Origin of the sequence: Proteus genomosp. 6 (assembly GCF_040139785.1) — a bacterium.
Taxonomy (GTDB): Bacteria; Pseudomonadota; Gammaproteobacteria; order Enterobacterales; family Enterobacteriaceae; genus Proteus.
In genome coordinates this window covers 1-57,671 of sequence record NZ_JBEEVJ010000003.1, presented here as the reverse complement: position 1 = coordinate 57,671, position 57,671 = coordinate 1, and the positions used below count along the sequence as shown (strand labels likewise).

Below are 57,671 nucleotides of genomic sequence, written 5' to 3'. Positions count from 1 at the left end.
TGCTTTCGCAATATTGGCAGATAGCAATGTTTTAAGATTAGTTGGATCACCTTCAATAATATTGGCTTGCGCGTCATAAGAGGCTTTACTTTTATCGGTACAAATCGCAATGACAGGTTTCCCTTGTTCTCTTAACCCTTTTTCTAATTGAGAAGCTAATGCCGATGAACCAATAATAATAAAATGATTATGCATTTTAGCGATCCTTTTCTTAACAATATCGCGAGTACCGCGCGCAAGAAATCCCATGACATACACAATGGAAGTAGTAAAAACAGTTATTCCCAAGATAACAACAGTGAGAGTAAAAATACGTGCATTCGTGCTAATTGGCACAATATCGCCAAACCCTAGTGTCGTCATGCAGACAATAGAAAAATAGAACGCATCCATCAATGTTGTAATATGTGGCTTAAATTCATCACCAATATAAAGACTTCCCAACATTGAGAATAACAGCAAAGAAAAAATACAGATAAAAGCCACAAAACCAGCACTGGTTAAACTATGATGCGGAAATGCGCGCCAACTGATTAATAACCCAATCGCTAAAATAAAAGAAAAATAAGCCTGAATGCCAATTTGCTGATAAACCGCAACATCAAGAAAAACAATGGTAGCTAATAAAATCAAGGAAACACACCACGCGATCCTCGCCCCTAGATACATAAATATTGAGAGCAAGATTAACGCACAAGCCAACATCACCTTTGGTATATCGAGGAGTTTTAATACCCCTAATGATTTAAGCCATGCAGAAAACCCGTGTATTTCCCAATCCAGATAAATACCACGAGACAGCAAAATGGAGTAAATGATAAAAATACCATTCAAGATAAGTAATAAAGACATCATTTTTCTCGTCACTTTAGATGTCTCTATTACATGTAGTATTACAGATAGTTTCATATTAGGTATTGTGAATATTCCACTAGTTATTTAAAGGGATATTATCTAATCCTTGAAATTTAAAAGGCTCTGCGGGTTTGAAATGACGGGTTGCATTAGCAGAATAGATGATTGATTGCTCCTCACCTAATGGTAATGTCATCACTTTCCCACTCTCTTTTGAAAAATCGATTTCCTTTAAATTAACCCAAAAGGTATTCGGTGATAATGCTGATTCGAAAAAATATAATTGGTTTTTATGATCAGCCACGGTTCTCCAGCGTGTGGATGAAATTTCTGGTGATTCAGCTGTACTTAATCCATAAGGTACAGATACATTTCTAATCACACCAAATACGCTAGCGAGAGATTTTTTACTCGATTGAGCTTTAGGAATGGCATTCACATAAAAAGAAGCTCGGGCAAAACGATCTGAAGCACGATTCGTCCCTGGTAACATCACGGTTCCACCGATTTGTTGCCAATAACTATTCAACGCTAATTGTTCTGAAAAAATAGGAGAATTCGTCATCACTTGATACTCTTTACTGTGATGAATCACTTGTTTACCATTTATATATTCAATAATGGCGCTATCTCCCGTTGCATCTGAAAGCGAAAGATGCAGTGTTGCCATTCTATCTTGTCCAGGAACTTTATCCGTCAATACAATAAAAGGCTCACTCTCTAATGCATTCACGGCTTCTTCAACTGAAGCAAAATTATCTAACACATACTGCGCCCAAGCTGAAATTGACAATGCGGGTTTATCTTTGGAATATGTTGGATAATCAGATTCCGCCAACCACAATAAATTAGCCACCAAGCCTTTTTCATTCATCCCATCTGTGGTTGAGATATCGTAACCTGATGCGATAACGCTACCATATTTAGATACCCACTTAATCGAATTATCGCCTGCCTCTCCTGATCGCTGCATACCTTGCGGAAATATCCATAAATTCGTTCCTATATCATATTTCCAATCCATTGAACGAGCCGTAATAATTTGGTTATTATCACCTAAGTAAACAACTCGAGTGCAGGCATCCACCTCTGCAATACCCTCCATTAAAAATCCAGATACAAGTAGAGTACCTAAAAAAGTATGACGTAATTTTCTCATCATTGGCTCTTTTCCTGTGAAATAAATGATTAGATTAGGAGAATATTTTCTTCGTATTTCTCTTTTTGCTCTTCCTTAAAATAGATAGAATCGCTAATTAATTTCGATTAATTAAGTACAAAACAAGAACAATTTCCTAAGTATAAGACAATTAATCTTATTTACGCATAAAAAAACCGATGCCTTAATGCATCGGTTTATAAATCATCTAGATTGTTTTGAGTACAATAACTCAATGAAAAAGCCAGTAATTACGCTTTTTTCACACCTTCAACAGAGATAATTAATTCTGCTTCTTGTGCTTTTGGTCCTAAGTCTGATTTAAAATTAAACTCTTTCAGATTAACTTTACCTGTTGCTTCAAAACCAGCACGGTAACCTTTCCAAGGATCAGTACCTTCGCCAATTAATTTGGCATTTAATGAAACAGGTTTAGTCACACCATTTAATGTTAAATTACCTGTTACTACATAGTTTTCTCCATCACGAGTAACTTGGGTTGAGACGAATCGAGCTTCAGGATATTTGCTTGCATTAAAGAAATCAGCGCTACGTAAGTGCTTATCACGTTCTGCGTGATTAGTGTCTAAGCTTCCTGTTTTAATCACAACATCAACTTTGTCTTTTGATGGATCTTCTTTATCATAACTAAATGTACCATCGAAATCTTTAAAAGTGCCATATAACCAGCTATAGCCTAAATGTTGGATACGGAACTGTACAAATGCGTGTTGGCCTTGTTTATCAATAGCATAATCTGCTGCTAAAGCAGTACTTGCATTTAATAACAACGCACCTGCTGTTAAACCTAATAAAGCTTTCTTAAACATTGTTATCTCCATAATTTCATTTTATAAGTTTAATTATTTAGTCCGCATTCCTAGCATGCGTTTTAACGTGACATCTTTATCAATAAAGTGATGTTTTAAAGCACCAGCAGCATGTAATAGCGATAACAAAACCACTGACCAGGCTAAATAAAGATGAATATCGCCCGCTAAATCCGCTTGTTCGGCTTCTCCTGTAAAAATGGCAGGCACAGAAAACCAATCAAATACAGATATAGCTTGTCCATCAGCGGTTGAAATTAAATAACCACTAATCAGAATAGAAAATAAGATTAAATATAAAAGCATATGTGCAATATGAGCACTAATGCGTGTCAATTTACTGTAACTTGATAAAGCTTTAGGAGGCGGAGAGATCCAACGCCATATCACACGCACGATCAAAATAATAAATAAAAGAATACCAATGCTCTTATGTATTTCAGGTGCAGAATGATACCAGCTATCATAATACCCTAGCGTCACCATCCACAGCCCTAAAGCAAACATACCATAGACAGTAAGCGCCACCCCCCAGTGTAAAAGGAGTGACAAGTGCCCATAGCGAGACGCATTATTTCGCCATTGCATAATAAAAATCCAATAGTTTCTAATTCATTAAAATAATGTTATCTAGTTTAGTGTATTGAGGATAAATTGTTAGTCCATAATTCAACAAATAATTTGCTTATCATTATCAATAATAATCAATAAGTAATAAGCTCTTATTAGTCACTCTGTTGATTATCTAATCAATGACATTGTTGGATCAGTTTTTTTCAAAATAAGATAGGTATATTGGCAGGTGTTTATATACATAATCAAAAACATAAAAATAGGAATAAAAAATAATAAGTAAAATAATATCAATACAACAATTGTCTAACTATAAAAACAATTGTATCTTTCACTTATCCTAAATTAGAACTTATTAAGCAAAATACAATAATAATTAGAGGAACCGTAAAAAAAACGGATAACCAGCGCATTTCGCGTACAACACCAAAAATAATACCAACAATACAAATAAAAAATATAACTGGCATCATTTCTGAGTAATGATCATGGCAATAGTGCATTAATAAATTAATCCACGAGTGATCGTTTTGCATATAAAAACTTCAACCAATGAAAATAAATTTTAATTAAGATAGTGATAAATTACTATCATTAACAAATAAAACAAGCGTCGTATTATAAATATCAATCATCGCGCACAAAGATATTAAAACACTTAACATTTCAAATAGAGATAACATTGATAATAAAAAATAACAATCTAAGCTAAATTTTCAAAAAAATAAAACAAACAAAGTCAAATAAAATAAAATCTTTCTAATGAAGCCAATATCATTATTAATATCACATTAGTTAATTTGAAATAATAATTTCATTTAAATGCAAATAAAGAAAATTAATTTCGCAAGGTTATAATAAAATTAATAAAGAATAAATAAAATAGAGTTTTAAACATCGAATAATTACCTTTAGGTCATTAATTTACTTGAAATTAACTCTATATTTCATTTTAATTACTATTAGCTAAAAACATTCAAATGCCACGCAAAAAACACTACAATTACAATAGTATTTTTATTGAGGGCACTATGTCTACTGCAACAAATCTGAATGAACTACAGGAACAAGTTCGCTCCCGCTATAATGGATTAAGTAAAAGGCTACAGCAGGTTGCACATTATCTACTTGATAATAAAAACAGTGTGGCATTTGATACAATTGCGATCCTTGCAGATAAAGCAAATGTTCCTCCATCGACATTAATTCGTTTTGCCAACGCATTTCATTTCAATGGCTTCAATGAAATGAAACAATTATTTCAAAATCACTTGATGAATGAAATGGTAAATGAAAATGAAAATTTAACTTATAAACAAAAATATAAAGAGGAGCCTCCTAATCTGAATGAGCCAGCCTATATTTTGCAAGAATTTGCACAAGCAAATAGCCATTCATTGCAACAATTGGCAAATCAGACTCACAGAGAAATGTTAAATAAAACATTACAATTACTCGAACACGCTGACACAATTTATATTTGTGGCTTTCATCACTCATTCAGTGCTGCAAGCTATTTTTTTCATGCTCTCTCGCATATCCCTTGTGAGACTGTTTTTGTCAACAGCCTAGGCGGGATGTACAAAGAGCAATTAAGAAATATTACACATCGTGATGTGCTCTTTGGTATTCATTTCCATCCGTATTCAGATGAAATGCAAAAAATGTGTGAAATGGCAACTTACAAAGAAGCAAAACAGATTATTGTTACTGATAGTCCAATTAGCCCATTAGCGAGTTTAAGCGATGTTTGTTTAACTGTTAAAGAAGCTCAAATAAAAACCTTTCGTTCTCAAACTTCAACAATGTGTCTGCTACAAGCAATCTCTGTCGCTTTTGCTTTTAGAAAAAAACATTAATAACTTTTTTTATCCTAAACTGCATCTTAAGTAAGATGCAGTTTTTTATAAAATAAATTTTTTTAAATACTATTTAATGAACTATAACTATTGATCAAATATTAAATAGCTTAGTATTTTATTTAAAACTATTTTTAAGAGTAAATACAGAATGTTTTATTTGTGATGAGAAAAGTAATCATTTAGCATTAATTCATACCACTAAAGATCATTAAAGGATTAAATTAAATGTTATTTAAAAAATTATTTTTAATTGTTTTCTTATTTCCAAATTTCTCCTATTCAAACACAAACTTAATCAAAGAAAATAAAAAAGATCCAATAATCATTAATATCCCTAGTATTTCATTAGGCGATAAAAGTAATGCATCAGGTAACGGTTCAATTGCAATAGGAACAAATAGCCAAGCTAAAAATACACACTCAGTTGCTATTGGCGCTAATTCATTAGCAACGGAAGAAAATACAGTCTCATTTGGAAACATTGAAAATAAACACACTTCACGATTAGTTAATATCAGTGAAGGAAAAAATAATACTGATGCCGTTAACTTTGCTCAAGCTAAAAAGTTGGTTGATAAAAATAAAATAGCAACAAACAACACCATTAATCAGCTAAAGAGAACGGTCAGTACAGATATCAGTAATCTCAAAACCCATATTAATGATTTTGATAATTATTATAAAAAAAGACAGGCTGAAATCACAGATTCAATTGCAAATTTAGACAAAGAAATTATCGCGTTAGAAAAAAAAGTATTTGCTGGCATAGCTTCATCAGTTGCAATGACTAGCATTCCTTATCTTGCTCATCACACTTTAAGTGGCGGAATTGGTATTAGTAATTATCGGACAGGAACAGCATTTGCTGGAGGTGTGCAATATAAACCAAATAACGATATTGCATTTCGATTAAACTCATCCATTAATAGTGAAAAAGAAATTATTATTGGCGGTGGATTAGCTTATGGCTGGTAAACAATTTTCTCTTCTATAATCAGATTATTAAAAAATAACTTTATAATTAAAGCAGTAATAATTTAAGTAATATTACTGCTTCTTTATAAAAAAGAATTTCAATTGACAATAAATAAATCATCTAAAGAAAAATTGATAAGTTTAACTTTAGTATTTCTAACATATTTTTTGTAATATACATTATTTTTTATATACTAGGATTATAAGCCAGAGCAAAAAGGAATAAAAAATGAATTATATATTTCAAAAAATGACCGCTAAAGATATAAGTGCAGTAGCACTATTATTACAGGCAAATTCTGAATCTCAACAAGGTGGATTATATGGTGAATATCCTCTAAATAAAGTTGAGGCGATGTATCAAAATAGCACTAACGCTATTGTTGCACTTTACCAGGAAAATATCATTGCTGTTGTTTTTAGCTTTCCTGTTACCTCTTTTTCGATCCCTCCAATTGCTCAAGCTATTAACCAATACTTTCCAGAAATAACACAAAACAATTGGTTTTACGGCCCCGTTTGTATTGATAAATCGCACCGAGGAAAGTCACTATTAAAAAATCTCTACCAACAGATCTGTTCTCTACATGGCGGGCACCCTATCGCATTTGTTAATAGCGAAAATATTCGGTCACTAAAAGCACACCAAAAATTGGGCATGGAGGTCGTTAAAAACTTTGAGTTTAAAGGCACATCATGGTGGATCATTAAAGGACAATGAAAACAAACGAAAGAAAAATGCTTACACTTTCTGTTATCCTATTTACCAGCTAAAAATGGAGGCTTTTAGATATTTTTGCTACCATCATCACAAAACAAATAATATCCATATAAATCAATACAATAAATAAAACAATAAAAAATTAATCTATTCTTAACAATATTCCAACTCCTATTTTAGCTGTCAAATTGCTTACAATTTGACATCATTCTGTGATCTCCCTTTCAATTCTTGATCTTTCGTTAACTTACTTTTTGATCTTATACAAAAGTATAAATAAGATAAAAGACACCAATTCGAAAGTAAACGTAAAATAGGAGGAAGCAATGACTGTTTCCCGCAGAACTTTTATCAAAGGACTCGCAGCCAGCGGTGCGGCAATGTCTGTTTCTACCCCTGTTCTTGCTAATTCAGGGAGCTCTACGCCTAACAAACCAACGCGCCCAGAAAACGCACCTAATTTATTAATTGTTTTTCCTGATGAAATGCGTGCTCACGCTCTGCAGTTTATGGGGGAAGATCCTTCAATTACACCTAATCTTAATAAATTTGCGAAGCAAGCCAAAGTAATGACACAAATGGCATCAAACTATCCTTTGTGTTCTCCTTTTCGCGGCATGTTTATGACAGGACAATATCCTGTACGCAATGGCATTACAGGTAATGCTCATGATTACGGTGGAAAAGTGGGTATTGATTTATCGCCTTATGCAAAATGTTGGTCGGATGTTTTAAAATCTCTCGATTACAGCACAGGCTATATTGGTAAATGGCACCTTGACGCACCTTACGAACCGTTTATTAAAAGTTACAACAATCCAATGGAAGGTCGTTATTGGAATGAATGGGCAGCACCAGATAGACGTCATGGTTTTGATTTTTGGTATTCTTATGGCACTTATGATTTACATTTAAAACCAATGTATTGGGCAAACGATACCCCTCGTGATAAGCCAATTTACATTGATCAATGGGGACCTGAACATGAAGCTGATATGGCAATCAAGTTCCTCAAAAATGAAAATAATCAATTTAGAGATAATTCAAAACCATTTGCATTAGTGGTTTCAATGAACCCTCCTCATTCACCTTATGATCAAGTACCGAAGAAATACCTCGATGCTTATCAAGGTAAGACGTCAAAAGAGCTAAATACACGCCCTAATGTACAGTGGGATACTGAATATCAAGAGGGCTATGGACCTCAATATTTCAAAGAATATATGGCAATGGTCAACGGTGTTGATGAGCAATTTGGTCGCATCGTAGATGAATTAGAAAAACAAGGTCTTGCAGATAATACTCTTGTTGTTTTCTTCTCTGATCATGGCAGTTGCTTAGGGGCAAATGGACAAGCAACAAAAAATAATCCTTATGAAGAATCTATGCGTGTTCCTATGATGTTTCGTTTACCGGGTAAAATTAAACCAGGCACTGACGATGCATTAATGTCAGCACCTGATATTTACCCAACTATCTTAGGGCTACTTGGTTTATCGGAATGGATCCCTGATTCCGTAGAAGGTACTAATCTTGCAGATAGGGTAGTCACAGGCAAAGGCGACACAGCAAATTCTCAGCTTTATCTCTTTATTCCTTATGGTGAACCTTCATTCGGTAAACGAGGTGTCAGAACCAAAACTCATACTTTGGTTATAGATAGACAAGATGGACAACCATTAAAATATACTTTATATGACAATGTGAACGATCCATATCAAATGAAAAATGTTGCCAAAGATAATATGCCTTTAATTGAGAAGTTAATTAAAGAAGAATTAACCCCTTGGTTGGAAAAAACAGGAGATTCTTGGCGCGCCACTGAATTTATTACGGCTACAACTAATAAATTAAATAAAACAATATCAACATGTAAAGAGAAATAATAAAAATATCTGCGCCATAATATTATGGCGCTATATATAAACCCAATTCGCTGATATAAAAATCCTTTTAATAAAACAAAGGGAAAGATGTCCTACACCTAAAAATTGACACAAATAAAAGCGAATAAAGAATTGGATATATACCATGAACAAACTTCGTATTGCTCTTTTTTTACCTCTTCTTGGCTTAGGTTTAACTTCTTTTCATTCTCAAGCAGCTAATGTCAACGCCATGTTTTCGTGGGAAACAGCAGATTACGATACACCAAATAACTATGCTGGTTATCGTGTAGATTTTAATATTAATCCAGATAAGTCTAACTGGTATTTCGATGTTGGTTTTCGTCAACGTGAGCATGATAATAAAAACCGTTATCAGCGTTATGATTTACAGGGTAGCTATCGTTTTAAATTAAATAATGGTTGGATCCAACCTGGTTTAAAAGTACGTCAAGATCTCACTAACTATGATAATGGAAGTCGATTAACTATTGATTTCTATGAATCAAAAACCAATTACCAATTTCCAATCAATAAAAATTGGGTTTTAACGGGTAGCGTTTTATTTGGCTTACAAAAGAAAGAAGATAAACGCAGTAATGGTGTCACAAACACGGATTACTTAGGATGGGAAATTGAACCTGGCCTACGCTATTTTGTCACTCCTAATATTAATACAACCGTTGCTTATTTTGATGGTGGTAAGCAAGCTATTCGACACGAAGAATATGACACAAAAGAAACAAACCACAATCAGCAATTACGTATGTATGTTAACTGGACAACGCCAATAGGATTAATTGTTTCTCCATCAATGCGTAAATCTATTTTTGGAAAAATAGAAGATAGAACAAATAAAGGTGTTTATGTCGAAAAAGATATGACCCGTTATACCCTACAAATGGCTTATCAAATATCACCTCAATGGCGAGTCATGACGGAATATTATAATGAACGAGTTGAAAATAAAAATGATGGTAGTAAATCAACTCAGGATTATTTCAAAGTTTCATTCCGAGCAACATTCTAATAATTAAAATCATATAATTGTTCATGGAGTTATATTGTGAAAAATAAAAAATTGTTATTTTTGAGCGCTGCTATTTTATCAGCTATTTATGGTTCTGCGTGGGCTACTGATTGTGATCCTAATTTAAATATCTGTGAAACCGTTAATGTTAATAATGGCAATAATGCTCAAATAGATAAAGATGTCACAGTTTCACAAGGTGATGGCGTTGTATTTAATGGTTCATCAACAGAATATAAAGCTCAAGCAATCACAAAAAATATTACCGTAACGGGTGATGGAGCCAGTGCAATCAAAATAAATCAGGGTGCCTCTTTTAGCAGTAATATTAATTTAAATGGTGCTAACGTCACCAGTGAAAATGGTACAGCAATACTTGTTGAAGGCAATTTTCCAAAACGAGGTACTGGTGTTTATATTAGAGACGGCGCCATTATTCGAGGAAAAACAGCGGCTATTGACTTTAGAACACTGAATACAGGTTTTAGAAGTGATGTAAATGGTGAGATCCACGGTGATATTCTAGGAAATGGTCACGTTGACACTAAAATAAACTTTGCTTATCAAGGTGGTGCTCAAAATGCTTTATTTGATGGATACAAAATCACAGGTGTTCCATTAATTGAAAATCATGGCAATTTAACTATCCAAGGAAAAGATAGAACAATTCATTGGGAAGGTAATTTCATGAATAAGGAAAATAGTCAGCTTATTTTCCGCCTTGATGATAATACCAATACTGATGACGCTATTCTCCATGTTGATGGTGATGTCACCTTTAAAAAAGGTAGCCAAGCTAAATTAGATTTTAAAGGAACCAGTGTCGATAATATCATTAACAAAGATATCGTATTAATTTCTTCAAATTCCGCCATTAAAGACGAAGCTGGTATCACCGTTACTGATGCTAATGCCATTGCACCTGATGTTTCTCCTTTATTAGAAAAAACAGATTCATGGTTAGAAACCACACCGCCGAATATTAGTGGTGGCGTTAGTGGCAATCAGTTAGTTGCACGTTATGGTATTAGTTATGAAGGCGGCAATAATTTTATTAGTGCAGCAGAACGTGGCAATGTAAGTGAAAATGGATTAGCTGCAGCAAACTTTGTTATTCCAACCGTATTAAATGAATTTAATAATACGCGTAACCAAATTTCAGATGAAGCACTGAGTTTATTAGTCGCCGCAGGAAATGACGATAATAATATTGCCGCATTATCGAATGATTTAGCCCCTATCGCTGATGGTAGTGATATTCAAGCGGGATTAATCATGGTTGAAGATATGCGCAATAATATTGCTCATCGCTATTTACGCTATGATAACCAATTACCTATTGAAGAAAGAGAAGCTGGCTGGAATAGCTGGGCTAATATGCTGTACGGTTACGGTACACAAAGTAATCAAGGTGGCATTAACGGTTACAACACTTACCGCACAGGTATTCAAATCGGTACTGATTACGAAATTAATCAAGATGCTCTTATCGGCGTTTCTTTGGCTTATAACTACGCCAAAGCTGACGCGAAACAACGTAACGCAAGTAAAGAAATTAACCATTTTGAATTTATGCCTTACACCGGTTGGTATAGTGACACATTATTCCTAAACGGTAATTTAAATATTGGTTATTACACTGTCGATAGCGAGCGAGATATCGGCGGCAATACCGGATGGCAAGGAAATACCAAAGCAAAAGGTGATTATTCTGGTGTGCAATTAGGTTATCAGATTAATGCAGGAACCTATTTTGATTTTGATTTCATCCATATTAAACCAATGCTGACTTACCAATATCAATGGCTAAATATTGATTCGTGGGAAGAAACAGGTTCGGCATTATCAATGCGTACTTATGGTCAACGCTACGCAGTTAATCAATTAGGGGGATCTGTTGCTTTATGGAATAGCTATCAAACCTCTTATGGCAAATTAACACCATCACTTAATCTCCGTTATTTCAAAGATATTGCGGGGGAAAATAATATTAATCAACGCCACAGCCTCACTTATTTTAATACTGGAGGAAGCACTTTTGATATTAAAGGAAATGCCGTTGGCGGTGACATTATTAGTGCAGAATTAGGTGCCAATCTCGATATTACCAACACGCTAAATTTAGGCACAACGATGGGATATCAGCGTTATGACAAATTCAATGAAGGGCGCATTGGTTTTACTGTTAGCCAGCGTTTCTAAGGAGAATAAATATGCCGATATTTCGCTTTACTGCACTTGCCATGACGTTGGGGCTATTATCAGCCCCTTATAATGCAATGGCAGCAACAAACAATCCTGCATTTGATCCTAATAATCTGATGCAGTCTGAAATATATCATTTTGCCCAAAATAATCCGTTAGCTGATTTCACAACAGATAAAAACTCAACACTGACGTTATCTGATAAGCGTAGCATTATGGGAAGCCAATCCCTTTTGTGGAAATGGAAAGGTGGAAGTAGCTTTACTTTGCATAAAAAGCTGATTGTACCGACAGACAAAGAAGCCTCTAAAGCATGGGGACGTGCATCTACACCTGTTTTATCATTTTGGCTTTATAATGAAAACCCCATTGATGGCTATCTCACTGTTGATTTTGGTGAAAAACTCAACGCCAACAGCGAAGCGCAAGCGGGCTTTAAAGTAAAACTGAATTTTACGGGTTGGCGCGCAGTGGGTATTTCACTAAATAACGACCTTGAAAACCGTGAAATGACATTAAATCCCATGAATACCTCGTCAGATGGCTCTCAAGATAGCGTCGGTCGTGCTTTGGGTGCAAATGTTGACAGTATACGATTTAAAGCCCCGTCTAATGTGGGGCAAGGCGAAATATATATCGATCGTATTATGTTTTCTATCGATGATGCTCGCTATCAATGGTCTGATTATCAAATAAAAACACGCTTATCAGAGCCAGAAATTCAATTTCACACCGTACAGCCTCAATTACCTGTAACACCTGAAAATTTAGCGGCAATTGACCTTATTCGCCAACGTCTTATTAATGAATTTGTGGGTGGCGAAAAAGAAACAAATCTCGCGTTAGAAGAAAATATCAGCAAGTTAAAAAGTGATTTTGATGCACTTAACATTCACACTTTAGCGGATGGTGGAATACAAGGGCGACATCTGATCACGGATAAACAAACCATTATTTATCAGCCAGAAAACCTTAATTCTCAAGATAAGTCGCTTTTTGATAATTACGTTATTTTAGGTAATTACACGACATTAATGTTTAATATCAGCCGTGCTTATGTTCTTGAAAAAGATCCGACACAAAAAGCCCAGTTAAAACAGATGTACTTATTAATGACAAAGCATTTATTAGATCAAGGCTTTGTTAAAGGGAGTGCATTAGTCACAACTCATCACTGGGGATATAGCTCTCGTTGGTGGTATATATCTACATTATTAATGTCTGATGCCCTAAAAGAAGCCAATCTACAAACTCAAGTTTATGATTCATTACTGTGGTATTCACGAGAGTTTAAAAGTAGTTTTGATATGAAGGTAGGAGCAAACAGTTCAGATTTAGACTATTTCAACACCTTATCTCGTCAGCACTTGGCTTTATTATTGCTAGAGCCTGATGATCAAAAGCGCATTAACTTAGTTAATACTTTCAGTCATTACATTACTGGTGCATTAACTCAAGTACCGCCAGGCGGTAAAGATGGTTTACGTCCTGATGGTACAGCATGGCGACATGAAGGTAACTATCCGGGTTACTCTTTTCCTGCTTTTAAAAATGCCTCTCAGCTTATTTATTTACTGCGTGGTACACCTTTTGCTGTTGGTGAAAGTGGTTGGAATAACCTGAAAAAAGCCATGGTTTCGGCATGGATCTACAGTAATCCTGAAGTAGGATTACCTTTAGCTGGGCGGCATCCGTTTAATTCACCGTCATTAAAATCGGTTGCTCAAGGCTATTACTGGCTTGCAATGTCTGCAAAACCATCACCTGATAAAACGCTCGCTTCTATTTATCTTGCCATTAGTGATAAAACGCAAAGTGAATCGAGCGCTATTTTTGGTGAAAATATTGCACCAGCAGCACTTCCTCAAGGATTCTATGCCTTTAATGGTGGTGCCTTTGGTATTCATCGTTGGCAAGATAAAATGGTGACACTAAAAGCGTATAACACCAATGTTTGGTCATCTGAAATTTATAACAAAGATAACCGCTATGGTCGTTATCAAAGCCATGGTGTAGCCCAGATAGTCAGTAATGGCTCACAGCTTTCACAAGGCTATCAACAAGAAGGTTGGGATTGGAATAGAATGCCAGGAGCAACCACTATTCATCTTCCTCTTAAAGAGTTAGATAGCCCTAAACCTCATACGTTAATGCAACGTGGAGAGCGTGGATTTAGTGGAACATCTGCCCTTGATGGTAAATATGGCATGATGGCATTTGATCTTATTTATCCTGCTAATCTTGAGCGTTTTGATCCTAACTTTACGGCTAAAAAAACTGTATTAGCGGCGGATAACCATTTAATTTTTGTCGGTAGCAATATTAATAGCAGCGATAAAAATAAAAATGTTGAAACAACGTTATTCCAACATGCCATTACACCAACATTAAATACCATCTGGATTAATGGGCAAAAAGTTGACAGTTTCCCTTATCAAACCACGCTAAAACAAGGTGATTGGATCATCGATAGCAACGGTAATGGCTATTTAATTACCCAAGCAGAAAAAGTGAATGTCAGTCGCCAACACCAGACCTCGGCTGAAAATAAAAATCGCCAACCAACGGAAGGGAACTTCAGTTCAGCGTGGATTGATCACAGCGTTCAACCTAAAGATTCCAGCTATGAGTATATGGTCTTTTTAGATGCGACTCCTGAAAAAATGAGAGAAATGGCAGAGAAGTTCCATGAAAATAATGAGTTATATCAGGTTCTTCGTAAAGATAAAGATGTTCATATTATTTACGATAAACTCAGCAATGTGACGGGATATGCCTTTTATCAATCTGCATCAATTGAAGATAAATGGATCAAAAAGGTTGATAAACCCGCGATTGTAATGACTCATCATCAAGGAAATACACTTACTGTCAGTGCCGTTACACCAGATTTAAATATGACACGACAGAAAGCCGCAACACCTGTCACAATTAATGTCACCGTTAATGGAAAATGGCAGTCTGTGGATAAAGATGGTGAGGTAAAACATCGCGTTTCTGGTGAGAATACCGAACTCACTTTCACCAGTTATTTTGGTATTCCACAAGAAATTAAACTCTCACCTCTCCCTTGATTTAACCTTTAAAGGAACGCATTCGCGTTCCTTTTTTATTTGCAGGAAATCTGATTATGCTAATAAAACATCCTTTAGCCCATGCTATTACACTAAGTTTCTGCTTATCCTTACCCGCACAAGCATTACCTTCTCTTTCTCATGAACCTTTTGGTGATCTTTACCTCTTTGAAGGTGAAATACCAAATACATTAGTCACTTCAAATAGCAATCAATTATCGTTAAGTAAAGAACATGCCAAAGATGGCGTTCAATCACTCAAGTGGCAATATCAACCACAAGCAACATTAACACTTAATAATCAAGTAAATTATCAGGATGATAAAGATACCGCGACACCACTCACGTTTATGATGTGGATTTACAATGAAAAACCACAATCATCGCCTCTCACATTACAATTCAAACAAAATGATCAAGTGGCATTAAGTTTTGATACTCAACTTAATTTCACAGGATGGCGCGGTATTGCAGTTCCCTTTCGTGATATGAAAGGCACTGCAACAGGAAAATTGGATCAATTAGTCATTACGGCACCAAATCAAGCTGGAACTCTCTTTTTCGACCAAATTATTATGAGTGTACCGTTAGACAATCGCTGGGCAGTTCCTGATGATAATGTGCCTTATGTTAATAATGCAGTAAATACCATGGTCAGTAAAAACTGGAGTGCTTTACTGATGTACGATCAGATGTTTAAAGTGCATTATCCAACTCTAAATTTCGATACTGAGTTTCATGATGATCAAGCTGAAATGGCATCAATTTATCAGCGTTTTGAGTATTATCAGGGAATTAACAGCGATAAAAAAATCACCTCAAATATGCTAGATAAAAATTTAACACTCTGGGAAAAATTAGAATTAACACAACACGCTGATGGATCAATAACAGGAAAAGCACTAGATCACCCCAACCGGCAAAACTTTATGAAAGTTGAAGGCGTATTTAGTGAAGAGACGAAAAAAGCATTACTTGATGCCAATATGCTAAGAGATGTAGGTAAAACGCTTCTTCAAACTGCTATTTACTTGCGTAGTAATTCCTTATCAGTAGCCGATAGAAAAAAATTAGAAGATCTTTATTTATTAGGAACTCGTTACGTTCTTGAGCAAGGTTTTACACGAGGTAGTGGTTATCAAATTATTACTCATGTTGGATATCAAACCAGAGAGCTTTTTGATGCATGGTTTATTGGTCGTCATATTCTGGCAAAAAATCATCTTTTAGCGCCAACGCAACAGGCAATGATGTGGTACAACGCCACAGGCCGAATTTTTGAAAAAGACGATGAGATCGTTGATGCAAACGTTGATATTCTCAACACACAATTACAGTGGATGATAAAAAGCTTACTGATGTTGCCAGATTATCAACAACGCCAACAAGCCTTAGCGCAACTGCAAAACTGGCTAAATAAAACCATACTAAGTTCAAAAGGTGTTGCAGGTGGTTTCAAGCCTGATGGTTCTATTTTTCACCACTCGCAGCATTATCCAGCGTATGCGAAAGATGCTTTTGGTGGTTTAGCTCCTAGTGTTTATGCGCTAAGTGATTCCCCTTTCCGTCTTTCATCTTCAGCCCATGAGCGTTTAAAAGATGTGTTATTAAAAATGCGCATCTACACTAAAGAGACACAAATTCCCGTGGTATTAAGTGGCCGCCATCCTACTGGATTACATAAAATAGGGATCGCACCATTTAAATGGATGGCATTAGCCGGTACACCTGATGGCAAACAAAAATTAGATACCATATTGGCTGCGGCCTATGCAAAATTAGATAACAAAGACAGTTTTGAAGGTATTAAAGCTGAAAATGAACCCACTGGCGCATGGGCGATGAACTATGCTTCGATGGCGATACAGCGTAGAGCCTCTATTCAAGCCCCCCAACAAAGCTGGCTTGCTATCGCTCGCGGATTTAGTCGTTATCTTGTTGGTAATGAAAGTTATGAAAATAACAATCGTTATGGGCGCTACTTACAGTATGGTCAATTGGAAATCATACCCGCAAACTTAGCACAATCAGGATTTAGCCATGCAGGATGGGATTGGAACCGATATCCGGGTACCACGACAATTCATCTTCCTTATGATGAACTTGAAGCAAAATTAAACCAATTACCGAGTGCAGGTATTGAAGAAATGTTGCTTTCAACAGAAAGCTATTCTGGTGCAAATACATTAAATAATAACAGTATGTTTGCCATGAAATTACATGGTCACAGCAAATATCAACAACAAAGCTTAAGAGCTAATAAATCCTATTTCTTATTTGATAATAGGGTTATTGCATTAGGATCGGGCATTGAAAATACGGACAAACAACATAAAACAGAAACCACACTGTTCCAATTTGCTGTTCCTAAATTACAATCTGTGATAATTAATGGCAAAGAAGTGAATCAATTAGGTACTCAATTAACTTTAAATAATGCAGATACTTTAATTGATCCTGCGGGTAACTTATATAAGCTCGCTAAAGGTCAAACTGTAGAGTTTAGTTATCAAAAACAACATTCACTCGATGATAGAAATTCAAAATCAACAGAACAACTATTTGCAACAGCCGTGATCTCTCATGGTAACGCACCTAGTGATGCGACTTATGAGTATGCGATAGCGATTGAGTCACAAGATAATAAAGCGCCTGAATACACTGTATTGCAACATAATAATCAATTGCATGCGGTAAAAGATAAAATCACCCAAGAAGAAGGGTATGCTTTTTTTGAAGCGACACAATTAAAATCACCTCAAGCAATATTATTATCGAGTGATGCACCTACTATGGTGATGGCTAAAGCACAAAACCAACAGTTAACATTGAGTATTGTTAATCCTGATTTAAATTTATATCAAGACATTGAAGCTGACCAAATTGATAATAATGGAAATCAAGTCGAAGTCAGTGTTTATTCTCGTAAATGGCTAACGGCCGACTCTAAACCAATAAGCAGCACAGTTACCGTAAAAGGCGTGTGGAAATTAGCAACATCTCAATCAGGTGTTATTATTAAACATCAGAATGATAATACGCTTATTACTACTACGACAATACAAGCAACACCTATTGTAATTAGTTTAGTTAAGTAAATACTTTAATATTTCAATTAAAACCCTTCGATATAAAAATACCGAGGGGTTTATTATATTAGCGAATCAATTATTTATTTAAAATAACAAAAATAAATCGAATGATTTATTATTGATAATAAATGTGTTGTCTCAAATAAATATTTTGCTATTCTCTGCGCGGGTGCTTGGATCAATCTGGTTCAAGCATTTTGCAAGCACCAGAAAGAGAAAAGCCCCGGAAAATATATTTCATATTAACCGAGGCGGACTCAAAAACAGACAATTTGATTCTGCCTCCATTTTTATCGGAGCGCAAGAGGAAATGAAGAAATATTCTTTAATCGGACTAATGATCGTCACGATGATAATATCGAGTAACGTATTATTAGAGAATACACTTTTTGTTTATTCATACCCAATAATGGATATTTAATGATTCAGGTTAATATATCTTTTATTTTATATTAATCTTGTGGGGGAGCGTTCCCCCACAATTTCCTTTTCCATTATTGTGTGTTCATCTAAGCACCCTAATTTACAATAAGAGGTAACAGATTGCTGTTACCTCTTATTTTATTAATTACACCCGTTAACGAATCAATTATTTATTTAAAATAACAAAAACAAATCGAATAATTTATTATTGATAATAAATGTGTTGTGCCTACTGATTATTTTGTTATTCTCTGCGCGGGTGCTTGGATCAATCTGGTTCAAGCATTTTATAAAGGCCAGAAAGAGAAAAGCCCCGATTATGTTATTTAACATTAACCGAGGCGGACTCAAACCCAACAATTTGATTCTGCCTCCATTTTTATCGGAGCGCAAGAGGAAATGAAGAAATATTCTTTAATCGGACTAATGATCGTCACGATGATAATATCGAGTAACGTATTATTAGAGAATACACTTTTTGTTTATTCATACCCAATAATGGATATTTAATGATTCAGGTTAATATATCTTTTATTTTATATTAATCTTGTGGGGGAGCGTTCCCCCACAATTTCCTTTTCCATTATTGTGTGTTCATCTAAGCACCCTAATTTACAATAAGAGGTAACAGATTGCTGTTACCTCTTATTTTATTAATTACACCCGTTAACGAATCAATTATTTATTTAAAATAACAAAAACAAATCGAATAATTTATTATTGATAATAAATGTGTTGTCTCAAATAAATATCTTGCTATTCTCTGCGCGGGTGCTTGGATCAATCTGGTTCAAGCATTTTGCAAGCTCCAGAAAGAGAAAAGCCCCGATTATGTTATTTAACATTAACCGAGGCGGACTCAAAAACACACAATTTGATTCTGCCTCCATTTTTATCGGAGTGCAAGAGGAAATGAAGAAATATTCTTTAATCGGGCTAATGATCGTCACGATGATAATACCCAGTAACATATTATTGGAGAGTACACTTTTTGTTTATTCATACCCAATAATGGATATTTAATGATTCAGGTTAATATATCTTTTAGTTTATATTAATCTTGTGGGGGAGCATTCCCCCACAGTTTCCTTTTTCAATTATTGTGTTTTACTCTAAGCACCCTAATTTACAATAAGAGGTAACAAATTACTGTTACCTCTTATTTTATTAATCACACCCATTAACGAATCAATTATTTATTTAAAATAACAAAAACAAATCGAATGATTTATTATTGATAATAAATGTGTTGTCTCAAATAAATATTTTGCTATTCTCTGCGCGGGTGCTTGGATCAATCTGGTTCAAGCATTTTGTAAGACCCAGAAAGAGAAAAGCCCCGATTATGTTATTTAACATTAACCGAGGCCGACTCAAACATGACAACTTGATTCTGCCTCCTTATAGAGGAACTGTCAAGAAAATGAACAAATATTCTCTTATTAGTATGATTGTTATTAGTATAAATATCACCATATTGCTGATAATTTTATTCTATAATAATCCAATTGAGAATTTCACGATTAATAGTGAATATATAAATGTTCAGGTTAAGTTTATTAATAATAAACACTAACCTTGTGGGGGAGAAATCCCCCGCAGTTTTCGAATTAAGTTATTACGGTTTAATCTAAGCACCCTAATTTATAGTAAGAGGTAACAGATTACTGTTACCTCTTATTTTATTAAATTAAATATAAAAAAAAGCCGACCCCTATTTTTGGTCGGCATCCTAATAAGGAAAATATTACACGGAAGGCATAATAGAGCGTGTAAAAAAACGAAGCGTCAATATCAAGGGTCTAGCTATTTCACGAAAGTTTTAACACTTCACTCCCTGCTAATAAATAAGCACCAGCACCATAATCCATATTATGTTCAAACTTCACTTCACGAGGGTTAAATGCCGGAAGTTGAACCCAGCCTATCATGCCATTGTCATGAATACAGGTTTGTAATGCCACCCATGCTCTATTTAATGCAGGAAAATAGACTTCTTTCTCTAATACTCCCTGATTAATTCCCCATGCTAGCCCATAACAAAATAGCGCTGTTGCTGAACTTTCAGGCGCAGGGAAATTATCAGGATCTAATAAACTGGTTCGCCAAAAACCATCTTCATGTTGATAATCTAGAATGGATGTCGCTAATTCTTTAAACAGTACAATATAGCGTTCACGACCATGATAATCATCAGGCATATATTGAAGAATACGAGGAACTGAAGCTAAAACCCAGCCAATACCACGGCTCCAAAATACTTTTTCACCGTTAGCTTCACGCATTTCATTTCCGTGACCATCAGGGATATAGCGATGATCACGGAAAATAAGCCCTGTTTCAGGATCACGTAAATGCTCAATCGCATCCCAATAAGCTGTGTGCATATAATCTAAATAACGTCGCTCACCCGTTATTTCTGATAATGCAGCAAACCCTGGAGGAGCCATAAAGAGCGCATCGCACCACCACCAATCTTCACGACCCGGCTTAGGATCATTAAGCATAATGTCGAATGCTTTAATGGTTGGCTCAATCACTTCAAGTTGCTCAAACAGCGGACTTATGGCGAGATAAGCTTGAGCACAGACATGATCATCCGCAAAACGTGCATTTGGTCCTGTTCGAAATCCTGTATGCAACGTGTAATTTAACACACCATTAAGATACTCTTCGTCTTGCGTTGCCTGCCATGCAGCACTTACGCAACTCCATAAAACACCGCGTTCCCAATCCGTATCCTTTATAAAACGAGTTTTACCACTACGGCGGCGAACACTGCGAACTTGATTAGCCGATTGGTAACGATACACTCGCTTCATATTTTGCAATACGATACCTTTTTGCAAAGCCTCTGTATTAGCGTGTTCCATCCTATTTCTCCATGAATTTAACGAGCTAACCAACCACCATCAACCGCAATTGTGTATCCATTAACATAATCACTGGCTTTAGAAGCTAAGAAAATCGCAGGACCTGCAACGTCTTCTGGGGTTCCCCAACGTCCTGCAGGAATACGTTCTAAAATAGCTGCATTACGTGCATCATCAGCACGTAAAGCAGCCGTATTATCTGTTGCCATATAGCCCGGAGCAATCGCATTAACGTTGATGTTGTATTGAGATAACTCGGTCGCTAATGCACGAGTTAATCCCATCACCGCAGATTTACTTGCTGTGTAAGAAGGTACACGAATACCACCTTGATAAGAGAGCATAGAGGCAATGTTAATTATCTTGCCACCCTCTCCTTGTTTCACAAATTGGCGGGCAACTTTTTGTGATAAGAAAAACAGTGTTTTCTGGTTAATATCAATAACATCATCCCAATCTTTTTCACTAAACTCCAAAAGATCTTCTCGACGAATAATGCCTGCATTATTGACCAGAATATCAAGACGGCCCATAACTGAAACCGCTTCATCTACCACAGCTTGTAATCCATCTTGTTTCATTAAATTTTGTGTAATGTAATGAAAACGACGACCCAATGCTTCGACTTGCTGACGCGTTTCGGGTGCATCTTGAATACCGACACCCACAATATCAGCCCCAGCTTGCGCTAAACCAACGGCCATACCTTGCCCTAGCCCTGTATTACAACCTGTGACAATGGCAACCTTGCCACTTAAATCAAATAAATTCATATCAGTAACCTCTCAGATGTGGCCTTATAGCCACACCTTTTTTATCTGTAGGGTAAGAAAAAATGTGACTATTCGTAGTTATTTCAGTGGTAGTTATTTCAGATCTTTCATTGCAACGTGATCCATATCGTGGAATACCTGATTTTCACCGACCATTCCCCAAATAAAGGTATAGGACGCAGACCCCACACCTGAATGGATTGACCAACTAGGGCTTATCACCGCTTGTTCATTACGAACCACTAAATGACGGGTTTCGGTTGGCTCTCCCATATAATGGAAAACGACATTGTCATCTTTCATATCAAAATAGAGATACACTTCCATACGGCGTTCATGGGTATGACATGGCATGGTGTTCCATAAACTACCAGGCTCAAGAACGGTCATGCCCATTGATAATTGACACGTTGGTAACACTGAAGGGTGTAAGAATTTATAGATAGTACGAACGTTACAGTTTTCTACATTACCAATTTTTTCTGGCGAAGCTTGTTGTTGCGTAATTTTACGCGTTGGATAAGTATGATGAGCAGGTGCGCAGTTCATATAAAAACGCGCTGGCGTTTCTACAGAATCACTGGTGAATTCAACAGATTTTGCGCCCATTCCGATATAAATGGCTTCACGAGGGCCAATCTCAAACACTTCTCCATCAACAATCACTTTACCTGCGCCACCAATATTAATGGCACCTAATTCACGTCTTTCCAAAAAGAAATCAACGCCTAATGCTTTACCTGCCATTAATGCTAAAGGTTGTGTTGTAGGAACAATACCGCCAACAATAATACGATCTATATGGCTATAAGTGAGATTCATTTCCCCTTCACAGAATAGGTTCTCAATCAGGAACTCCTTACGAAGCCCTTCTGTATCAAGCCTTTTAGCGTGTTCACTATGAATTGGCTGACGAATTTCCATTATAAATACCTCATTTTTACTGATGGGAGCATAAGCCAAAAGGCTATGCATTTTCCCCGGATACAGAGTAAATATGATTTCCTCTGATGAATGTATCGGTGAGATGAAAACACTCATCCACCACAGCAAAGCTGGCTTGTCGACCCGCTTTGATATAACCCAATTGATCGCTGATACCGAGATATTCGGCAGGAATTGCACTCGCCATTTGTACCGCTTCCCATTCGGGCACATGCGCTAGTTGCACCATATTTCGCAATGCACTATCTAGGCTACAAGTGCTTCCCGCCAAAGAGCCATCTGCGGTTTTTGCCTGACCTTGAGTCACACTGACCGTTTGTGCGCCCAGTGTGTAATCACCATCAGGTAAACCACCCGCACGCATACAATCAGTAATTAAGGCAAGCTGCTGATATCCTTTCATGCGATACGCCAATTGCATCATGACAGGATGAACATGAATGCCATCAGCAATAAGTTCAGCTAAAACATTGTGATACAACACTGCACCACAACATCCAGGCTCACGATGGTGAAGCCCTGTCATACCGTTATATAAATGCACGCCACAATCAGCACCATGCAAAAATGCATCTGAAGTTTGCTCATAAGTTGCCGCGGTATGCGCCACACTTGGCTTAATACCTCGCTTGACCAACCAATCAATCGCCTCCATAGAGCCTTGTGCTTCAGGTGCAACAGCGACACGCAATAGCGTATCTCCCGCACTTTCGAGTAATGTTTCTAGCTCTGAAATTGTCGGCGCTTTGAGATATTTAACAGGGTGAGAACCTCGATGACGCTCTGTAAAATAAGGTCCTTCTAAAAAGCTCCCAAGTAACAATGCGCCCGAAGTTTGTGGCGTTGATAAGAACTCACGCACTTGTGATAACGCGTCACGAATATCCTCCATAGGCGCGGTAACGGTTGTCCCCACCCATGCAACGACGCCCGTTTTAACAAGCGCATCCGCAATGGTTTGTAACCCTTGTTGAGTGGCATCCATTACATCCGCCCCTTCACGGCCATGAATATGAATATCCACAAAACCAGGTAATAACGATTTCCCTTTTAGGCGAATAATAGGGCAATCTGTCGGTGCCTCTGTGGTGATTGATTCAATATTTTCACCCTTAACACGGACATAACAGAGATAGCGAATACCTTCTGGCGTAAAGGTTCTATCGGCTAAAATGGCATATTGCTGACTCATAAGCCGTCTTCTTCATCAGCATCATTACTGTCTATTTGAGCCAATTGCTCGCGAATATCTTGAATACTGTCTTGACCAATTTCTCGTAGCGTTTGCACTAGTTCTGAGGTTGAACATCCTTCTCGTTCAAAAGCTGCATTCACAATCATGGGTAAATTGACCCCAGCTAACACTTCAACTGCGGGATTTTGCATCATAATTGCCATGGCACGATTACAAGGGGTTCCACCGGGTAAATCGGTTAAAAAGAGATATTGCTGGCATGACATTGAGTCGATCGCTTCACGCATTTTTTCTTCAAGCTCATCAGGAGAGATTGACTCAACAAAATCGATAAACGCGATATCTTCTTGTTCGCCTGCAATAGCCTTTACAGCAGAAGCCATGCCTGAGGCAAAATTAAGATGTCCTGAAACAATAAGACCTATCATGAGTGACTCCTTGCGGGCAGCAGAAGGCTCTCCTGCCCGTTTATAGCAAGTTAATAATGTATTTCGACTGACAATAACGGCGGTGAAAAAGGCTCTCAGTTATAAGAATCCTAATACGTGACCGATAACGCCAAAGGCTAAAGTTGAGAAAATCAATACCGGAGGTTTACCCCAAAAACCGGTGCTTTTAACCATTTTGTACATCAGGAAAACTAAGCACAGAGGCAGTAAATTCGGCATAATTTTGTCAAAGAGCGCGGTTTGTAATTCAACCACCTTCCCTCCCAGCTCTAGCGAGGCGGTGGTTTGCACCTTGATAAAGGTCGCGGAGAGCGCACCAATGACAAAGATCCCCATAATATTGGCGGCTTTAGCCAGTTTTTCAGTGGCATCACTCATATTGACCATCGCCGCCGTACCTGCGCGATAGCCCATGAACATCAGCCCGAAATACACTAAAAAGTGCACAATTTGGTATAAAAAGAAGAAAACAAAAGGCCCTGCAATTGATCCTTCCATTGCAATGGAAGCACCTAATGCTAATGTCAGTGGCATTAAGGTCATATGGTCAATAGCGTCACCAATGCCCCCAGTTGGCCCCATGCCTGCAACTTTCATCACGTTAACAGTAGAAGGTTTCTCTTTGTTTTCTTCCATTGCAACGGCTGTTCCTAATAGGAAGGTAAACAGCTTTGGACTTGCATTAAAAAACTGTAGATGGTTTTTTAATGATGTTGCATAGTCACGTTTGTTATTTCCGTGAATTTTTTTCAATGCTGGAATAATTGAGAACGCAAACCCACCACCTTGCATACGTTCAAAGTTGAAGTTACCTTCCATAAACAAGCCACGGAACGCACACTTCCAGAGATCGCCCTTAGTGATAACTTTTCTGACAGTGGTATCTTGGTATTCATCAATGCCATCAATCAAAGAACCCGTTTCTGGTTTATCCTGCGTTTTCAATGCGGTGCTGTTATCAGATACCATCTTCGAAATCCTCATTCTGCTGACTTGAATTTTTGTTATTACCACTAAAGAAGAAGTAAAGTGCTGCGGCTGACGCGCCTAAAATAGCGACCGCCATAATTGGAAGTTTCAGATAAGTCGTCATCACGAAGCCAATAAAGAACACACCTGCCACTTCTTTTGACCACATGATTTTTAGCAACATGGCGAAACCAATTGCAGGAACCATTTTCGCGCCAATACCTAAGCCTTCTAGCAAGACTTTTGGTGTATTTTCATCAATCCATTGAGCAGCATGTTCACCGAAATAAACCGTAACAAAAGCAACCAAAGCATAGAGTAATGAACGCACCGTAATCGTGATGATCAGTAGCCGTGAAATACCCGCTGCATCGGCTCTTTCTGCATATCTATCAGCTTTTCCCATGGTGAAAGCGGTTACAGCAAAGAAACCAATCACGAGCATTTGCATTAACACAGCAATAGGCATCCCAATTCCCATCGCAACTTCTGGTGATTGTTTTGTCATTACCGCAAAAGCAACCGCAGCGATTGTCCCTAATGTCACATCAGGTGGCTGAGCACCCGCATTGGGAACTAGTCCTAACCATGCGAGTTCTAACGTTGCACCCGCAATCAATCCAACCTGCATATCCCCCATAATCAGACCCACAACAGGCCCTGTGATTAATGGTCTGTGAATATTTAATGCAACGTCATACTTATCTATACCGCAAAAGAAGGCCCATAAAGCCACTAAAGAAGCTTCAAAAATCATAAATAATCCTCAAACCTGCTAATGCAGGTTTTTTGCTCAGGAAATTATCAGGCTGATGCGAGTGCTAACACATCAACAGGTGTCTGATCGGGAGTGTTTTGAATTGTGCAAGTCACACCATTTGCAACGAGCCTTTTAAACGCATCAATGTCTGTTTCATTGACTGACACGGTTTTCGCAATTTGGCGTTTCCCTTCATGAAAATGCATATTGCCAACATTACAATGAGTAATAGGCACGCCCCCTTCCACTAAACGGGCAACATCTGTCGGGTTATTACACAAAACAAAAATTTTCTGACGAGGTGATGCTTTACTAATAACATCAATGGTTTTTTGAATAGAGAAGAAGCGAACAGCATATTCACCACCAGCTGATGCCTTCATTCCAGCTTGCATAAATGCGGCATTGGGGCCTTCTGCTGCGTCATCATTAGCCACTAAAATCAGGTTTGCTTCCGTATGTTTACCCCATGTAATGCGGATTTGACCATGGAGTAAACGTTCATCAATGCGGGTCCAGACAATATTCGGTGTGTTCATGATTAGCTCTCTTATTATATTTTATTAATTTAAAGCAGACTGTGTGTCTTCTGTTTTAAGTGAGAACGGATAAATTGTGACGCCTTGTACAACACGGTTGATTTCTCCTGTCGGAGACGGGTTATCAGGCGTATTCCCTAGTGCAATGGAACTGTGAAATGCGAATGATTGCGCCAACATCAAGTATGGGAACAATAGCGCCACATCTGAACAGTTCTCTAGCGCAGGAATATAAACAAAACTCTCTTTTGAGAAAGTATTATCATTTCGTGCGGTGATCGCGATCACCTTACCTGATGCATTATCGTGAATAACCTCTCGTAATAAGTCAGTCTCATATTGACGAGTGTAAGGATCATTAGAGAAAAACATCACCACTAAAGTTTCTTTATTTACGATAGACTTAGGGCCATGTCGAAAGCCTAATGGAGTATCAAAACTAGCAACCACTTTACCCGCAGTTAGCTCTAACATTTTTAAAGCAGCTTCTTGCGCTAATCCTTGTAATCCGCCACTTCCTAAGTAAATAACTCGTTTAAATTTACCAGCGTATTTTTCGCGGATAATTTGATTCGCTTTATCAAACTGCGCTTTATAATCACTAAAAAATGGCGCGATTGAGTCACTAAAAACGTTATCACCTAAAAAGATGGTCACAGCCGCCATCATCATGGATGAAAAGCTAGAGGTCATCGCTAAAGAGCGGTCGTTTGATTCTTCTGGCATCAATAATGCCAATGCACTGCGGTTGTTTTGACAATACTCATAAAGTTTGCCATTTGGATTACACGTCAGTACTAAGTGATAACATTGTGATAGGCATTCAGTCGCAACATCTAACGCCGCCACACTTTCAGGGCTATTACCTGAACGTGCAAAAGAGATTAGTAATGTTGGAATGTCTTCCGCTAAATATTCTTGTGGATCAGCCACTAAATCAGTGGTTGCAATTGCATCTACTCGACGTTTTGTATGACCACTTAAAATGGGTGCTAACGCTTTTCCAGCAAAAGCAGACGTACCCGCACCGGTTAAGATAATTCGCGCATAAGGCAGTGAGAGCGCTTTATCTAAAAAGGCTTGGATCTCAGTACGATTTTCTTTCACTGATAGCCATGTTTTTTTCCAACATTCTGGTTGTTGCTCAATTTCTTTCGCAGTCCAAAATGCATTCAGTTGCTCTAATTGAGCGGTCTGATAACTTAAATATTCCATGGTTTCCCTCAATTAATGGACATAGCACGCATCGGCATAAACCGATAACACATCACGTATTTTCGCAATAACAAAAGATTCAGGTGATCCGTCAATCATGCCTTCTCTAAATTGAGTAAATTGATAAGGCAGATATTGGCTCAATAACGGCAATGGAATTGGTTTAACGGATAAGTTATCCATCAGTGTGTCGATGGCGGCATTAATTTCAGCATCAGGCCAGTAATAACGAATGCGATCACTAAAACTATAGACTCGAGCAAAGGCTTGTTGACGTTCATCACCATGATAGTATTTTTGCCAAAACCCTGGCTCACGGCACATCAGTTGTTCCATTTTTTCACGCAATTTAGAGCACTGATCTTGAGGGAATAATGTTTCTTCAATCGAGCAGAGTGCGTATAAACCTTCACGCATAGCAAAGGTTAAGGCAGGCCCAACTTTTAAAATGGCAAAATGGTCATGAACTAATTGTTTATAAGCCTCTTTGGTTTGATAGTCCGTAGAGTGTGCTTCAAAAACAATGTGAGAATAATCGTTCACCACTTGGCTTAATGCCTGTGCTTTTTCAGGCTGGTAATCAATGATGCCAGTGTGATCAAACTCAACACCAGGTTGAACCACTAAACCAATCACGCGCTCCCAACAGTCAGAAACGCCCGCCTTTTGAAAAGCTTGGCGGTGACACTCTAATGTTTTACGCGCTGCGTCTGGTGAAGTTACTTCAACGGTATCAAGTTCTTCGGCAGCACCACCTGGAACGGGCACTTCTGTACCAACAACATAAACAATGTCACTAGAACCAAATGTTTCTTTTGCGGTATTTTCTGCAATCACCGCAAGACGTGCTGCGCGAGAGGCCACAATTTCGTCTGTTAACGGGATAGGATCATCAGCACAAGACATACTGCAATCAAGATGGATTTTTTTGAAACCTGCGGCAACATAATGTGCAATCAACACGTCTGCATTTGCCATCGCTTCTTTGGCATTAAGATGTTGCCAACGATTAGGCCCTAAATGATCACCACCAAGAATAAGTTTCTCGATAGGAAAACCTACTTTTTCAGCCTGTTCAATGACGTATTGGTAAAAATCAGCGGGGGTCATTCCCGTATAACCACCAAACTGATCAACCTGATTAGAGGTGGCTTCAATTAGCAGAAAGGAATCATTATCCAGCGCTTGTAATAGAGCTGCTTCTATTACTAAAGGATGGGCAGAACAAACAGAATAAATACCATTCTGTTTGCCTGATTTATGTTGCTGAACAATCTTTTCTAAAGGATGCATTAAATACTAACTCCATAATCAACACCGGCGGTGTTGCTAATGGAGTTAGCAAATTACGATGCCTTATCGTCGACGATAATCACTTCGATTTTGTGCTCTTTCAGCTCCTGAATATACTCTTCAGGGATACCTGAGTCGGTCACTAATATATCAATATCACCAAACTCTCTGATCATATGACAGCTGCGTTTACTGAATTTCGTAGAATCTGCAACCGCAATAATCGTTTCTGAGATATCACACATTAAACGGTTAAGACTGGCTTCCTGTTCATTGTGTGTGGTGATACCAACACGTAAATCGAATCCGTCAACACCTAGAAATACCTTATCAAATCGATAATTTCTAAGGCTATTTTCAGCTTGTGAGCCTGAAAAAGACAACGCACTTTTTCGCAATACACCACCGGTCATTAATACTTCCACACCTGAGGTATTTGCTAACTCCATTGCGACATCCAGACCGTTAGTCATGACCACTACATTTTCGCGCGACTTTAAATGTGTCGCGATTTCGCGAGTAGTTGTCCCCGAGTCAAGAATGACGGTGTCTCCATCCTTTATCAGCGTTGCGGCAGCTTTCCCGATTAATGTTTTAATGCCCGCGTTTTGCCCACGTTTTTCGTGGATACTCAATTCGGCAATAAATCCCGTATTAGGAATTGCTGCACCATGAGAGCGAACGATATAACCATTTTTCTCAAGAAAACTTAGATCGCTGCGGATAGTGACACTTGAGACTTTAAATAATTCAGCGAGATCTTCGACTCTGGCTTTACCTTGTTGGTTTACCATATCGAGGATTTCCATACGCCTCTCAACTGCCGCTTTCACTTTCGTCTCCTTACGAAACCAAAAGACTTTCTTTCGATTGGTTTCGAATGTAGTTTACTACGCCAATTTTTACCGACAATGCAAAAAAACAAAACTTTTGATCTCTTTCACAAAGTTTCGAATCATCATCGATTACTTACGATTATTTTCGTGTAGCTTCAATAATAGCCTTGAGACCGCCAGTTTCCAATAAATAAAATGATATAACGCAATGCTATACTTATGATCACACCATATATAGCTAGATAAAACACAATAATATAGATTTAATATCACACAAACACACAATAAACAGCTTTAAACTCCATGTCATGCATTTCTTTTCGAAAAACAAATCAAAATAAATAGCTCAAATAGTCAATAAAACATGAAATAGTATCGAATCGAAAGTATTTTAATCGAAAATTTAAGTTCTCATCTTTCGAAATTAACTTTCATTTACTTTCGATATTTCGTATTTGTGATTTTAATCTCTTTTGTTTTGATAAATTTTACGTAATGTAACAGGATAAAAAAGAAACTCAGGAAATGACGAATGGCATTAAATCAACCTGCTTATTTTCATATGATGGCAAAACCCACAAGCTACCACTGTAATATTAAGTGTGAATACTGCTTTTATCTGGAAAAAGAAAATATTTTTCAAGATGAAGAAAAAGAGACAGGTCATACCGTCATGCCTGATGGTGTCCTTCGTCGTTATATTAAAGACTATATACAGTCACACAGTGGCGACCAGGTTGATTTTTCTTGGCAAGGAGGAGAACCAACACTTGCTGGATTAGCCTTCTTTGAGCAAGTCGTTAAATACCAAAAGCAATTTGCTAACGGCAAGACAATCACAAATAGCGTACAAACCAATGCAATCGCCATTAATCGCCAATGGGCACAATTTTTTGCGGATAACCATTTTCTATTAGGCGTTTCCATCGATGGTATTGAAGCAGTTCACGATAAATATCGTATTTCAGTCAATGGTAGCCCTACTTTTGAACGAGTAAAGCGTGCAATTAAGCTACTAAACGAATATGGCGTCGAATTTAATACACTCACAGTAGTTAACGACCAAAATTGGAATAAAGGAAAAGAAACCTACCAAGCCTTAAAAGAATTAGGTTCAACATTCTTTCAATTTATTCCCATTGTCGAAGTCGATAGACGCTTTCCTCATACTCATGGCGGACATTATGCCCCTGGCCCCAATGCACAACTGGCCCCATTTTCTGTTCCAGCCGAAGGCTACGGACAATTTATGACAGAAGTGTTTAATGAATGGATACGCCAAGACGATATTGGAAAAATATATATTCGTTTATTTGATAGCTTATTAGGCACATGGATGGGATATCCTGCATCAACATGTATTCAATCGAAAACCTGTGGTCAGGCGTTAATCATTGAGGCAAATGGTGATGTTTATTCTTGTGATCACTATGTTTATCCCGCCAATAATTTAGGCAATATCCATCAAAATAGCCTTGCTCGCTTAGCAACATCAAAACAGCAACAGCGCTTTGGTCAAAATAAATACGATAAACAAACCAGCCTTTGTAAACAGTGTGAAGTGCAAAGCTTATGTTATGGCGGTTGCCCTAAACATCGCATTATTGCTATTGAAGGTGAAAAACATCGTCATAACTACCTATGCCGTTCCTATAAACAAATATTTCATCATACAGCGATAGGTATGCAGTTAATGCAGCAATCTATTTCACGAGGAGGTCTCGCCAGCGATGCACTTCCCGCAATGAAAAAAAACTACATAAAGTAGCCCTATTTTTATTTTATCTTGTTTATTCTGGAGACAATTCGTGACCTTACCTTCTGTTAGAAAAAGCTTACTCGCTGGGCTCATTGCTACATCGTGTTTAAGTGCCCCAATATCTGCCAATGCAGGTGGAACACCTGAAAAACCGAATGTGCTGTTGATCGTGATGGATGATTTAGGCACCGGACAGCTTGACTTTGTGCTAGATACCTTAGATGTGGATGCGTTAGCACAAAGACCGACACCTCCTCGTTATGAAGGAGATATCAACAAAATGGTAGAAGCTGCACGCATTGCCATGCCCAATGTCAGCGATATGGCGGTAAATGGCGCAAAAATGACTAATGCATTTGTTGCACACCCTGTTTGTGGTCCTTCTCGAGCAGGTATCTTTACTGGGCGCTCTCCTGCAAGCTTTGGTACTTACAGTAATGACGATGCTATTTTAGGTATTCCAAAAGATATCAAACTATTGCCTTCACTTTTCCAAGAAAATGGCTATGCCACCGCCAGTATTGGTAAATGGCATAACGCAAAAGTTATTCGCAAACCGAAAATTAATGAAAGTAAGCAAACTCGTGATTATCACGACAATATGATCTCAACGCCAGAAGCGGGTTATGCCCCTCATGAACGAGGTTTCGATTATGACTTTAGCTATTACGCATCAGGAGTAGCTTTATGGAATTCACCTGCATTTTGGCGTAATGGTGTCAATGTTCCTGCTCCGGGTTACACCACTCATCTTTTAACGGATGAAACCCTAAAATTTATTGATGAACATAAAGATAAACCTTTCTTTATCAATCTTTCATATAGCGTTCCCCATATTCCATTAGAACAAGCTTCTCCTGCTAAATATATGGAGAAATTTGATACAGGAAATGTTGAGGCAGATAAATACTTTGCTGCATTAAATGCAGCCGATGAAGGTATTGGTCAAATTATTGCGAAATTAAAAGAAAATGGTGAGTTAGAAAATACACTGATCTTTTTCTTATCGGATAATGGTGCTGTTAATGAGTCACCAATGCCAATGAATGCGATGGATAGAGGCTTTAAAGGGCAAATGTTTAATGGTGGCGTTAGAGTACCTTTTATTGCTTATCAACCTGGCACTATTCCAGCTGGAACAAAAAGTGATGAGATGATCTCCGCACTTGATATTTTACCGACGGCACTACAAACAGCAGGTATTGCGATCCCTGACAATCTAAACGTTGAAGGGAAAAATATCATGCCTTTACTTAAAGGTGAAACAACAAAGTCCCCGCATAACTATCTTTATTGGGCCGGCCCTGGTACTAAACATTATAGTGAAGAAAACCAAGAGTTTTGGCACGGATATCACCAATGGATAACCTATCAACGTAAAACACCACCTACAAATCCTAATTTAGAAAAACTCTCTAAAGGTGCTTGGGCTGTACGTGATGGTGAATGGGCGCTCTATTTTTATGATGATGGAAAAAATCAGCCTCAACTTTTTAACGATAAAAAAGATCCTGCTGAATCAATCGATCTTGCTAAACAAAATCCACAAAAAGTGGCAGAGCTAAAAAATGCGTATTACCAGTGGATCAAAGATAAGCCAAAGCCCGTTCTTTGGGGACAAGATCACTATCAAATACTAGTGGATTCTGCAAAACCTTAATATTCAACTTCCGTTCTGTTTCGCAAGGATGCGTCTTTTTTTCTGAGATACGAAAATGGCTATTGAAATTGCATCTTCAGCACGTCCCAAACTCCCTTATGAGCACCCAAACGTAGAAATCTACCAACGCTTATTTAAGGAAAATATCATTCGACGATTAGTCAGAAAATCAGCTTATCGTCGCTATGATAAAACGATCACTGACTTTTTTAATGATGAAAGTCAGTCGCTTTTCTCTTTATGTGAAATGCTGACACAGTATGTCACACAGGCTTTTCATCATTACCAAGTATGGGGTTACTCTCATGCTTATTATCCCGGAAGTCCAGGGCAACAAACGGCAAGAACGGATGCTCTTGAAGGTGTTAGCAGGGTACTTCCTCTACTTGCAACATGGATAGTTAGCAGCAAGAAAAGTACATTGATGGGATTAAATCATCAAGCTTTCAACTTACCTTTAATGATCAAACAAAGCTTTATTCATGGCACTGATCCACTTCATAAAGGATATTGGGGGAAACTTGAAGATTACGATCAACGAATTTGTGAAGCATCTGATTTAGCGCTCACTCTTTGGATAAGCCGTGAATGGGTGTGGGATACATTAACACCCGCAACACAACAACAAATTATTACTTGGTTTGAGCAAGTTAATCACTGTGAAATTGTTGATAATAACTGGCATTTCTTCCCTCTTACCGTCCAATTTGTCATTAAAGCACTCACAGGGAAAGACACGATTGCCCATTGGCGATATGAACGATTAAAAGAGTTTTATGTTGGTGACGGATGGTTTCGTGATGGAGCAAAAGGTAATTATGATTACTACAATGCGTGGGGCTTTTACTATTCATTGTATTGGTTAACGCAAATTGATCCTCAATTTGATACAACATTTATTACTCAATCACTTAATACCTTTAATCAGCATTACCTTTATTTTATGACTCCCAAAGGTATTCCTTTCTTTGGTCGAAGTGCCTGCTATCGCCTTGCGGTTTCTGCTCCATTATTAGCGGGTGTCGATTTACATTGTCCTTCAGTAAAAGTAGGCGAGGCAAAACGCGCCTTTGAAAGCAGTTTACGTTATTTTATTTCTCAAGGGGCATTAAAAAATGGCGCCCCGACTCAAGGCTTATTTACTCACGATCCTCGTTTAGTTGATAACTACAGTGGGCCTGCCAGTAGTTTTTGGTCATTACGTGCCGTGATTATTGCGCTTTATTGTGCTGATCGTATCAATTTATGGCAAACACCTTCACTTCCATTACCTATCGAAAAAGATAACTTTCGTTTCGAAATTCCTGCTATTCAAGCTTTAGTGACTGGAGTGAAAGCAACACAAGAGGTAAACGTCATTTTTTGCGAAGATTATACAACTCAGCAAACACCATTAACCCGCCGTTTAGAAAAACAAACCTTAGCACAAAAAGTCGCTGAAACCGTGATAGGACAGTCAAGACGACCGAAAAATAATTTATTACGCAAAGGGATCACCAGTTATAGCTCTAAAATGGCACATTTTTTCTAATCACCTTTCATTTGCTTTCAGTGCGAAGGCAATAAAAATGTGATTTAGATCTTTTACCTTTCTATTTCTTTCGTTTATTATAATTCGTAATTAAACGAAAGATGAGAGGCAAACATGTATCTGGTTTCTACTCGTAATATGCTCAATAAAGCACAGCGTGAAAATTATGCTGTGCCTGCTTTTAATATTCATAACTTGGAAACCATTCAAGTTGTGATGGAAACAGCCGCTGAGATGGCATCACCTATTATCTTAGCGGGTACACCAAGCACGTTTGCTTATGCAGGTAGTGATTATTTGATCTCTATTTGCCAGCAGGCCGCAGAACAATATCGTATCCCTGTTGCCCTACATTTAGATCACCATGAAGATATTCCTGATATTTGTCATAAAGTCATTTCTGGTGTGCGATCTGCCATGATTGATGCCTCTCATTTTCATTTTGAAGAAAACATTCGTATCGTTAAAGAAGTGGTTAATTTCTGCCATCATTGGGATTGTACCGTTGAAGCTGAATTAGGTCGTTTAGGTGGGCAAGAAGACGACTTAGTCGTTGATGCTAAAGATGCGCTTTTCACCGATCCTGATTCAGCAGTACAATTTATCAAAGCAACGGGTATTGATTCATTAGCGGTTGCAATTGGTACCGCGCATGGCATGTACAAACATGAACCTCATCTCGATTTTGATCGTTTAGCCATTATTCGCCAAAAGACTGACATTCCTTTAGTTCTTCATGGTGCATCGGGTATTCCTGATGCCGATGTACGCCGTTGTATTGATTTAGGTATTTGCAAAGTTAACGTTGCAACCGAACTGAAAATTGCTTTCTCTAACGCTATCAAGCAATACTTTTTAGATAACCCTGATGCAAGTGATCCTCGTCATTACCTTGTACCAGGCAAAGCCGCAATGAAAGCTGTGGTTGCAGATAAAATTCGTGTCTGTAAAAGTGATGGAAAACTGTGAAAACCAATAAAACTGTCGCCATTATTGGCGAATGTATGATAGAGCTGAGTGGTCAACCGTTCTTACCACAACAACAACGTTTTGGTGGCGATACACTGAATACCGCACTCTATTTATCGCGACTATCGCCTTCATTACATCCGCTTTATATGACAGGACTAGGCACTGATACTTACAGTGCCTTAATGCAGAAAGCATGGGAAAACGAGGGGATAGACTGCCAATCTGTTATTACTATTCCCGAAAAACTTCCTGGTCTATATGCTATTGAAATTGATGCTCATGGTGAGCGCAGTTTCCACTATTGGCGAAATGATGCTGCCGCACGTTATATTGCGACCGATAAGCGTTTTTTAGACAGTTTCGATGCGCTTCCTGATGATAGCGTCATTTATCTTAGCGGTATTTCTCTTGCTATTTTAACGCATGAAGGAAAAATCGCTTTACTCACCTTATTAGCGCAACTTAAACAGCGTGGAATGACGCTCATTGTCGATTCTAATTATCGACCACGTTTATGGGATTCAATACCTCATGCACAAGAGTGGTTTGAAAAGCTGTATCGCATTAGTGATATTGCTTTAGTCACTGGTGATGATGAGCAAATACTTTGGCAAAAACCAGCGCTGACAGAACAAGACATTACACAACGCCTTCATCAATGGGGTAATCAGAACGTCATTGTCAAATTGGGTGCTAATGGCGCTTACTGGTCTGATGGCAAAAATGCTGGCTATGTTTCTCCCAAACCCATTGATTCCGTTATTGATACCACCGCCGCAGGTGACTCTTTTAATGCTGCTTTTATTGCTGCTTGGCTACAAAATCAAAGCCTATCGACCTGCTGTTTATGGGGAAATACCTTAGCTGGACTCGTCATTCAACACCATGGCGCCATCATTCCTCATGAAATTACTGATTCATTCTACACACTAATCAAGGATAACCATGACACAGTCAATTGTTGATACTCTTTCATCACTGAAAGTGATCCCCGTGATCCAAATTAATCGCGCTGAAGATGCAATCTGGCTGGGTGAAATTCTAACCCAAAATCAACTACCTGTTGCTGAAATTACCTTTCGTACACCGGCAGCAGCCAAAGCCATAAAGCTAATGCATGAGCACTTTCCTGAGCTTATTTTATGTGCAGGAACAGTATTAACCGCACAACAAGCTGATATGGCAAAAGAAGCTGGAGCAAGCTTTGTTATTTCTCCGGGTTATAACCCAAGTACCGTTGATTACTGCCTTAATAACGGCATTGATATTGTGCCAGGCATTAATAATCCAAGCCAAGTCGAAGTTGCTCTTGAAAAAGGCTTAACCTTACTTAAATTCTTCCCTGCAGAAGCCTCTGGCGGTGTAAAAATGCTAAAAGCATTAGCGTCACCTTACGCCCAAGTCCAATTTATGCCTACAGGCGGCATTAGTTTAAATAACGTGAGTGATTATCTTGCTATTCCACAAGTTGTTGCTTGTGGAGGAAGCTGGATTGCCACAGCAGATACCATTGATAAACAAGATAAAGAAACCATTGTTAATCATATTCAAAGTATCCACTCATTACTAAAAACACATAAGGGATAAATAAAATGAAACAGGTTGCCGTTTTATTAGCTGATGGATTTGAAGAAGGTGAAGCTGTTGTTTTTATTGATATCATGCGCCGTCTTGATATTCATGTTGATGTACTTTCTTGCATGGATAGCTTGGTATTAAATACTTATTTTGAAACTAAAATCAGTGCTGATTTCCTATTAGCAGATAAATTCACACATAGCTATGACGCAATAATGATGCCGGGTGGCCCTAAAGGCACAGATCGTTTATGCGCTAACGAGCAAGTTATTCAATTTATTAAGCGCCATATTGCTGAAGATAAATATATTTGTGCACTGTGCTCTTCTGGTGCCAAAGTATTAGCGGCACATCATCTTCTTGAAGGTCGTAATTACAGTACTGGCGATAAATTAGCAGATAAATACGATGATGGTCATTATCTTGATCAAGATGTTGTGGTTGATGGAAAGTTTATCAGTGCAAAAGGATTAGGTGTAAGTTTTGAATTTGCCTTTACGGTGGCTAAGTATTTATTAAGCGACAATACAGAAAAAGTAGACTGGCAAGCCAATCATATTTATTTCAAACACTGGCCATTAGATTATCTTAAATAAATACGTTATTTTATATTTAAATAAAAAGGGGATTAACTCCCCTTTTATATTCAATCACTTTTATGACTAAATGAGTTGATTAAACTTATTTATGTTTAAAAGCGTGAGGTTCAGAATAACGCCATAATTTATCCCAATACTCTTCAATAAATGTCCTTACGGCTTCTTCGCCTTCAACAAGATAGTTAAATTCTGACAAATACCCTGGGTACATATTATCGGAACCAACAATATACAATTCATCATCAATAATAGTTACTTTTGCGTGGTTTCCCGGTGCAGGAGCGACTTTAGGGTAAATACCGCTCGCATTAACCAATGACCAGAATGGGTGACCAATATCCCCTTGTTTCGGTGGATCTTCGCTTAGTGGTGCTTCTTTTAGTGTGGCGGTATAAGATGATTCATCTGCACCAGGCCATTTATAAGTTTTACCTTCCGTTTGTAGTGCTTTTGGCACTTTATCGGTAAAGAAGAATGGCGCTATTTTAATACGACGTAATGCTGATTCACGAATTTTATCAGGATCAGGAATAACGGCATCTGTATCAACATCATGAGTTAGATAATATTTGAATAATTCAAAGGTTCTTTGTGCTCCAGAGCCAAATGAATATTGGTCGCCATTAGCACCGGCGGCGGCATCTAATGGTGAAACAACAATTTCAACTTCTAACTCTGGATTTTTTAATAACGCTTCAATTATCCAATGGCAGACAGGATGATCTTTCCATTTTTTCTTCCATGCACTCACTACATCTTGTTGAGACATACGAATTTTTTTCTTAGCATTTTTTATAAGGTATTCCTTCATTTTCTCGGAACCTTTCTTATAATCAACTCGCATATCAGGCCCTTCCCAATATTTTCCTACAGAGAAAATACGGTCAGTTTTGAAAAAGCCTTCATCTGGCGATTGAGCTAAGTTTTGTTCATTTTTCTTTTTAATTTCTCTTAATACACTGCTCTTTGTTAATGGATCGATAATCTTATAGCTTGCTTTTTTAGCGACCCATTCATTTTTTTTACTATCAAAATATTCTTTCGTAATTAAATCGTTACCTACATCCCACATTTTATTTAAAAATAATTGGGAATGAAGTGCTGATTCGCCAATAACCTTAACAGAAACATCATGAACTGGTGGATAACTTTTAAAAAGATCCATATTTAAATTATGACCACCAACGAAAGCTTCACAACCATCAACAGCAATAATTTTTGTATGGTTCCATGTCATTCGAGTATCTAATTCAGAAATAAAATCTTCAGGTAATACTTTTTTTTCTAACGAGACTTTTAGACCATCAATAATACGATAAAAGCGACCAATCCAAATATCTGGAATACATTCCCAATATTTTCCGCGTTCTTTGATTAATTCAATAAGATCTTTTTTCAATGCCAGATATTCAGGCGTTCCACTAAAATAGTATTTAACACCATTTAATAAAACTGTTGGTGTCTGTGCAAATAAAAATCGAATTTGTGTGCGATCTTTACGTCCTTTCTTTTCAGAAAAAGATTTATCAATTGCAGCAAGAATAATTTTACGCCACTCTTCATCAGGGGCATTAAGTGATGAAATATCACAGCGATACAGCATTTTATCTAAGATAGATGTAATGGCTTGTTCAAACTCAGCCTCACGCTCTATCGCTTTTGGCATAATTTCTTTACCAAATGGCATTCCCCATACATGGGGCGTATCAAAAATCTTCACATAGTTATTTTCAGATGTTTCATTGAAAAAACCTTTTAATTCTTTTTTTAATCCATCAATAAGTTTCATAATATTCCTTTATTTTAAAAATAGGGCGTCCATATTATTTAAATAAATATTTAAATAATTAGCACTTCAATTAATATAGATAGAATGTTTTCATTCCTAAAAAAGCATCACTTATCATAAACATGATGATTTAATATAAATTCAATTATTTTTTATAACGACCACCGCCTCCTTCCGCTTAAAAAGACCAAACCAGAAATTTATATTTTAGGCATTATTAATAATAAAACCATTCTTATTTAGAATAGTAATCTAACAATAAATAATTGTTATTATTAAACTACAAAACTAGTTATATCGATATTTATTAGCCTATAAATGATTCCTTATAAATTATCATTTTTTGATTTACTCTTTTTTAGATAAATTATTTAACAGGTATAACTGTATTAAATAACAGGTTTATCTGTTTGTCAAATACAGTTTTATCTGTATTATTTTAATAGGAGGAAACATGAGTCTTGCAAATAGAGTTAAATCCAGAAGAGATGCCTTGGGGCTTACTCAGACTGAAGCAGCTGAAAAAGCTGGCATCAGACAACAATCATGGGCTTCAATAGAAGATGGTTCAACAAAAAAACCTCGTAATATTATTAGCATTGCAAGAGCTTTAGAGTGTGATGCCGGTTGGTTAATGATGGGTGATAATATTCAACCTGTTCATGATATCAATACGAAAAAATTACCACTAATAAGCTACGTTCAAGCGGGAAACTTAGTACATAGTGTTCCTATTACAGATTGTGATGGTGAATTTGAGTATATTCTGACAGATCAAGAACTCTCACAAAGTGCTTTTGCATTAAAGATAGAAGGAGACTCAATGGAACCTGATTTTAAATCAGGAGATGTAATCATTGTCGATCCTGAGATAAAACCACATCCGGGAGAATTTATTGTTGCGGCTAATAATGAAAGAGAAGCAACATTTAAGAAATATAGACCAACTCGTATTGATGCTAATGGCAATGAACATTTTGAACTTGTGCCATTAAATAGTGATTATCCAACACTTAGCAGTGAAAACACGCCATTAATGATCATTGGTACGATGATTGAGCATCGTATTTATCGTCGTAAACGATAACGATTATTCCCAAAAATAACTCCAATAATAACTAGCTCAATTATTGGGGTTTATCTCAAAAAAACAGTTTTATCTGTTTTTACTCTCTGGAAATTTGACTAAAACTTTATGGATAGAAACCATCCAAGGTTCTATAATAAGATTAATCAAAAATAACTTGATGGTAAAACGACCAAAAACTTTAAATATTAAAAATAATGAATATAATGAGAGCAACATTATCTATCATTTATATAGATTACTAAGTTAATTTTTTGATTAATGACAATTAAACTGCATTAGTAGCTATTTTAAAAGTAACTAATTATTGCAATAAGAGAACAAGATAAAAAATAAAAGATTAATTAAATATAGATTTTTCACTTTTCAATATTTTATCTTTACGTAAAAAAAATACTCATATAAAGAGATAAAAATGCGTATTTTCCATCCTATTTTAATAAAAACAAGTAAAGATACTTATTTATTTTATCAAATAGGAAAAATAGATTACTAAGATTTATCTTTATTGAAAATACGTATTAACAAGACACATCTTACTTACATTCTGTTTCAATTACCAACACTAATAAATATTAATTTTTAATAAACTAATTGTAATAAGTTTTGTTAATTATTTCGATTTTAAGGTGTTTAAATGAATATAAAAATGTTTGTTATTTCATTGGCATTAGTTTCTTTTGGCGCACAAGCATTGATTATTAATGAGAATAATCCATTCGAATATCAATCTTTTAAATCAAATTATTCTGATATGATTGAGTTGGCTAATAAATCACGTTTACCACATAGGATATTCTATACCTCACCAAGTACAGGTAAAAATGCACTATGGTTTGATGCTGTTAAACATGGTGATTTAAATGAAGTCAAAAAGATGCTTGCCAATGGTCAAAATATTGAAGCGAAAGATACTGGAAGTTTAGAGCAAACAGCTCTGGGATGGGCTGCGTTTATTGGTGATGAAGAAATGGTAGATTATCTCATCTCTCAAGGCGCGAGCCTTTGGGCTACGGATAAAGACGATGTTTATAATGTTTTTAAATCAGCCGTATTAGGAAATAATGTCAATGTGGTAAAAAAAATTCACGACCTAATGAGAAGCGATATTGAACTCAATAACCAAAGAGTAGAAAGCGATGGTGAAACATTTATTATGATTGCAGCCAGTAATAATCGTCTTGATACCGTAGAATACCTTATTTCTGAAGGTGCTGATGTTAATCTTGTTACAACAACACAAGATAATTCATTATTTTCTTATAACCACAGCGCATTAAGTTATGCTTGCCAAAATAATCTTAAAGATATGCAGAAACTATTGATTAGAAACGGTGCTATAAATCATATAACAGGTACAACACTCTGCCATTAAATACACAAAAGCCATCCTATAATAAGATGGCTTTTGTGCTATTAGTTATTGAGTTTTGAGAAATAGAATCTTAATTAAAACAACTAGAAAACGACTCAATATATTTATCAGAACTCAATATCAACAAGTAATATACCAATGTGATTTTTAAACGATTTTCTTTTTTCTAAATATAACTATTTCACTTGGTTGAGTTATCGACTGCTTATCCTCAAAAACCATAAAGTCTGTTTTCTTAGCCTCTAAGATAAGACTTTGAGGTGTAACACCAAGTATATAAGAAATAGTAATCAATTGATCTACTGTTATTTTTAAATGTCCATTTTCTAATTGAGAATAATGTAGCATACTTATCCCCAACATTTCAGACATCTCATTTTCTGTTATTTTCAATTGTCTTCTTATCATTTTTATTCTATTCCCAACTTTGGTGTTAATCATCCCTTTACTCTCCTTCTTTCATTAGATGATTACATCGATAAAATACCGAATTATAGTTTGTAAACTATCAATCCATAAACTGAAAATACTTAACTATTAGTTATTAAATAATCGTAATATTACTTATTCTCACGAATTCTGTTAATAAGGTTATTCCGATATTTCAAATTTAAAATAATTTACATTTCTATATGTTATTTTAAACTAAATTAATATTAGAATAACAATTTGGAACTGAGTATCCGAGAATGAATGGTGTTATCATAAAGTTGAATAGAATGGCTTATTTTAATTTGAAATATATTTAAATGACATTGATAACCTATAAAAAATATCTATATATTTAATTAGAATATCATTTTATAAAGAATAATTCTGTATTGTTTTAATATATATAAATAGTATCCTAGGAAAATGAACCCCCCCTGATTGAAATAATCTGAAAAAGACTACTCACTTATAATTTAAGAACAAAATTCATATCTATTTTTAATCTTTTAAAAAATAATTTTAATGGATTTGTTCACTATCAATCTTATTTATTGATAACAAAAATACTAAAAACATATAAATACTTATTTTTTATCAAGAAGTTCACTTACTTACTATAAGTGTGAGCTTATCGATATTGATTATTTTTATTTTATATTAAAATTTATTAAGGAAAGAGTTATCTGACTTCTATTTAGGTGTGTTTTATGCATAGTAACAATTAGAATGTCATTGATATACATAATATTATTTTTTATTCAGCAAATAATTATTAGGATGAATAATGGAAAGTTTTAAATTAAAGCTAAAAAATCACATGGATCATGTCAAAAACGTAGGGCAACATTGCTCGACGGAAGAAACAACTAAGCAAGCACTGATATTACCTTTCTTAGATATCCTTGGTTTTAACCCTTATGACCCTCAAAAAGTTAAGGCTGAATATGGTGCTGATTTCCCTGGTGTTAAAGCAAATGAACGAGTTGATTATGCATTGTTCTGCCAAGATGTTCCGGTAATGTTTATTGAAGCAAAAGGATATTCTGAAAAACTAGATAATCACTGCCCTCAATTATCACGATATTTTAACTCTACACCAGAAGTTACAATATCAGCTATAACTAATGGCTTAGAATGGCGCTTTTTTACCGATTTAAAACAAAAAAATGTAATGGATCCAACACCTTTCTTAAGAATAAGAATGGATGAAGTCAGCGATTCAGATGCAAGCCAATTATTCAGGTTCAGACATGATAAATTTAAACCAGAAGCATTAAGAACCTTGGCTGAAGAAAGTGTATATTTATCTGCTTTTACTAAAACTATTAGTTCAAGCTTACGTGACGTAGATAATGAATTTGTCAGATATGTAGCTAGTCGATCAAACATTGAGAGACAATTAAATCAAAGGTTCATCGACTCTATAACACCACTTGTAAAACTAGCTGTCGAACGTTCTGTTAGTGCAATGGTTGTATCTGGTCTATCAAATAAAGCCATGACAATAGACGATCCCACTGAAATAAAAGAAAATAACGATAGTAATCAGAAAAATACTGAATTTGTAAATATTGTAGATCCCAACAACCCTAATATTATAACAACAAAAAACGAATTAACATTATTTGAAAAAATTAAGCTTATCGTAGGATCTGAGGAGATCCAATACAAGGATACAGAATCTTACTTTGGTATATTATATCAAGGAAAATCCAATAGATGGATTGTTAGATTTTATGATAAAAATAACCCTTATATTATTGTCCCTATTGAAATTACAAATGTTTTAGCTAATGAAGTGTCTAGAGCTGGACTATCACTAGTTAATAACAGAATAAATATTAATGATCCAGAAGATATATTAAGAATAACAGGGATCATTTTAGATTCATTTGAATATGTCAAAAATGATGATAATTTCAGGAAGAAATAACTAGTAAAAAAACTCAAATTTAAAAAGCCCCCCAATAATTGTATAACTAATTACTGGGGGGCTTTTTATGAATAACACAAAATTAGAATCTGTAAAGACTAAATGGTTTTGGATCTAAAACTGGTTTTTTGCCCAGTAATAAATCAGCGGTTAATTCTGCTGATACAGGGCTCTCTGTCATACCCCAGCCAGTTGCAGTATTAATGACTAAGCCTGGATACTCTTTAACTTCTGAGATAATTGGGTTTTCATCTGGTGCGATAGCCATTGCACCACTCCATTGATCAATTAATTTCGATTCTTTAAAGGCAGGGAATTCTGCTTTTAATTTTTCTAATGAAGCATTTAACTCAGGTAAATCTGGTAATGCAGTCATATTTCTGAATTGCTCAAACGGAGAAACTTCATCTAAGTTCCAATGCGTTGATTGCATAAATGAATTGATTAATTGTTCATTTAAAGAAATATGCACTGGGAAATCAGGTAATGCTAATAATGGCAGATATTTATAGCCATAAGTGAAGGATTCTTTCACTACTGGCGCCACAATAACACGAGGAGAAGTTGCATAAGTACCATCAGCTTGTTCACGGAAGAAAATACCACCTGGTAAAGCGACGTTGCCACCCGGTGCCGTTGGTGAACCACTGATTAGCTGTTGAGACTGATAAGCAGGCAGTGTTGGAACATCAACATTAAGATTTTGCATAAATAGGCGTGACCAAACACCACCAGCAACAACAACTTGAGAAGTTTTGATTGCACCTTTCTCTGTTACAACGTCAGAAATTACACCAGCTTGTGTTTCTAAGCCACGAGCCGCGCATTGAGTGTAAATTCTAACACCCATTTTTTTAGCGTATTCAGCCATAACGAAGGTTGCAACTTCTGGATCGAAGCTACCAGAATCTTCTTCAAAGCCAGCAATTTTCCAATCTGTTGTCGCGCCACGAAGACGTTGATTTAATTCAGCACCTTCAATAATTCTGGTTTTAAATGGAATATCTGAGCCAACATTTTTACTTCTTTCATCAATCCATTTTCTTACGTTAACTAAATCTTCTTCATCAAGAGGAACTTCAACGCGGCCTTGTGTACGATAAGTAGTATCAATACCTACTTTCGCATTCATTTCACGCCAGCGATGTTTGCCCAAATGGTGTAATAAGAACGTTTCATCTGGCATTTTATAGCTAATTGCCTGACCATAGAATCTCGAAGATTGCTCACCCGCGATATTACCTTTCTCAACAATGACAACAGATAAACCACGTTCTACAAGGTTAATTGCTGTCATAATACCAAGGATACCAGCACCAATAACAACAACATCAGCTTGTTTTGGTAAAGCACCTTCAGTACCTTCAACAAAGCCATGTCTTGGCGTACCCGGAACAAAGCGCCCTTCGCGAGTTAACATTGGTGTCAAAATACCCGCACCAGCAGCGACAGCCACCACTGTTCCACCAATGATAAATTTTCTTCTAGATATCGCCATTTTACACGTTCCTTTTACTCAATGAATTATTAGCATTAAAACAATCACGCTATCTTATTTCATTTGTAAAGTATTAGTAAAGTATTTGTAAATCTTTTCGTCTGTTTTTTTCTTAAAAATCCGTACTATTTAATTTACTTATGCAAAGAAGGGGATTAATCATCATTTTGTTTTTTATCGATTATTTAAGTACATCGAGTAAAATGAAAGCATATTCAGCTAGTTATTTTTTTGGTTTTTTTGTCAAAATATAAAATTTTTCACTATTAAAGATCCACTGCCTATTTGTTAAATATGGGTTTATGACACATTCAAATTGCAAATAAAATAATTTGATTAACAAATAATCCACAAGATCACTAATATTACTAAGTTAATAAATTGAGCACATAAAAAGGGGATAGTGATAAGAAATATAACGATGGATTGGTTATTTGATGTTGATTCAGAGGAAAATAAGGTAGTAGTTAAAATGGTTACACTTAAGATTATATTTATCTCTATATAACCAAATTTTAAGTGTTCATTTTTACACCAATACCAAAATAAATCTTTTTTTGATTGCTTTTATAAAAATAGTATTATTTTTTCTTTATAAATCAACATTGTTACAATTTGAAATAAAATACATATTTTTGGTGTCGGTAAAACAGAAACCGTTATTCAAATTAAAAATAATCATTTGATATTCTAGGTACTGATTTAATCACAGATAAAGGTGTTGCAACAGCCTTATTACGTCAACATGGTATAAAGGTGTTCTCTGAAAATCAATTAGAGGAATTAATTGGTTGGGTAGAAAATTGGGATAAAGAAAATACTATTTTATGATAAAAATCTGAATAATTAATAGTTTAACTAAGTAACAATTTGAATAATATTAACTTATTTTCATCCAATACAAATCATCACCCATAGTTTCACACAGGTTCCTCAAAATGGAGCCTTCCATTCTTACCAACCTCCTATTAACTCATATTATTCTTAATTAACACTCCTATTTCGTCATTAACAAACAAAAATACTGTTAAAGACTAATGTAATTTATCTAATTATTTGATTTTGGTAAAACGGTTTAAATCTTTTAATAAATAAAAACTGATAGATACCAACTATCAATAATCTATTTTTGATCGCCCATATCGATCTCTAAGTGTTTTTACGGTAATCTCTTTTAAAAAGAGGGGTTGATATGAGTTCAATTAATATTGTTGTAGGTCAGCGAATTAAACAAAAAAGAAAGCAATTAAAAATAACAGGTATCGAGATGGGGAGAAGGCTTGGTATCAGTCAGCAACACTATTCACGTTTGGAAAATGGGCATCTGAAAATAACCGTCGATCAGCTTATTGCTATTGCTTTAATATTAGGAATATCGCCACAAAGTTTGTTGGTTTCACCCGAAATAATGTCACCCATGCTAAGTGCTTGGGCTGAAACAACTTTATCATCAAATGAGATTGTTGTATTACGAAATAAGAAGCGCCGCAATCTTAGATAAAGATACAGTAATATTGTTTAGCGCTATCTGATTTAATATTTTAATTACTTCAGTTAAAGCACATCGAAAATTTTCATCTTTTTTATTTAAGTAAAAAACCATCTATTTATAAAATCAATCGCTTGATTTTTTTGTTAAAATAAAAGATTAATTGTTAATTTCTTTAACGATTGAATATTTTAATAGAATTTCTGGAGCATTAGATAATTTGCGATTAGATCCTTCCATTAAATAAGCCGCTATTTCTTCTGATGATAAATCATCAACTTCTTCAAGATTAAAATACTCATCAGGCCAATAAATAAGATCTGAAGAAAAGGCTTTAAAGTTTATCTCGAGTAAATTTATTGCATAAGATTGTTCAGATTCACTGCCTTCAGCTAAACATATGAAATCAACAATACTAATCAACTCGTTATAAGTCAGATCATCTAAATACTTCACCTGGTTAAAAGCTATTTTTGTAAACTCTTTTGCACTTGTCCACGAATTGTAGTCACGAAAATCTGAAAATTCACAAGGTGTTACTACTTGTGCATTCCATTTTATTATCATGGTGTTAAGTTCGGGATCATTTTCAGTTGCACCATTATCGATTTTAACAGTTATCTTTAGTAGTAAATCGATCAATTCATTGAGTTTAGTTTTGCTGACTTTTTTTGGTTTTAATCGGTTAGGTAAAGGCATTTTTTATTCCATTTATATTATTTGCATTAAATCTGTATATTTTAATCTTTTTATTTAAAAGTCATTATAACGCATTAATTTATTTAATAAATAACCAAATGGATTATTGAATCATGACTAATACTTAGAAAAAATAATATAATAAATTATTTATTTTATATTCTGATTTTAAAATTAGCTATTAACATTTTATTTTAATAATTACTTAATCATATCATCAAGAATATTAATGACATTATTTCTCAAATTCGCCCTCTAATTTTATCTACTGTAATAACTATATTTAATACATCAATATTTAAATCCATAACGGAGTTCAATTTGAAGTAATAACACAAAAAAAGTAGAGAGGGTTAGAAAAAAAGTAAAACAGATGAAAGTGCTTAGTGGAAAGATTACCAAGAAAATCTGCGAGTATTTATAGGGTGATTTATTTATGCCTAACTGAACATGTGAGACAAATAGACAGCATTTTCGGAGCTAGCGTCCCAAATACGTCCCACTTAAGAAAAGTAGAGAATTTAAAATGAATGTAAGCGTTTGATTTAAAATGGTACGCCCTACAGGATTCGAACCTGTGACCTACGGCTTAGAAGGGCGTTACACACTGATTTCATTGGGTTTTATATAATTTCAGAAGATTTCATCTTTTTGATTTATAAGGCTTTATATACCTTGCATGATTTCATCTAGTTTCATATCATTTCTTCGTTACTTGACCCGTTACTTGACCTGCAAACAACCTGTAAATGGAAATTAGTTATGGCTAGCGTATTACTGACTGATAGTAAAATACGAGGACTGAAACCAAAGAAATCTGCGTATTATACTTGGCAAGCATCAGCGACTAGAGGCACTGGACGCCTTGGTGTAAAAACATATCCATCTGGAAGAAAAGTTTTCGTCTACCGCTACTTCAAAGATGGGAAAGAGAAATTTATATCGCTTGGTGATTACCCCAATTTATCACTCGCTGATGCAGCAGTAAAATCATTAGCTGCAGCTACAGAATCATCATCCCCTGAGAAGATTAAATACGAACACGCCACAGTAAAACAGCTCTTTGATGATTACATTGAAGATCAGAAACGACAAGGCAAGCGCTCATATGATAAAACTCAAAACAGACTAAATCAGGTTCTAGGTAGTAAACACATTGATGCGTCTATGCCTGCAAAAGATGTGACTCCAGATCATATAAAAAGAATACTTTCTGAGTTTATCTCCCGAGGTGCTTTAGCTGGCTCAAACAAGGTAAGAGCAAACCTACATGCGGTATTCAATTTCGGTTTATTTGCCGATAATGATCCAGCAAAAATAAACGAGCGCGTTATTTATGGGTTGGAGCGAAATCCTGTCACTGTGGTTCCTAGACAAAAAGGTGCAGATAAAGCGTTAGATAGGTTTTTATCATGGGATGAGTTGAAGCTATTATTAGAACTATTCAATAAGCCCACCATAGAATGCCCTATTAACTCAGATTATGCGCGTCTATTTCTATTTTGCGTTTATTCCGCAGGACAAAGGCCATGGGAAATTCTGGCTAATACTCGCGACAATTGGGATAAAAAGAACAACACATTAACAGTTCCTCCTCACATTTCAAAAACAGGCGATTATCATGTGATCCCTTTGGTTCAGCCTGCCATTAATATTCTGAATATCCAAGAACTATTATATCCAACATCTAATTATATTTTCCCTGCTGAAACTAAAGAAGGGCACCTGTTAACATCTGAATACGCTAAACAATTAAATAAATTTTGTAAGAAAAATGAATTTGAGAAATTTACGCCTAGAGATGTGAGAAGAACATTCAAAACATTAGCTGGAGAAATGGGAATAAGTTCTGAGTTAAGGGATATGGTACAAAACCACAAAAGACCAGGCGTTTCTCAAAAGCACTATGACCGATATGATTATTTAAGAGAAAAACGGGAAACACTTGATACATGGTGTGAAAAGCTATTATCGCTAAAAAAAGAGTAATATATTATCCATATACAAAACTTGAGTAATAGAAAAGTATTAATTAGATTTAAAAACAATTCTACTAATTAGTTAAAAATTAGATAACGATATTCTTAATTTTTATATCTAGATAATGAGCATATATAATAGACGTTACTAATTATAAAGAATTTTTCATCTTAGATGATGAGTTAATAAAATATTTTATACGCATATAGGTAACTACTCGATTTAAATAGAAAAATAAGAAACAATAATACAAAAGTGTTAAAAAACTTATTGATTTTATTTCATTATAAAAATCAAAATGTTATAATTTTATTGAGTATTAAAATTAAAGGTTATTTGAGATAAGCCGTTATAATTGTATCATCATGAAATTATAACAGGGTAATCAAAATGTTAAATAATTTAAATATTACTAAGAGTATTATTTTTGCCTTAACTATATTCTGTGCATTACAACTAATCACAGCTGGTTTTTCTTATTCCATTATAAATAAAGATCTCCATAACTTTCAAAATTTTGAAAACTTAAATAAACAACAACAAAAATTAAGTGACAGTGTTAATGCCCTAATAAAAACACGTTTAACTATAGCAAGAGTTGCTATTAGGTATCTCAAAAGTCAACAAGACTCAAATCATATAATAGATATCAATGATATGTTAGGCGTTGCTCGTACCACATTAAATGAAGCTGAATCTCATTATATATCTTGGTTACAATCTTCTGATATTAATAAAAAACAAACAGAATTGATCGATAACATCAAAAAAACGTGGAAAAATATGTATGAGACGATGAATTTATCTATTGAATATCTAAGCTCAAATGACTACCAATCATATAGTAATTTAGAAGCACAACAAATACAAAATGAAATGGAGGTAGCATTTAATAACTGGAGAGATGAAAATAATCTTTTACAAGAAATTGCTGAAGATGAAAATCATAAAAGCTTCATTCAAATGCAATGGATTCTTGGTGTAATTACTATCGTTATTATTACAGTCCTAATAATTGTTTGGTTTGGCTTACAACACCTCTTATTAAAGCCTTTAAAATCTATTATGTATCATATTCATAATATAGCGAATGGAGATCTTACTAATAATATAACTATTTCGGGCCGTAATGAGATGGGACAACTAGCTACTAGCTTACACGAAATGCAAGCATCATTAGTAAACACTGTAAATGCAGTACATGCTAATACTAGCGCGGTTCATTTCAGTATAGATGAAATAACTAAAGGAAGCACCGATCTGGCATCTCGTACCGAACAACAGGCTGCCTCATTAGAAGAAACAGCAGCAAGCATGGAAGAGTTAACGACAACAGTAAAACAAAACTCCCAAAATGCAAAAGAAGCCACGAGATTGGCTGAAAGCACTACCGATATCGCGACAAAAGGGGGTCATATAATGAATAAAATCATTAATACAATGACGGAAATAACTCATAGTTCACAACAAATCTCACAAATAACAAATGTAATAAATAGCATTGCATTTCAAACCAATATTCTGGCACTTAATGCAGCGGTTGAAGCAGCTAGAGCAGGAGAACAAGGACGCGGTTTTGCTGTTGTGGCAGATGAAGTACGTAATTTAGCTAGTCGCAGTGCCCAAGCATCAAAAGAAATTAAGGTTCTGGTAGAAAACTCAGAAAATAAAGTAAACACTGGTTCTAATTTAATTAATGAAGCCGGAGAGACAATTGATGAAATTATAAGTGCTATCACTAATGTATGTCATCTTATAAATGAAATCTCCTCTGCTTCTGATGAGCAAAGCCAAGGTATTGAGCAAATAAGTGTAGCCATCACCCAAATAGACCAAGTTACTCATCAAAATGCAACGCTTGTACAAAAATCAACAACTGAGGCACTAGAGTTAAAAACGCAATCAGAACAATTGCAATATGCTGTAGAAAAATTTAAATTAAACTAAATATAATAAATTTAACGTATAAAATGTTATTTTAAGCAAACGGGTAATTAAATAAACTAGCCTGTTTGCTTTTAGTCATCTACTAAGAAAAAACAAAAAATCTAATAATTAACACTTGAAAAATAAGAATTAAATAGAATAGTATATTTCTTTACAGTTATAAAACAAAAAGCATATGAAGTATTATTTATTATTACTAACATCATTATTTTTAATTGGATGTCAAGAACGAGTTATTTATTCAGAATTATCCCCCCAAGAAAAAATTCAATACCAAAATATACATGATAGGAATGCAAATGTATTGAAAAAATGTCAAAGAATTCTAAACAAATCGGAACGTATCGATTGTTTTTTTGATAGTAATTATGAAGACTTTGATAGAATTTATTGATAATAAAAAAATCCCACTCTTGGAGTGGGAAAGGTAAGGCAATTTATTAATGATATTTACATGAATAATCTTACTATTAAAGTATAAAAAAAATGAACAATAATGCAATAGTGAAAATATGAAATTCATTACATTATAATGTCCCACTATAGTAGTGCATCATTTTCACCTAACCCGAATTGTGCTTTCATCTCCTCTTCTTTTTGCCTGTGTTCCTCTTCCACTTTCTGCGCTTCTTCCATATCACGCATTCTCACGTTATAGATTGATTGCTCTGGCATCTGCACACGAACAGAGATAAAACGACCATCAGGAATATCAATTGGGTCGCCGTCGCTGTAACCGTCAATATCATTACGGGCGAACTCTGGCGCGTTAGGGTGAGTACGGTGATACGTTTTAACGAGAATAGAGCCGTCTTTGTTAATTTTAGAGTTAACCCAAATAAGAGACTGTTTATTTACATCGAGTGGAATTTCAATACCGCCGTCAACACCCCCCCAGCCTGCGTCAGAATTAAAACCCAGCACACCCTCGATAAGATATTCACCCTGCGCTACTCGAGTAACCGTAGCACCTTCGGATTCGTCGTTGGTTGTGAATGTGCCATCGGGGTTGATGTCGATGATTGGAGAGGCGCGTTTAATAAAACCATTACTATCTACCGTTGTATTATTTGAGCCCCACAAAGTTCGCCATGGCGTTTCTGTATCAACAACGTTATTTGATAGACTAAATCTAGCGAGTAAATTACCTGATGTATCCATAAATAACATTGCACGGCGGTTTCCGCTATATGTAGATTGCCAGCCAGCGCCATTACTTGGAAATCCTGGTACCCCTGCTGATGGGGAACCATAAAAACAAGATATCTTTTGAGGCATACTTTCTCCCACCCCACCTAAGCCATAATCCCCAACAAGAGACATAGTCCCGCTACGTTTAGGAACTCTAATAACAGCCTCATTTGACCCTGAGTTTGTTCTATGTACAAAATTAAAAATGTTTCCAGATGAATCTGGATCTGTTTCTATGAGGGCAAAGTTACCACTTTTTTTAACAAGTCTTAAACCGCAATAGTCATTACTTGCGTATACCTGAGCTGAGTTATTATAAGTTGATAATAAAGTTCCTCCGTTTGTTTCAGGGAATTTGAATATAGCGTTCGACTTTCCTAATCTTTTAACGTAAATATCTGGCTCACCTCTAGATAAAGAGAGCCACGCTGAGTTATCGCCAGCACCACCAGTGCCGCTAGATACTCCGACAGCAGTGGCCAAATGCAATTCACCCTCAACGCGCTGAATGCCACCTTTCTTAATATCTAGCTTATTTTGTATGTCCCCCTGCATCTTCTTAATGCTATCGAGCGTGACAACTTCACCGTTTGGCATTTCAATTTTTGTCTGCCCAGTCTGAGTCATCCATGTGTTCATTGCATCAAGGAAATACGCAACATAACTATTAATAGCGACCATTGTTCTTGCTGCATCACTATTATTATCTGGCTCAGTAATATGAATTGAGAATGTGGTGTTAGTTGCTGTGGCTAATGCAGGTTGCGCTAATACTAATTCAGTGTCAGAATTAACGGATTTAATCATATACGGAATATTCGTGTTTCCCGATTTAATTAAAATAGTCATTCCGATATTAATGGCGGGATTATTATTTTTAAATTTAGTGCCAGTTCCGCGGACAATAGCAGACCCTGACACTGTGTTAACAGTGCCTGTTGTGTATATCATGATTTATTTCCTTATTGCTTGCAGGCTAATAGTGTTATTTTGAAATATCTATCTTCGCTGTCATATCTAAATACACCCGGTGTATTCGCTTTTAACGTTGTTGATGGTGAATTCCAATAAGTAAATCCTTCATAACTTCCACCATTTTTAATTTCAAAGAACTTATCATCGTTTAACCACAATCGGCACCACTTACTATTATGAGTCGTCGCTATGGTAACTACTTGAATAACACGGTCAAAAGATTGTGCTGGTATCGTAATTGTTTCTCCATTACCAATAGAATAAAACTTAACTATGTCACCTTCGATATTCTCTACTTTTAAAGTCCCTTTTATTTCACAGTTTTTTTCAATTATAACATTTTCTAATTTCCCAGAAGTTGCCTCTATTTCTCCTCTCGCTTTTATATTCTGAAATTCAGCAAACCCATTTTTATTAATTATCCAGCTCGGTCTACCATTTAAATAATTATTAGATTGAATAACATTCCCTATTTTTGCATTTGTAATCGAGCCATCTTCAATAAATAAATCTCGAACGAAGAACTGCCCATTTTTGGCATACATGAATAATTCCATCTTTCCATTTGCAGGGTTATACCAAGCAAAGTTATTCGCGTTGTAACCAAAGAATGATTCGAGCTTTCCATTCTTAACTTGAGCACTAATCACTTGCCCTGCTGCGTTATAACTAACGCCATCATGTTTGATAGTAATATTTATTGAGTGCGCGACAACGCCATCACCAGCCTGATTGAAGGTAGCTTGCATTTTCTCCTGTATCATTCCCTCCTGTTCATCAAGCTTAGCTTGAACTTGTGTTTTGTTTTCAGCAAACGCCTTGTTTGTGTTAGAGATGGCAGTAGAGTTTGAAACGATATCGGCTTGAGCCTTATCCATTTCCGTACGAATTTCAGTAAATCGCTGGCCAAAAGTCTCATCAAGCTTGGTAATTGACGTTTGAGTTTCTTTAATTGCAGACGTGTTATCACCAACAGCGGAGTAAATTTCTTTGACTTCCTGCGCCCAGGCTTCGTTATCCGTTGCACGAACTTGCCATAGCTCGCGAATACCCGCTTGTGACTGACCGTGTTTCATTAACATACTGCGTGATAGTTGAGAATCAGCGTTACTAAGAAGAAGCGCCGTCTCAGCATTCCAATCCAAGCGTTCACTAAGTTGCTGACCGGCTTCATATGACATGAAGTGCCCATCAAGCTCTGGCAATATCGTACCTACATCAAACTCCGATTCTCCCCGAATAAATTCAGTCCATTCAGATTGATTACCGGTTTTATCCACCAGCCTTGCTCTAAAATAAAATGCCACGCCTGCTGACAAACCTGCCATTTCATACGTTTTAGATGGATATGGGACATCAGATAACAGCATCAGACCTTCACCATCATTCGTCTTGCTGTACTGGATTTCAGTTTTTAACGTATCACTGGTGTTTTCACCAAATCCCCAGTCTAGCTTAACGCCAAAGACTAATGGCGACGTTCTAAAGTTAATCGGTTTTGGTGGGTTACCCATTTTGCCTGTTAACGTTTTTTCTTCAGAATATCCCCACCCGCTTGAGATCTCAGAGGCATTAATGGCTCGAACGCGGACTAAATATCGACCAGAATAAACATTAGGAACCTCAATAGAGTTAATGGAGCTACGAGGCATATTGACCCAATTGCCTTCGTTTCTACGCCATTGCGCTTCATAAGAGATTGCGTTTTCAACTTGTGGCCACTGTGCTCGCATTGTTTCAAAGCTAACGCCTTGACTGACCATTGAGTAAGAATCAATGATAATGTTTTTCGGAGCTTGCTGATTATTAGGAGGAATAACGCTAATGGGCCTTTCATCAATCAATGCGCCAGAATCAACATGTTCATATTTATTGGGATCATGCTGAATGGCGGTAATAGTAAATTGATTAGATTCATTTTCTGTAACACTGACAACCCGATATTGTTGCGCATACAGCTCTTCTGATTCGACAACCCACACACATTCTGTCTCTGGTGTCTCACTGTACTCCGTTGTAACCGTGATCACCTTCCCTGATACTGTTTGTATCGTTCTTGCTTGCGATTGCCCTGAAGGAAGATTGAGAATTAAGCGATCACCACTCACAGCACTTGAAACACGATCTAACGTGATATTTCTGCCATCAATGGCACTTACTCGACCGCCAGTGACTTTTCCTGACAACAACTCATCAGCAACAGCGATAATGTAACCAGGTTGCGGAATGTTCCCATCTAACCCGACAGAAAATGTCACCATTCTGTCTTTATTGTTTGTCAGTATTCCCCAGCGCCCTTTTCTGTTTGCCTCACTTTGTCGGGTGCAACCAATTGCGGTAACTTCTAATTGATTAAACCCAAACCGAGAAACTAAATCAGGTTCAAACACTGGCTCCATTGCATCAGCATATCCATTTTGCGGATCTGAATACGAAACCAATGCCGTGGAATACTTTTCTTTACTGCTACTGCTTGAATAAATAAATTTGCCATCAATCACATTAGCTCGGGTATAGCTATAATCTATATCACGAGGCATATCCGCTAATGTCACAATCTGACCGCCACCCCAATAGGTCATTCCTCGAAAGATGGCTGCAAAGTCACGTAACACGTTATACGCTTCATTTCTATCTTGCACATA

42 protein-coding genes (1 of these 42 running past the window's edge) are annotated in these 57,671 nt (G+C 36.2%); 21 read left to right on the top strand and 21 right to left on the bottom strand.

What is annotated here, in order from left to right:
• The 4 genes from ABN212_RS04710 to ABN212_RS04695 all read right to left on the bottom strand — a co-directional run.
• Positions 1-852, bottom strand: the 5' portion of a protein-coding gene (locus ABN212_RS04710) for an NAD-binding protein (protein ID WP_232799457.1). 264 nt of this gene lie to the left of the window's left edge; the window shows 852 of its 1,116 coding nt (coding positions 1-852); the start codon lies at positions 850-852; the stop codon falls past the left edge of the window.
• Between the two features lie 79 nt (positions 853-931).
• Complete coding sequence (locus ABN212_RS04705; protein WP_198632528.1) at positions 932-2,017, bottom strand: linear amide C-N hydrolase; 1,086 nt, start codon at positions 2,015-2,017, stop codon at positions 932-934.
• 248 nt (positions 2,018-2,265) lie between these two features.
• Entirely contained in the window at positions 2,266-2,844 is a 579-nt protein-coding gene (locus tag ABN212_RS04700; protein ID WP_109371210.1) for a YceI family protein, read from the bottom strand.
• Between the two features lie 33 nt (positions 2,845-2,877).
• Positions 2,878-3,432 (bottom strand): cytochrome b, encoded by a 555-nt coding sequence (locus ABN212_RS04695; protein ID WP_349442954.1) that lies wholly within the window; start codon positions 3,430-3,432, stop codon positions 2,878-2,880.
• A 1,016-nt stretch (positions 3,433-4,448) separates the two neighbouring features.
• On the opposite strand from ABN212_RS04695, the gene ABN212_RS04690 reads away from it, so the two are divergent.
• From ABN212_RS04690 to ABN212_RS04655, 8 genes are all read left to right on the top strand, one after another.
• Positions 4,449-5,276 (top strand): MurR/RpiR family transcriptional regulator, encoded by an 828-nt coding sequence (locus tag ABN212_RS04690; protein ID WP_069367652.1) that lies wholly within the window; start codon positions 4,449-4,451, stop codon positions 5,274-5,276.
• 228 nt (positions 5,277-5,504) lie between these two features.
• The gene (locus tag ABN212_RS04685; RefSeq protein WP_198620908.1) at positions 5,505-6,254 is read left to right on the top strand and encodes a YadA-like family protein; all 750 of its coding nucleotides are present in this window, start codon (positions 5,505-5,507) and stop codon (positions 6,252-6,254) included.
• Positions 6,255-6,483: 229 nt separating this feature from the next.
• Positions 6,484-6,975, top strand: a complete 492-nt coding sequence (locus ABN212_RS04680; RefSeq protein WP_198620907.1) for an N-acetyltransferase — start codon at positions 6,484-6,486, stop codon at positions 6,973-6,975.
• A 326-nt stretch (positions 6,976-7,301) separates the two neighbouring features.
• On the top strand, positions 7,302-8,861 hold the full coding sequence (locus ABN212_RS04675; protein ID WP_198620906.1) for a sulfatase-like hydrolase/transferase: 1,560 nt from the start codon (positions 7,302-7,304) through the stop codon (positions 8,859-8,861).
• Between the two features lie 145 nt (positions 8,862-9,006).
• Positions 9,007-9,891 carry an OmpG porin family protein gene (locus ABN212_RS04670; RefSeq protein WP_198620905.1) on the top strand — a complete coding sequence of 295 codons (885 nt, stop codon included), beginning with the start codon at positions 9,007-9,009 and terminating at the stop codon, positions 9,889-9,891.
• A 36-nt stretch (positions 9,892-9,927) separates the two neighbouring features.
• The gene (locus ABN212_RS04665; protein ID WP_349442953.1) at positions 9,928-12,093 is read left to right on the top strand and encodes an autotransporter outer membrane beta-barrel domain-containing protein; all 2,166 of its coding nucleotides are present in this window, start codon (positions 9,928-9,930) and stop codon (positions 12,091-12,093) included.
• Positions 12,094-12,104: 11 nt separating this feature from the next.
• The gene (locus ABN212_RS04660; protein ID WP_349442952.1) at positions 12,105-15,170 is read left to right on the top strand and encodes a chondroitinase family polysaccharide lyase; all 3,066 of its coding nucleotides are present in this window, start codon (positions 12,105-12,107) and stop codon (positions 15,168-15,170) included.
• A 56-nt stretch (positions 15,171-15,226) separates the two neighbouring features.
• Positions 15,227-18,268, top strand: a complete 3,042-nt coding sequence (locus ABN212_RS04655) for a chondroitinase family polysaccharide lyase (protein ID WP_349442951.1) — start codon at positions 15,227-15,229, stop codon at positions 18,266-18,268.
• A gap of 2,228 nt (positions 18,269-20,496) precedes the next feature.
• On the opposite strand, the gene ABN212_RS04650 is transcribed toward ABN212_RS04655, so the two are convergent.
• The 11 genes from ABN212_RS04650 to agaR form a co-directional block, all read right to left on the bottom strand.
• A complete protein-coding gene (locus ABN212_RS04650) occupies positions 20,497-21,558 on the bottom strand; it encodes a glycoside hydrolase family 88/105 protein (protein WP_198630343.1) in 1,062 nt (353 codons plus the stop codon).
• 17 nt (positions 21,559-21,575) lie between these two features.
• Positions 21,576-22,331 carry a 2-dehydro-3-deoxy-D-gluconate 5-dehydrogenase KduD gene (gene kduD, locus ABN212_RS04645; protein WP_109371232.1) on the bottom strand — a complete coding sequence of 252 codons (756 nt, stop codon included), beginning with the start codon at positions 22,329-22,331 and terminating at the stop codon, positions 21,576-21,578.
• Between the two features lie 93 nt (positions 22,332-22,424).
• Positions 22,425-23,255 (bottom strand): 5-dehydro-4-deoxy-D-glucuronate isomerase, encoded by an 831-nt coding sequence (kduI, locus tag ABN212_RS04640; protein ID WP_109371234.1) that lies wholly within the window; start codon positions 23,253-23,255, stop codon positions 22,425-22,427.
• 43 nt (positions 23,256-23,298) lie between these two features.
• Positions 23,299-24,468: an N-acetylglucosamine-6-phosphate deacetylase gene (gene nagA, locus ABN212_RS04635; protein WP_198625877.1), complete on the bottom strand. Its 1,170-nt coding sequence runs from the start codon at positions 24,466-24,468 to the stop codon at positions 23,299-23,301.
• A complete protein-coding gene (gene agaF, locus ABN212_RS04630) occupies positions 24,465-24,899 on the bottom strand; it encodes a PTS galactosamine/N-acetylgalactosamine transporter subunit IIA (protein ID WP_109371238.1) in 435 nt (144 codons plus the stop codon). Before agaF ends, nagA begins: the two co-directional genes overlap by 4 nt.
• 99 nt (positions 24,900-24,998) lie before the next feature.
• A complete protein-coding gene (locus tag ABN212_RS04625; RefSeq protein WP_109371240.1) occupies positions 24,999-25,889 on the bottom strand; it encodes a PTS system mannose/fructose/sorbose family transporter subunit IID in 891 nt (296 codons plus the stop codon).
• Positions 25,879-26,646 (bottom strand): PTS N-acetylgalactosamine transporter subunit IIC, encoded by a 768-nt coding sequence (gene agaW / locus ABN212_RS04620; protein ID WP_099074752.1) that lies wholly within the window; start codon positions 26,644-26,646, stop codon positions 25,879-25,881. The genes ABN212_RS04625 and agaW overlap by 11 nt, the downstream gene beginning before the upstream one ends.
• 47 nt (positions 26,647-26,693) lie before the next feature.
• The gene (gene agaV / locus ABN212_RS04615) at positions 26,694-27,188 is read right to left on the bottom strand and encodes a PTS N-acetylgalactosamine transporter subunit IIB (RefSeq protein ID WP_109371242.1); all 495 of its coding nucleotides are present in this window, start codon (positions 27,186-27,188) and stop codon (positions 26,694-26,696) included.
• Between the two features lie 24 nt (positions 27,189-27,212).
• Positions 27,213-28,403 carry an SIS domain-containing protein gene (locus tag ABN212_RS04610; RefSeq protein WP_160230601.1) on the bottom strand — a complete coding sequence of 397 codons (1,191 nt, stop codon included), beginning with the start codon at positions 28,401-28,403 and terminating at the stop codon, positions 27,213-27,215.
• A gap of 12 nt (positions 28,404-28,415) precedes the next feature.
• The gene (kbaZ, locus tag ABN212_RS04605) at positions 28,416-29,696 is read right to left on the bottom strand and encodes a tagatose-bisphosphate aldolase subunit KbaZ (RefSeq protein ID WP_109371246.1); all 1,281 of its coding nucleotides are present in this window, start codon (positions 29,694-29,696) and stop codon (positions 28,416-28,418) included.
• Positions 29,697-29,749: 53 nt separating this feature from the next.
• A complete protein-coding gene (gene agaR / locus ABN212_RS04600; RefSeq protein ID WP_075673686.1) occupies positions 29,750-30,529 on the bottom strand; it encodes a transcriptional repressor AgaR in 780 nt (259 codons plus the stop codon).
• Positions 30,530-31,064: 535 nt separating this feature from the next.
• On the opposite strand from agaR, the gene ABN212_RS04595 reads away from it, so the two are divergent.
• From ABN212_RS04595 to ABN212_RS04565, 7 genes are all read left to right on the top strand, one after another.
• Positions 31,065-32,300 (top strand): anaerobic sulfatase maturase, encoded by a 1,236-nt coding sequence (locus tag ABN212_RS04595; RefSeq protein WP_349442950.1) that lies wholly within the window; start codon positions 31,065-31,067, stop codon positions 32,298-32,300.
• Positions 32,301-32,340: 40 nt separating this feature from the next.
• Positions 32,341-33,951 (top strand): sulfatase family protein, encoded by a 1,611-nt coding sequence (locus ABN212_RS04590; protein WP_198630340.1) that lies wholly within the window; start codon positions 32,341-32,343, stop codon positions 33,949-33,951.
• A 55-nt stretch (positions 33,952-34,006) separates the two neighbouring features.
• Entirely contained in the window at positions 34,007-35,482 is a 1,476-nt protein-coding gene (locus ABN212_RS04585; protein ID WP_198620897.1) for a DUF2264 domain-containing protein, read from the top strand.
• 114 nt (positions 35,483-35,596) lie between these two features.
• Positions 35,597-36,451 (top strand): tagatose bisphosphate family class II aldolase, encoded by an 855-nt coding sequence (locus ABN212_RS04580; protein ID WP_349442949.1) that lies wholly within the window; start codon positions 35,597-35,599, stop codon positions 36,449-36,451.
• Positions 36,448-37,419, top strand: a complete 972-nt coding sequence (locus ABN212_RS04575; RefSeq protein WP_198630339.1) for a sugar kinase — start codon at positions 36,448-36,450, stop codon at positions 37,417-37,419. The genes ABN212_RS04580 and ABN212_RS04575 overlap by 4 nt, the downstream gene beginning before the upstream one ends.
• Entirely contained in the window at positions 37,400-38,041 is a 642-nt protein-coding gene (locus ABN212_RS04570; RefSeq protein WP_198620895.1) for a bifunctional 4-hydroxy-2-oxoglutarate aldolase/2-dehydro-3-deoxy-phosphogluconate aldolase, read from the top strand. Before ABN212_RS04575 ends, ABN212_RS04570 begins: the two co-directional genes overlap by 20 nt.
• 5 nt (positions 38,042-38,046) lie before the next feature.
• On the top strand, positions 38,047-38,628 hold the full coding sequence (locus tag ABN212_RS04565) for a DJ-1/PfpI family protein (protein ID WP_198620894.1): 582 nt from the start codon (positions 38,047-38,049) through the stop codon (positions 38,626-38,628).
• A gap of 85 nt (positions 38,629-38,713) precedes the next feature.
• Here ABN212_RS04565 and ABN212_RS04560 read toward each other — a convergent pair whose 3' ends face one another.
• Positions 38,714-40,420 carry a phospholipase gene (locus ABN212_RS04560; protein ID WP_198620893.1) on the bottom strand — a complete coding sequence of 569 codons (1,707 nt, stop codon included), beginning with the start codon at positions 40,418-40,420 and terminating at the stop codon, positions 38,714-38,716.
• Positions 40,421-40,874: 454 nt separating this feature from the next.
• Between ABN212_RS04560 and ABN212_RS04555 the strand changes: the two genes are divergently transcribed.
• Positions 40,875-41,507, top strand: a complete 633-nt coding sequence (locus tag ABN212_RS04555; protein ID WP_109371264.1) for a LexA family protein — start codon at positions 40,875-40,877, stop codon at positions 41,505-41,507.
• A gap of 637 nt (positions 41,508-42,144) precedes the next feature.
• Positions 42,145-42,882, top strand: coding sequence for an ankyrin repeat domain-containing protein (locus tag ABN212_RS04550; RefSeq protein WP_196573887.1), 738 nt, complete (start codon positions 42,145-42,147; stop codon positions 42,880-42,882).
• Positions 42,883-43,029: 147 nt separating this feature from the next.
• Here ABN212_RS04550 and ABN212_RS04545 read toward each other — a convergent pair whose 3' ends face one another.
• Positions 43,030-43,323: a helix-turn-helix domain-containing protein gene (locus tag ABN212_RS04545; RefSeq protein WP_198620892.1), complete on the bottom strand. Its 294-nt coding sequence runs from the start codon at positions 43,321-43,323 to the stop codon at positions 43,030-43,032.
• A gap of 775 nt (positions 43,324-44,098) precedes the next feature.
• Here ABN212_RS04545 and ABN212_RS04540 point away from each other — a divergent pair.
• Positions 44,099-45,247: a type I restriction endonuclease gene (locus ABN212_RS04540; RefSeq protein ID WP_198620891.1), complete on the top strand. Its 1,149-nt coding sequence runs from the start codon at positions 44,099-44,101 to the stop codon at positions 45,245-45,247.
• A gap of 82 nt (positions 45,248-45,329) precedes the next feature.
• On the opposite strand, the gene ABN212_RS04535 is transcribed toward ABN212_RS04540, so the two are convergent.
• The gene (locus tag ABN212_RS04535) at positions 45,330-46,745 is read right to left on the bottom strand and encodes an NAD(P)/FAD-dependent oxidoreductase (RefSeq protein ID WP_100160198.1); all 1,416 of its coding nucleotides are present in this window, start codon (positions 46,743-46,745) and stop codon (positions 45,330-45,332) included.
• Between the two features lie 1,192 nt (positions 46,746-47,937).
• On the opposite strand from ABN212_RS04535, the gene ABN212_RS04530 reads away from it, so the two are divergent.
• Entirely contained in the window at positions 47,938-48,246 is a 309-nt protein-coding gene (locus ABN212_RS04530) for a helix-turn-helix domain-containing protein (RefSeq protein WP_198620889.1), read from the top strand.
• Between the two features lie 147 nt (positions 48,247-48,393).
• Here the strand turns inward: ABN212_RS04530 and ABN212_RS04525 are convergent, their stop codons facing one another.
• On the bottom strand, positions 48,394-48,933 hold the full coding sequence (locus tag ABN212_RS04525; RefSeq protein ID WP_198620888.1) for a hypothetical protein: 540 nt from the start codon (positions 48,931-48,933) through the stop codon (positions 48,394-48,396).
• A 762-nt stretch (positions 48,934-49,695) separates the two neighbouring features.
• Between ABN212_RS04525 and ABN212_RS04520 the strand changes: the two genes are divergently transcribed.
• Together ABN212_RS04520 and ABN212_RS04515 are read left to right on the top strand one after the other, a co-directional pair.
• On the top strand, positions 49,696-50,922 hold the full coding sequence (locus ABN212_RS04520) for a tyrosine-type recombinase/integrase (protein ID WP_349442948.1): 1,227 nt from the start codon (positions 49,696-49,698) through the stop codon (positions 50,920-50,922).
• Between the two features lie 381 nt (positions 50,923-51,303).
• Positions 51,304-52,860: a methyl-accepting chemotaxis protein gene (locus tag ABN212_RS04515; RefSeq protein WP_156733893.1), complete on the top strand. Its 1,557-nt coding sequence runs from the start codon at positions 51,304-51,306 to the stop codon at positions 52,858-52,860.
• 540 nt (positions 52,861-53,400) lie between these two features.
• Here the strand turns inward: ABN212_RS04515 and ABN212_RS04510 are convergent.
• The gene (locus ABN212_RS04510) at positions 53,401-55,002 is read right to left on the bottom strand and encodes a hypothetical protein (RefSeq protein WP_349442947.1); all 1,602 of its coding nucleotides are present in this window, start codon (positions 55,000-55,002) and stop codon (positions 53,401-53,403) included.
• Positions 55,003-55,013: 11 nt separating this feature from the next.
• Positions 55,014-57,671, bottom strand: a 2,658-nt coding sequence (locus ABN212_RS04505) for a phage tail tip fiber protein (protein WP_349442946.1), incomplete at its 5' end; no start/stop codon positions are given.

What these genes read in the sequence shown, in the direction of transcription:
- ABN212_RS04705 (WP_198632528.1), bottom strand. Translation starts at nt 2,017, where the DNA reads ATGATGAGAAAATTACGTCATACTTTTTTAGGTACTCTACTTGTATCT.
- ABN212_RS04700 (WP_109371210.1), bottom strand. Translation starts at nt 2,844, where the DNA reads ATGTTTAAGAAAGCTTTATTAGGTTTAACAGCAGGTGCGTTGTTATTA.
- ABN212_RS04695 (WP_349442954.1), bottom strand. Translation starts at nt 3,432, where the DNA reads ATGCAATGGCGAAATAATGCGTCTCGCTATGGGCACTTGTCACTCCTT.
- ABN212_RS04690 (WP_069367652.1), top strand. Translation starts at nt 4,449, where the DNA reads ATGTCTACTGCAACAAATCTGAATGAACTACAGGAACAAGTTCGCTCC.
- ABN212_RS04685 (WP_198620908.1), top strand. Translation starts at nt 5,505, where the DNA reads ATGTTATTTAAAAAATTATTTTTAATTGTTTTCTTATTTCCAAATTTC.
- ABN212_RS04680 (WP_198620907.1), top strand. Translation starts at nt 6,484, where the DNA reads ATGAATTATATATTTCAAAAAATGACCGCTAAAGATATAAGTGCAGTA.
- ABN212_RS04675 (WP_198620906.1), top strand. Translation starts at nt 7,302, where the DNA reads ATGACTGTTTCCCGCAGAACTTTTATCAAAGGACTCGCAGCCAGCGGT.
- ABN212_RS04670 (WP_198620905.1), top strand. Translation starts at nt 9,007, where the DNA reads ATGAACAAACTTCGTATTGCTCTTTTTTTACCTCTTCTTGGCTTAGGT.
- ABN212_RS04660 (WP_349442952.1), top strand. Translation starts at nt 12,105, where the DNA reads ATGCCGATATTTCGCTTTACTGCACTTGCCATGACGTTGGGGCTATTA.
- ABN212_RS04655 (WP_349442951.1), top strand. Translation starts at nt 15,227, where the DNA reads ATGCTAATAAAACATCCTTTAGCCCATGCTATTACACTAAGTTTCTGC.
- ABN212_RS04650 (WP_198630343.1), bottom strand. Translation starts at nt 21,558, where the DNA reads ATGGAACACGCTAATACAGAGGCTTTGCAAAAAGGTATCGTATTGCAA.
- kduD (WP_109371232.1), bottom strand. Translation starts at nt 22,331, where the DNA reads ATGAATTTATTTGATTTAAGTGGCAAGGTTGCCATTGTCACAGGTTGT.
- kduI (WP_109371234.1), bottom strand. Translation starts at nt 23,255, where the DNA reads ATGGAAATTCGTCAGCCAATTCATAGTGAACACGCTAAAAGGCTTGAT.
- nagA (WP_198625877.1), bottom strand. Translation starts at nt 24,468, where the DNA reads ATGAGTCAGCAATATGCCATTTTAGCCGATAGAACCTTTACGCCAGAA.
- agaF (WP_109371238.1), bottom strand. Translation starts at nt 24,899, where the DNA reads ATGATAGGTCTTATTGTTTCAGGACATCTTAATTTTGCCTCAGGCATG.
- ABN212_RS04625 (WP_109371240.1), bottom strand. Translation starts at nt 25,889, where the DNA reads ATGGTATCTGATAACAGCACCGCATTGAAAACGCAGGATAAACCAGAA.
- agaW (WP_099074752.1), bottom strand. Translation starts at nt 26,646, where the DNA reads ATGATTTTTGAAGCTTCTTTAGTGGCTTTATGGGCCTTCTTTTGCGGT.
- agaV (WP_109371242.1), bottom strand. Translation starts at nt 27,188, where the DNA reads ATGAACACACCGAATATTGTCTGGACCCGCATTGATGAACGTTTACTC.
- ABN212_RS04610 (WP_160230601.1), bottom strand. Translation starts at nt 28,403, where the DNA reads ATGGAATATTTAAGTTATCAGACCGCTCAATTAGAGCAACTGAATGCA.
- kbaZ (WP_109371246.1), bottom strand. Translation starts at nt 29,696, where the DNA reads ATGCATCCTTTAGAAAAGATTGTTCAGCAACATAAATCAGGCAAACAG.
- ABN212_RS04595 (WP_349442950.1), top strand. Translation starts at nt 31,065, where the DNA reads ATGGCATTAAATCAACCTGCTTATTTTCATATGATGGCAAAACCCACA.
- ABN212_RS04585 (WP_198620897.1), top strand. Translation starts at nt 34,007, where the DNA reads ATGGCTATTGAAATTGCATCTTCAGCACGTCCCAAACTCCCTTATGAG.
- ABN212_RS04580 (WP_349442949.1), top strand. Translation starts at nt 35,597, where the DNA reads ATGTATCTGGTTTCTACTCGTAATATGCTCAATAAAGCACAGCGTGAA.
- ABN212_RS04570 (WP_198620895.1), top strand. Translation starts at nt 37,400, where the DNA reads ATGACACAGTCAATTGTTGATACTCTTTCATCACTGAAAGTGATCCCC.
- ABN212_RS04565 (WP_198620894.1), top strand. Translation starts at nt 38,047, where the DNA reads ATGAAACAGGTTGCCGTTTTATTAGCTGATGGATTTGAAGAAGGTGAA.
- ABN212_RS04560 (WP_198620893.1), bottom strand. Translation starts at nt 40,420, where the DNA reads ATGAAACTTATTGATGGATTAAAAAAAGAATTAAAAGGTTTTTTCAAT.
- ABN212_RS04555 (WP_109371264.1), top strand. Translation starts at nt 40,875, where the DNA reads ATGAGTCTTGCAAATAGAGTTAAATCCAGAAGAGATGCCTTGGGGCTT.
- ABN212_RS04550 (WP_196573887.1), top strand. Translation starts at nt 42,145, where the DNA reads ATGAATATAAAAATGTTTGTTATTTCATTGGCATTAGTTTCTTTTGGC.
- ABN212_RS04545 (WP_198620892.1), bottom strand. Translation starts at nt 43,323, where the DNA reads ATGATTAACACCAAAGTTGGGAATAGAATAAAAATGATAAGAAGACAA.
- ABN212_RS04540 (WP_198620891.1), top strand. Translation starts at nt 44,099, where the DNA reads ATGGAAAGTTTTAAATTAAAGCTAAAAAATCACATGGATCATGTCAAA.
- ABN212_RS04535 (WP_100160198.1), bottom strand. Translation starts at nt 46,745, where the DNA reads ATGGCGATATCTAGAAGAAAATTTATCATTGGTGGAACAGTGGTGGCT.
- ABN212_RS04530 (WP_198620889.1), top strand. Translation starts at nt 47,938, where the DNA reads ATGAGTTCAATTAATATTGTTGTAGGTCAGCGAATTAAACAAAAAAGA.
- ABN212_RS04525 (WP_198620888.1), bottom strand. Translation starts at nt 48,933, where the DNA reads ATGCCTTTACCTAACCGATTAAAACCAAAAAAAGTCAGCAAAACTAAA.
- ABN212_RS04520 (WP_349442948.1), top strand. Translation starts at nt 49,696, where the DNA reads ATGGCTAGCGTATTACTGACTGATAGTAAAATACGAGGACTGAAACCA.
- ABN212_RS04515 (WP_156733893.1), top strand. Translation starts at nt 51,304, where the DNA reads ATGTTAAATAATTTAAATATTACTAAGAGTATTATTTTTGCCTTAACT.
- ABN212_RS04510 (WP_349442947.1), bottom strand. Translation starts at nt 55,002, where the DNA reads ATGATATACACAACAGGCACTGTTAACACAGTGTCAGGGTCTGCTATT.